We start from the raw sequence: 54,775 nt of genomic DNA on the forward strand, positions 1-54,775 counted from the left end.
CGAACTCACCGAGGCACGGCCCGGGAAGTTCAACGGCGTGGTCATCAACGGCGGTGTCCACATGGACGGGATGCTCGGCGGGAACCCGCTGATCCAGGCGGCGGCCTATCTCGTCGCCGGCATCCCGCAACCGCAGAATCCGCCGGCCGTGCAGTGGCTGATGGCCGGGTGGATCAACGACATGTTCGAGGGCACTGTCGACCCGACGACAGGTCGTTGCCTCGGCGACGACTGCCACGGCATCTACGGGGATGTCGGCAGCACGATCCGGATCCCGACCGAGAAGGGTGAGGCGTCGGCCGTGGTGATCGACTCCGGCGAGCTGCCTGCCGACGCGCGGCTGACCGACCGTTTCGAGCCGCGGGACGCGTCCTCGGCGGATGTGCCGCGAGGCTGGCAGTACTGGATTCCCCTGCAGATCGCGGCCTGATGGCCGACGGCATCACGGTCTTCTGAGGCGCCAGCCCACGTAGGTCACGCCGATGCCCAAGGCTGCGATCAGCGGCCCGGCGACCGACCACGTCGTCGTGTTGCTCATCGGACTGCCGCCCACCAACCCGATCCCCTGCAGGGTGAACAACACACCCGCCAGGGTCACCAGGATTCCGACCGCCACCAGCAAGACGCTTCTCACCACGCCACAGTATCCCGCTGAATTCGGCGCGACCTAGCCACCGGGCGTGGCGAAGACGAACAGCGCCATGAACGCGACGTTGATGAAGAAGGTCGCCTCCACGAGGCTGATGGTGATGAAGAACGGGGTGTAGAGCCGCGACAGTGCCTCGGGCTGGCGGGCGACTCCGGCGATGAGTTGTGCACCGGCCATGCCGTCGCCGACACCGGCGCCGATCGCTCCGCCGGCGAGGACGATCGCCCCGGCCAGCAGTGCGTTGCCCATCAGTTCGTCAGTGGCCATCCCACACCTCCTGCGTTGGTCGAGCGTCCAGCTGTGCCGCGATGATCCCGACGGCGGTGTCGGCCCCGTCCTCATCGGCGAGTAGCCGAGAAACGTGCTGTGCCTTCTGGCGGTACGTCGCCGACCTCGTCGCCGCGGTGATCGCTGCGGCGAGATCCTCAGCGGTGAGCGCATTTCGATGCAAAGGCCGCGTGGCGGCACCGAGGTGGTGCAGCCGTTGCGACCAGAACGGCTGGTCGACGATCCCGGCCACCGGTACCGACGGCACTCCGGCCCGCAGGGCGGCAGCCGTCGTGCCCGCGCCACCGTGATGGACGACCGCGGCCATCCGGGGAAACAGCCAGGCGTGCGGGACATCCTCGATGGTGAGGACGTCCTCGCCGGCGCAGTGCAGCCGCGCCCACCCGGACTGCACCACGCCGCGCACCCCCGCGCTGCGCAGCGCCTGGGAGATCGTCCGGGACAGTGCGTCGCCGCGAGCGGTCGCGGTACTGCCGAACCCCACGTACACCGGAGGCGGCCCGGCCTCGAGGAAGTCGACCAGCCGAGCCGGCGGCCGCCAGCCCGGGCTGCCCGCGGGCCACCAATAGCCGGTGACGTCCAGGCCCGGTCGCCAGTCCCGCGGCCGCGGCACCACGTGTGCGCTGAACCCGTAGAGGATCGGCCACCGGGCCGCGCGCTGCGCCTGGTACGCACGCCGCGGCCGTCGCGGTACACCGAGGGTCCGCCGCAGGTCGTCGATCAGCGGTGTGTAGACCTTCTCGCCGAGGCCGGCCATGTGCCACGCCAACCGGTTGCCCACTCGCCCGAAGGATCGGGCTGTCAACGGTGGCGGGGCGAATTCTGCTGTCACACTGGCGGGCTGGAGGAAGACGCCAAGGCTCGGAATGTCCAGCGCCTCAGCGACGTGATAGCCGAGCAGGGACCCGACAGGTCCGCCGAGGAGCAGCAGGTCGGCGTCGCGGCCGGCATCGGCCATCGCCTCCCCCACGCCGGAGAGATCGTCGCGCATCGCGGCCAGCGTCTCCTTCGACGGGCGCATGCGTGCGCCGTCGATGAGCGCCTGCCCGTAACCGGATGTCCGGGTCGCGTGTTCGGTGTCCCTGGGCAGCCATCGGAACTCCAGACCCGCGCAGGCGATCATGTCTTCATAGGGTCGCTGCGCGGCGATCGCCACGTCGACCCCGAGGTCGTCGCGCAACCGGGCGCCGAGCCCGGTGAGCGGCGCAACGTCGCCACGTGTGCCGAACGCCTCGATCACGATTCGCGTCATCTCTGCGCCCTCGTTGCCAGTTCGAACATCGTCACGAGCTCCTCGCCGTAGGCGACGACGTCGTAGTCCGGGTCGCGCGCGACCTCCCATACCGCTCCGTCCAGCGCTGCGCGCAACGCGTTCTTCATGAACGTGACTGACAGCGGCCGGAACTCACCGCTGCCGACTCCGTCGGCGAAGATCGCCGCCGGATCGAGCAGTGCCAGATCGCCGGTGGGCGGATCGTCGCCGGCCGGCTTCGCGGCAGCCTGGTCGAACCGCAGGCCGTCACTCGACCGGTAACTGGTGACGATGTCGAGCATCGCGACCGCCGGGATGCGGTTCGCGGCGATGAAGGCGGCATTCGCCCGGATGTACGCGGCGAGCTTGCCCGTCGCGGTGCGTTCGGTGCGCACCGCGGAGACGATCGCGGACGCGGCATGCGTCATCACGGTCGCCACCGCTGCCTCGATGATGTCGGACTTCGTTGTGAAGTGGTACAGCACAGCACTTTTTGCGATACCGATGTGGTCGGCGATCTTGGCCACGGACGCCTGCCCGTAGCCGCCCGCCGCGATGATCTCGAGCGCCGCGGCGACGATCTGATCCCGCCGCGCACGCTCGGTGAACGTTGGCTCAGTGTTAGACCGCATGGTCAGATATTAGACCGATCGGTCAGATTCCTGCAAGCGGTGCTATCTGTCCACGCGGCCCACGCCGCTGAGGATCGTCTGCAGGATCTCCTTCGGCACCGCCGACCCGGACGCCGCCGTGAACAGGATCCGCATGCACCGGCTCCCTGTGGAACAGAGCGTCGTCATGCACGGTGTCCCGGAGTGGGGCGGCGCGAACTCCTAGGCGTTGGGCTGCCGCAGCACGGGCTGATCGATCTGCTCGCGGAGGATGTCGCCGTGACCGGCATGCCGCGCGAACTCTTCGATCATCGAGAGCAGCGTCCATCGCATGCTGACCGTTCCCTCACGGGGATTGGCCTTGGTGTCGTCGAGGGCGAAGCGGGCGGCGATCTGACGTGATCGCGCACTGGCGCGCTCGAACTCGGCGATGACGTCGGCCAGCGACTCGCCGTCGACCACCGCGAAGGTGCCCTCGTCCCGGTTCGAGTATCCGTCGCATTCGGAAGCGTCCAGCTCCGCCCAGAATCGCTGGAACCAGATCCGTTCCGCGGCGGCGGCGTGCTTGATCAGGGAGATCGGCGTCGTCAGCGACGCCACGAGTCGCCGGCGGGCGTCCGCGTCGGACAGACCCTGCGCGGTTGCGATGAGCGCAAGGCGGTTGCGGTCGAGCATGTTCTCGATCAGCGTTCGCTCGGCACCGCTGGTGATTCTGTCGATGGGCACGATTCTTTCGCTCCGATCCCTTGCAGTTGAGTTGCGCCACAGGTCGCGGTGATGTGTGTCGGCGGCTCAGAGGCCGAACCAGGAAGATGGCGACGCATCACGCGCCGCGGGCCGGGCAGTGATCACCGCCCCGGCCGGTCAGGGACGACTGCCCCTGAGGAGACTATGTCACGGGTTTCGGTGCCTCAGGCCGTGATGCGCATCTCGGCACCCGGGTGCGAACTGAGCGTGATCACCACCGTGCCGCTGCCCGTTCCGAACGTGGTGTTGGCATAGCCGATGAAACCGTAGTGCCCGTCGATCGTCGACACCGCGGTGATCGGACCGCTTCCGGCGGCCCCCGTCTCGAGATTCTCCCAACGGGCGGTGACTGTGAGCGCGCAACGTCCGTCGTAGACGCCGGCGTCGTAGTGGATCGCGACTCGGACACCGTCCTCCACCCGATCGTCGACCTGCACCGACGCCACCTGCGCCTCGGCGCTGACGCTGCCGGCACAGGTCGGGGACGCCACCACGGGGACCCGATCGAGTTGGGCGAAGGGCTCGGCCTGCGCGGCAGCCACCGACCACCAGGGCGCAGCGAGCGCGACGGCGAGCACGCCGGCAGTGCGGAGCGGGGTCATGCCTGTGTATCGGCAGCCGTGGCGACGGCGTTAGCACTGGTCGACGAAACAGGTCCGCATGCACGACGGATGAACCACAATGTGTCTCTCAGCCGGCCCACGAACAACCTGGCAGGACCAGCGTGGCACGTGACGTGATCGCCTTCGACACGACGCTGGGTCACTCATGCCCGGATATCTGGCGAATCCTGCAGGAACCCGACTGGTACCCGCGATTCTTCCACGGCGTCGGTTCGTGCGAGCAGCTTCCCGGCGCTGCCCGCGAGTTCGAGGTGCGGCTGTCCACTCCCCGCGGCGCCGTCGTCGTGCACGGGATGCGTCAGACCGTCCGACGGTCGGGCCTGGAGGTGCGGCTGGAGTCGACACAGGCCAGTCGCACCTTCGTCTCGATCCGGCTGAACCCTGAGGGCGACGGCACCCGGATCGCGGTGCGGATCTTCGCTGTCGGTCTGCTGCACCCCGACATCGCGAAAGCCAGTGACAGCGCGGTCCAGAACTGGGTCCGGGAAGGTCTGGCGCGCATCTCGGACTTCCTCGATCGCAAGCCGTCGTCGTCACTGGCCAACATGGGTGACGGCCGTTCGCTGCACCTGAGCATCGTCAAGACGATGCTCGTGAGCGGGGTGGTCCGCGCGTCACGGCCCGATCGTGGCGTACGACAGCTCAATTCACTCGCCCGTTGGGGATTCACCCTCGCCGGCGGCCTCGGGGCGGCTGCGGCGCGGTCACCGCAGAACACGGCGTCGATCGACGGGTACGGGAGGTCGACCTACGAGGACATGGCCCGGCGGACCACATGCCTGGTGTCGGGCCTCGTCGGTGAGGGCTTCACCAAGGACAGCAAGTTCGCGGTGCTCGCGCGCAATCACTCGGCGATGGTCGAGTGCATGGTCGCGGCAAGCAAGTTGGGCGCCGATCTGGTGTTGCTCAACACCGGCCTGGCGGCGCGCACGATCGAAGACATCGTCCGTGATCACGCGGTCGACGCGATTTTCGTCGACGACGACTTCGAGCCACAGGTGCGCTACCTCCCCCCGGAGATCTCACGAATCTCGACACGCCCTGACTCTGTTGTGCTGCAGCGACACTCGATCGAGGAGCTCATCACCGCCGGCGCCGGTGCGAAACCGGTGGCGCCACCGAAGCAACCCGGCAGACTCATCGTCCTCACCTCCGGCACCACCGGCACACCCAAGGGCGCACGGCGCCCTACCCCACCAGGTTTCGGCGCCATCGCCGCGATGTTGTCGCGGATGCCGCTGCGTCGCGACGAGGTGATGTTGCTGGCCGCGCCGCTGTTCCACGCATGGGGTCTCGCCGCCCTGCAGGTGAGTACTCCTCTGCTCGCGACGGTGGTGTTGATGGAGCGCTTCGACGCAGAGGAGTGCCTGAGGAACATCGAGCAGCACCGCTGCACCGCCATGGTCCTGGTACCGGTGATGTTGCAGCGCATTCTCGAGTTGCCGGCCGCCGTGCTCGACCGATACGACACGTCGTCGCTGAAGGTGGTCGCGAGCAGCGGCTCACCGATCCCCGGTGCGGCCGCCGTCAAGTTCATGGACACCTTCGGCGATGTTCTCTACAACTTCTACGGATCCACCGAGGTGTCGTGGGCGACGATCGCCGATCCAACGGATCTGCGACTCGCTCCGACCACCGCCGGTCGACCGCCGCTCGGTACCCGGATCGCCATCCTCGATCAGCACGGTGTTCCACTGCCGGTCGGCGCCGTGGGACGCATCTTCGTCGGCAACGACATGCTGTTCGAGGGCTACACCAACGCGGACTCCCCGGCCGTCGAAGATCAGCTGATGGACACCGGCGACCTGGGCTACCTCGATGCCGGCGGGCGGCTCTTCGTCGCCGGGCGCGACGATGACATGATCATCTCCGGCGGTGAGAACGTCTTCCCACGGCCGGTGGAAGAAGCGCTCGCCGTCCTGCCGCAGATCGCCGACGTGGCCGTCGTCGGCGTCCCGGATCCGGAGTTCGGTCAACGCCTCGCCGCGTTCGTCGTCCGCGCCGAGGGGGCGTCACTGGACGAGGAGATGGTCAAGACTTACGTCCGGAACCGCCTGAGCCGCTTCTCGATTCCACGCGACGTCACGTTCGTCGGTCAGCTTCCGCGCACCACGACGGGGAAGGTGATGAAGCGCCACCTGGTCGACGGACAGTTCCCGCTGGGGACGGGCTGGCCGGGCAGCTAGTGCCCGGCCCGGTCCTCGCGACGCAACGGCACTTCACCGGGGGCACCGAAAACTCCTCCTGAATCATACTTCTCGGCCATTCGTCGCAGCCGCAGCAACGTTGCGCGATCGTAGGCCGAGGTGATCCGGACCGGATCGGTGGTGTCGATGAAGTTGGCCAGCACTCCTGACGCTGTCCATGGCCCGACAGCCGCGATCAGCCGATCCGCCGTGGCGACGATCGACGGCGCGCTCCCGTCGAGGATGGTGGTGATTCCGAGTGAGTAGGGACTGTTCCGACGGCTGAATGCGCCGGCGTGCCCGGATGGCCGCGCGAGCTTGCCTCCCAGACGGCGTATTTCGACCGTGGTGAGCCGGGAGCCGGAGCCCGGACCCGCCGCACCGAGAATGGCATCGACGGACTCGGGTGGCAGTGCGTCGAGCAGCACGTGGTCCTGGTGCACCGGGGCCGGCGAGGCGGCATCACCGAGCACCGCCGTGATGTCGCGATACGGGATGACGCCGACACTGTCGAGGACCGCAGGCGCCACCTGCCGCACGGTTGCCAACCTTGCCTCGGTGCGGTCACGGTCTGCCCCGACATCGCGGCCGGCCGGGGTGGCGATCTTCAGCACTGCGACGTAGCGACCGGCGATGGCCGCAGGCACGTGTGGCAGATCGGGGACATTGGTCAGTGACAGCGAGGTGGTGTATGCGTCGGGAAGCCCGGCCGACCATCGGGCCCAGTGGCGCAGCACACGGGGAGCGTGGTCTGCCGTGAAGTACAGGGCGCCACCGTAGATCCCCCACACATCGCACAGTCGGAGTTCGGCGGCGGTGATCACGCCGATGGCGGCCTTGCTTCCGCGCATGGCCCAGAACAGGTCGGGGTTCTCCTCGGCGGTGGCCCGGCGCAGGATGCCGTCACCCGTGACGACCTCGAGCGCCAGCACGTGGTCGGAGGCGGCCCCCAGAGTTGCGGCGAGCGGTCCGACGCCACCTCCGCTGAGGTGGCCCACCACCCCCACCGTGCCCGTCGCTCCTGTCACGGCAGCGAGGGAGTACGCGTGGGCGGCGTCGAGGAGCCGTCGGGTCGCAACGCCGGCGCCGACACGCGCCGCACGCCGACCGGGATCGACGGTGCACTGCTGAAGCCGCCCCGTGTGCACGATCACGACGTCATCACCCTGGCTCACCGTTCCGTGGCCGGTGGCGTGTACCGCGACGCGCAGCCCATGACTACCCGCCCAGCGCACGGTGGTACGCACATCGTTCGCGTCGGCGGCGATGACGACCCCTGCCGGACGGCCGACAACAGCCGAGTTCCACGGCCGGGCGACGTCGTACGAAGGATCGCCGGGTTCGGCGAGTTCCCCGGTCAATCGGGCTCGCAGGCCGGCGAAGTCGACGGCGCTCATGCGTCGACGCGTCCTTGGGTGAGCGCGAGGACTCGCCGTGTGAGGTCCGTGTCGGCGTCGGTCAACGCCAGCAGTTCGTCGTAGTGGTTGACCGCCGGACGTTCCCAGAGCGCGCACGGCAGGTCGGCGGCGCGCCAGGAGGTGTGGAGATCCGCCGACTGCCGGATGAATTCGTCGGTTTGGTCGACGCCGTAGGTGATCAGCAGCGGCGGAGCCTGTGCCGGTGGCGTCAAGACCGGGCTGTTCCGGATGACGGTGTCTGCGGTCAGCCGCAGCCGGTGTCGGTGACTGGTGTGCAGCAGTGGACGCAGATCGAACAGTCCGCTGATGGTGCACGCGCCTTTCACCACGCCGGCCGGCAAGCCGAAGACTTCGGCCCACCGGGTGAGCAGCACCATGGCGGCGCCGTGTCCGCCTGCAGAGTGGCCGACGACGGCGATTCGTTCAGGGTCACCGCCGAATCCGGCGATGTTGCGGTAGGTCCAGGCGATGGCGGCGCGGTGCTGGCGCACGATCTCATCGATCGTCACCGTCGGGCACAGGGCGTAGTTCGGGACGACCACCGTGGCTCCATGGGCGGTCGGCCCCATGGCAACGCAACTGAAGTCCCGCCGGTCAGAGACCGCCAGTACCCGCCGTGCAGGAAGACGACGACCGGTCCGCCGGTCCGCCCCGGGAAGACGTCCAGCCGCTCGTCCACCGTTGGCCCGAAGGGGATACCGAACGTGGCGGGGAGATCGGCACGTGCCTGGTTGGTGCGTTCGGCGAAGACGGCGAGCAGGATCGGCAGATTCGTCACCGATGCATCGACGTCGTACTCGCGCTCCAGGATCTCGGAATCGGTGTACCTGAACCCCGACGGGGTCTGGTAGAGCACTTCACCGGTCGCGGCGGGCCCGTGCAGCACCGGTTGTGGCTGACGCATGCTAGCCCCAGAGCTCCCGAATGGTGGCGAACACCTTCTGATCGTGGGTGAACTCGATGGTGTTGCCGTCGGGATCGATGATGCCGACCGTGTAGCCGATGTCGCCGCCCATGTCGATTGGGCCCCAGGCGAAATCAAGGCCCATGTCGCGCGCCTTCGCTGCCACCTGGTCCACCTCGTCGCGGGTGGGGAACTCCATTCCCAGATGGGCCCACGGCGTGAGGATGGATATCGACTTTTCGGGGTCGAGGCCGAACTTGCGTCCTTCCTCGCCCTTGAATTCTCCGAGCACGAGGACGAACGGTGTCTCGACCTGCCCCGCATTGGACAGCCACGCACCGCGAAGGGTCTCGTTCTCGTTCCTCTTGACCAGGACCAGGGGTGTCAGCGCCTCGAAGAACGCCACCGACCGATTCAAGTCGTTCACCGGCAGCGCGACGTGCGTCCAACGTGGTTCGGTGACGTCAGGCATGGGGATCTCCTTCGGTTGTGCCGCCGGATGGGACGGCGCTCGGTGGTCTCCGCCGTCAAGATGTAATCAATTGCGAGCAAGCTGATTTCGGCGTCTCCCTCGACGATAGGCCGGCTGTAACCCATGCGGTAGTTACCGTTGGTGAAGCGTCGGTTGCGTCACCGGCAATCGGCGGATTGCCCTGCTGTCAAAGTCGAGAACGGTAAGATTGCGCGTGATGCAATCCATAGACCTCAACCTGCTCGTCGTCCTCGACGCTCTGTTGCAAGAGGGCAGCGTGACCGGAGCGGCTCGCCGACTACATCTGACGCCGCCGGCGGTCAGCCGCAGTCTCGGGCGTCTACGAGTGATCACCGGCGATCCGCTGCTGGTGCGTGCCGGGCGCAACCTGGTGGCCACACCCGTCGCTGAACGGATGCGCGATCGCACGCACGACGTGGTAGCCGCCGTGTACGAGGTTCTCTCACCGGTGACGGAGCCGTCCGATCGCGAACTGGAGAAGAACCTGGTTCGCGAGTTCCGGGTGCGCACCGGTCCCGACAACGCTGCGGGCTTCGGGCCCTCGATACTCGACGAGCTGCGGCGCCGGGCACCCCGAGTGCGGTTGGTCCTGGATCAGGAGGGCGGCGACGCGCTCGCCGCGCTTCGTGACGGGCTGATCGACCTCACATTGGGAAGCCACGTCATCGACGGGAACGAGACCCTGCATCGTGAAGCGCTGCTGAGGGACAACGTCGTGGTGATCGGCCGTCGTGACGGCGCACTCGCGCAGGCCTGCGGCGATCGCGAGGCCAGTGCGGCAGATCTCAGCCGCCGGCTCCACGTGATCCGCACACCCCGGTCGGTGTGGCACGACCCCTTCGAGCGCCACTTCGCCGAAGAAGGACTCGAACGCGACGTGGTCGCCACCGCGCCGGGCTTCGCCGCAGCATTCGCGCTGGTGCGCAGCGGCGACCTCGTGTGCCTTGCGCCGGACCGACTGACCCGCTCCATGCTGGGCGATGAGTTGCGGAGCTGGCCGGTCTCGATTCCGTTGCCCGAGTTGGTGATCGAACAGGTTTGGCACCACAGAAGTCATACCGACCCCGAACACCGCTGGCTTCGCGCCCGCGTCCGCGCCGCCGTGTCATCCCTCTGAGCCGGGTAACGCTATGGGGCAGTCACACGAATTCAACCGTTTCTGACACCGGCCGCCTCGGCTTCTGCGGCCAGTTCCCCTCGCCCGGCTGTCCCACAGCGAGGAGCAGCACGGGAATCTCATTCGGGGCGAGTCCGAATTCCTCGCTTACCGCATCCGCGTCGAAGCCGATCATGGGTCCGGCGCCGAGGCCGTTGGCATGGGCGGCGAAGATCATGTGCCCGGCTGCGAAAGTCGCGGAGCGCACGGCTTCGTCGCGGGCCCGCCATTCCTGCTCGAAGTACAGCTTCTCGGCCGCAGCTTTCCAGCCCGCCGCGACCTCGGCGGGCATGATTCCCTGTTGCACAGCCGGAGCCAGGCGGTCGGACATCGTTTCGTGGTCGGCGAGCACACCGACGAAGATGAACGTGACCGCCGCCTCGGTGATCTTGGGCTGGTCCCAGGCGATGGGGCGCAGTCGGGCCTTGGCTTCAGGGCTGCGGACCGCGATTGCACGCCAGTTCTGCAGATTGAACGACGACGGGGCGCGGCCGGCCAAGCCGACGAGTTCCCGTATCTCCTCGTCGCTCAGCTGCTTGTCGGCGTCGAACCGAGTCACGGTCCGGCGTTCTTCGATCGCCGTGATGATGGGATGGTTCACGTGGGTTCCTCCGCGGGTTCGGTGCATTGGACGATGCCGTCAGACGATGGAATCGATGACACCGCCGTCAACCCTGAGCGCGGATCCCGTGGTGGCCGAGGCCTGCTCGGAGGAGACGTACAGGATCATGTTCGCCACCTCATCGACGGTGGCGGCGCGGCGGATGATCGACGAGCTGCGTTGCTCGGTGACGAAGTCGGTGACGACGTCGTCGAGGGTGCGTCCGGAGCGCTCGACCTCGTCACGAAACATCGCCGCGACGCCGTCCGACAGCGTCGGACCGGGCAGGACGGCGTTGACGGTCACACCGGTCCCAGCGAGGCGCTTGGCGAGGCCTCGCGAGATCGACAGCTGAGCGGTCTTGGTGAAGCCGTAGTGGATCATGTCGGCCGGAATGTTCACCGCCGACTCGGAAGACACGAAGATGACACGGCCCCAGTGTCGTTCGACCATGCCGGGGGCGTATGCCCGCGCCAACCGGACGCCGGACATCACGTTGGTGCGGAAGAACCGGTCCCATTCGGCATCCGCGACATCGAAGAAGTCCTGTGGTCCGAAGATCCCGACGTTGTTGACGAGGACATCGACGTCGGGATGCCGGGCAACGAGTTCGGCGCACGCCGCGCCGTCTCCCAAGTCGCCGGCGAATCCTTCGATCACCGCCGACGGACCGCCCAACTCGTCGATCGCCGCGGCCACCGTGTCCTCGCTCCGGCCGTTCACGATGACGTGCGCGCCGGCGGCGAGGAAACCTCGCGCAGCCGCGAGTCCTATTCCGCTGGTCGACCCGGTCACCAACACACGGCGTCCACTGAAGTCGATGTTCATTGCCCTACCTATCTGGAAGTCGACGGCGCACAGGCGCTCTGCTATGTGGTGAGGCCCGAAGACGCTGCGCCGTGTACAGGAACCACCGCGCCCGAAACGTAGGTGGCCGGCCCAGCCAGCCAACAGATGGCCTCCGCGACCTCGTCGGCGGTGCCCATGCGTCCGACGGGAATGCCGCCGACCATCGCGGTCGTCGCTTCTTCGAGGCTCATCTCGTTCCGGGCGGCCATCAATTCGAGCTCCGCCGCTCCGAGGTCTGTGTAGATCATCCCGGGCGCAACGGCGTTCACCCGGATTCCCTGCGGGCCCAGCTCGGCGGCGAGCAGCCGGGTGAGGCCGACGACGGCGTGCTTGGTCACGGTGTACGCGCCGTAGCCGGCCTCGGCACCGAGACCGGCGGTCGATGCGACGTTCACGATGGCGCCGCGACCGGCCCGCAGGTGGGGCAGCGCTGCGCGGCTCAGTCGCACCGCGCCCATCACGTTGACCGACCATGACAACTGCCACAGTTCGTCGGACAACTCCGCGAACGGGCTCACCCCCAGGCCCGTGCCCGCGTTGTTGACCAGTACGTCCAGGCCGCCGAAGGTGCTGACTGTGGTGTCGATGGCCGCCTCGATCTGCGCCAGGTCGGTGACGTCGAGAGGAACCACGACGGCCTGCCCTCCTGCGTCCCGCACGCGGCGGGCGGTGTCCTCGAGTCCATCGAGCACCTTGCCGGCGCGGTCACCGGGCGGTACCAGGTCGGTGACGGCCACGCAGACACCGCTGCGGCCGAGGTGAACTGCTGTGGCAGCGCCGATTCCACGTGCCTGACCGGCGCCGGTGACCAAAGCGGTTCGAGGGGCGTTCGAAGTGGGCGACATGGCGGCCTCCATGGGCATGTGGCGGGTTGACGAGGCGATCGGAGATTCGGCGGACACCTACGCGACCGACTCGTCGAGTCGGCGCAGATAGGCACGATGTCCTCGGCGGCCCAGCCACTCCATGACGGGCAGCAGCCGATTGGCCAGCTGGGGGGAGAATCCGAGCAACCTTGGCGCGATGGCATCCGTCGTCGAGAGAAAGATCTCGAGCCGGTCGGAGTCGAGCGCGCGCGCGTAAGCGCTCACGACGTCGTCGACGGTGAATGTCTTGCCGACGAAGTTGAGCACGCTCCCGCCGTTGCGCGCCTCATGACGCAGCATCGCGGTGTCGACGCCGCTCGGGTAGATCCCGCTCACGGACACCCCCGAACCCTTGAGTTCGGCAGACGTGGCGGCGAGGAACGCCCGCAGCCCGCCCTTCGCAGCCGAGTACGCCGCCGAGCCGGGCAGCGCGAGCACGCCGCCCATCGACACCGTCGCGAGGATCTTGCCCCGTCCCCTTTCGGCCATCACGGACGCGGCGGCGGCGATGTGCTGAATCGGCGCGGTGAGCATGACGTCGAGCTGGGTGCGAAGCACCGCGGGAGCGCTGTCAATCACGTTCTCGGGCACGATGAGTCCCGCATTGAGCACGATCACCTCAAGCCGATCCGCCCATTCACCGCGGATACGGTCGGCCAACGCCTCGACCTGAGCGCAGTCACTCGCGTCGCTCGCCACGGCGAGTGCGCCCTCGCCGAGTGCATTCGCTGCGCGGTCCGCGGAGTCCTGGGCGACGTCGACCGCGATCACGTCGTATCCGCGGTCGCGCAGCATCAGGGACACGCCGGTACCGATTCCGCCGCCCGCGCCGGTCACCAAGGCGAGCGGCTTGCTCCCCGCCTTCATCCGACTGCTCCCGCAAGGTGCGTGCCGGGCATCAGTGCCTCCTGGGTATGAGTCGCGATTGCCGGAACCTCTGGCGAGCCATGTCTCCAAATGTGATCTGGCCACATGGCCAAGTCAAACGGCCAGTCCGGGTGGCCGAATTCCCGGTCGTCGGGAAACCCCATTTGAGCAGCGGGTCTGCAGACGCACAGAACCCACTCGTTACCCATGCACGGGCATCATTGCGTCGACCGACCACAGCGCGGGCGCCTCTGCAAGGCGAGGCCCGGTGCCGACGCCCCGTCAGTTCTGCGGTGGTACGCCGCCGTCGAGGGCTCGAGCCAGCAGGTGAATGAAGAGATCGCGTGCAGCGGCCAGTTCCCGGGTGTCGGCATTGGCCAGACCGGCCAGCGTCAGCCCGTCGATGACGGCCGAGACAAGGCGCGCAAGTGCGGGCACGCCGCCGGGCAGAACCGCTTCTGCTTGACCCGCCCAGGGCTGCAGGATTTCTCGGCCCGCTGACGCGTAGACCTCGTACAGTTCCTGAGCCAGGGGACGAAGTGACTCGGATCGTGCCGCTGCCAGCGTGAACTCGAGTAAAGCGAGCTGTCGGCCGATCGGGGTGTCGACGAAGCCCTCGTGGATTCGCGTCAGACTTTCGTCGAGCGTTTGGCCGGCGGTTTCACCGACGATCGTGGCGCGGACGTCTTTCAGCATCGTGTCCATCACGCCACGCAGCAGGTCGGCCTTGTCGGCGAACCAGTAGTGAACTGTGCCGTGTGGCAACCCCGCCTCTTCGGCGACTCTGCGCGTCGTGACGGCGTCCAGACCCTCGCGGTCCACGACGGCCACTGCCGCTCGCAGCAGGGCCGCGCGCGTTGCCGCGCCGCGGCTGCCCGTGGGCCTGTTTCGTGTCGCCATCCGCTCATGATGCCATCGCCGGTCAGCTGTACTGGTCATCTGAACTGGCCACATGCCCTGGTGCGCGGGTCAACCGGACGGAGGCGGAATCTCGGGCGGCGCTGCTGTGCGAGCGCGCGCCTACCAGCAACGAGCCGATTCGTCCTGCGAACCCGGACTTCGACGCACCCCTACGGCGTTCCGATGAGCATCGTCGAGAAAAGGAACAGAACCATGACACCCACACAGTCGGACGCAGATCCGGTCATCCGCGCCGTCATGGACGAGTGGCAGTCCGCCATCGACGCCCATGACGCGGTCCGGGTCGCCGCCGTGTTCACCGAAGACACCGTCTTCCAGGGGCTGCGCCCCTACGGAGTGGGCCGCGACGCCGTCGCTGCGTACTACGAGTCGCAGCCCGCCGGCATGGCTGTCACCTATCGCATCCTCGAAACCCGCAGTCCTTCGGCGGATGTCGTGCTCGGCTATCTAGCCGCGACCTTCACCTACCCCGACCGGCCTTCGGCGGAGCTCGCCATCGGCGTGGTGCTCACCCGCGATCGCCAGCGGTGGCAGGTTGCGCAGTACCAGGCGTCCCGGCTGTAGACCCACGCGGCAACGAGACGTGCGCTGCCGATGAGTTTGGGCGCGGCTTCCCGTCTGTATCGGTAGCCAGCCGAAACACACCCACTCGAGGAGAGCCGTGACCGCCACTTACACCTTTGACGTCTTCTCCAGCCTCGACGGCTTCGGCGGCGTCAGCAGCGGCGACTGGGGAGGTTACTGGGGCAAGCAGGGCCCCGAACTGCTCGACCACCGCCTCGCGCTGTATCGGCCGGAGCAGCGAATGGTTCTCGGACGCACCACTTATCGCATGTTCGCGGAAATGCTGGCCTCGGGCAGCGAGCAGGCGGTGCTCGATCCATGGGTGACGCGAATGAGGAATCTGCCGGCGACGGTGGTGTCAACCACCCTGGTCGGGCCTCTCGACTGGCCGGACGCGACCATCGTGAGCGGTGACGCGGTCGACGTCGTCGCCCGCCTCAAAGAGGAGTCCGCGGTGCCGTTGCGCTCACACGGCAGCCTGTCGATGAACCGGGCGCTGATGGCCGCCGGCTTGGTCGACCGGCTCCAGGTGACGATCTTCCCCGTGATCACCGGTCAGACCGGCGACGATGCGATCTTCGCGGGCGCAGCGGACTTCGATCTGGAACTCATCGAAGGCCGGACGCTGGACGGCGGCATCCAGGAGCTCATCTACCGGCCGTCCCTGCATGCCTCGATATCGCTGTCGGACAAGCACTGAGGGCGCCCGCGATGCGGACGCCCTCGTAGCGGAACACCGATCAGTTGTGCACCGAGGTGTCGACGTGCGGCACCCTCACTGACGGGTACAGCTGATCGATCCAGGGGTAATAGTCATCGCGGTCGTACCCGAAGTGATAACCGCGGTCCCCGTGATGTCCATTGAATCCGTGGTCGTGGTCGTCGGCCTGCGCCGGACCGGCGAAACCGATCACGGCTGCAGACAACGCGCCTGCGACAATTCCTGCCAGTCCGAATTTCTTCATCGGTCTCGCCTCTTCCCTCTGTACAGCTCCGTCGACGGGCCGAACGCCCGGGACTCTCTCTGTAACGGCGGGATCAATTCGTTGATTCCATCGAACGGAGCGACGCGGACCTTCTCACTGATCCGCCGGACGGTTGACTCGAGGTGCGAATCGGATTCGTGCGGCACCACGCGTCTGCGGCACGGAATACTCGGGCGCATGTCGAACCCCATCGACGCCGACCCGCGGCGGCGGAAGTCGGGAGACGTCGCCGGAACGGTGGCGCTGCTGGTGCTGCATGTCCTGTTGGCGCTGCTGTTCTTCGTGCTCAGCTTCGGCATCGCGATGAGCATTGATTCGTGCGCGTACGTCGAGTGCGGCGACGAGAAGTGGATCGGCGTCGCGATGTTCCTCGCGATCTACGGCAACGTGGCGGTCCTACTCGTCGACGTCGTCGTGTCGACGGTGTTTCTGGCCAAACGGCGCAGGACGGTCGTCGTTCCCGCGCTGGGCTGCGTCGTCCACGCGGCGCTCATCATCGCGGCCTTCCAATTCGCCGCTCTGGCGGGGCCGGTCAGCGGGTCCTGATCAGTCAGTCGTTGCCCCGCGGCGGCGGCTGCACCTCGACGCCACTCGACTTGTGTTCGGGTCCGGCGTCGGGATGCTCGGCGGGCACCCGCTCGCGGAACCGACTGGCTTCGCTCGGACCCTGCGGCCCTGCCCGTCGCTCGCCGCTGCGGTACGGGCCCGGCTTCGGCCTCGGCTTACCGCCGGGGAACGCGAGCCGGAAGATGGTGCGGTGCACCGTGAACCACTGCTTGCCGAATCGGCCTGAATTGTAGGGCAATTCGTAGCGCTCGCAGATGTCCTTGATTCTCGGCGCGATCTCGGAGTACCGGCTGCTCGGCATGTCCGGGTAAAGGTGGTGTTCCACCTGGTAGCCCAGGTTGCCGCTGATGACATGGAACAACGGGCTGCCCTCGATGTTGGCCGCGCCGATCAGCTGGCGGACGTACCACCCGCCGCGGGTCTCGTTCTCCACCTCCTCTTCGCTGAAAGTGTAGGTCTGGTCCGGGAAGTGGCCGCAGAAGATGATGGCGTGCGCCCACACGTTGCGGATGAGGTTGGCCACCGCGTCTGCCGCCAGGGTTCGAAGGAAGGTGCTCTCGACCCCGGGCACCAGCCGGTCGAGCATGGTGGCGGTGGCGCCCATCCGGCCCTTGCTGGAGATCTGGCGGAGACGACGTCCGACACGGGAGTGCGTCGGCTGGTCGATCCGGTCACGCAAAGCCAGCTTCGCCAAAGCGAATGCGCCTGCGCTGATCGCCGGCCAGCCGATGTAGTCCTTGATGATCTGCAGTCGCGCCTTACCGGCGATCCCCTTGAAGTCCTCCTTGAGGTCGGCCATCGTCTTCTCGCCCCGCCACAGCGCTTCCACGTCGGTGTCGTGCATCGCGACCCCCCACTCGAACAGGATCGTGAGCAGCAGGTTGTAGAAGGGTTGACCGAGGTTGGCGGGGCGCCACTTCTGGTTGGGGTCGACCCGCATGATCTCGTAACCGAGATCCTTGTCCTTACCGCGGATGTTGGTATAGGTGTGATGGATGTAGTTGTGCGAGTGCTTCCACGCCTGCGCCGAGGATGCGGTGTCCCAGTCCCAGACCGAGGAATGGATGTCGGGATCGTTCATCCAGTCCCATTGGCCGTGCAGGATGTTGTGGCCGAGCTCCATGTTCTCCAGGATCTTGGCCATTCCGAGGCAGGCGGTGCCGAGCACCCACGCGGTTCGTGACCGCGACCCGAGCAGCAGTACCCGTCCCACGACGACGATCTGGCGCTGCGCCGTGATCACCGACTTGATGTAATGCCGGTCGCGGTCGCCGAGTTCGGCGAAGATCTCGTCGTGTATCGCATCCAGTTCTTTGGCGAGCTTCTCCAGATCCTGCTCGCTGAGGCGGGTGAGTGGGCTTTCGACGGTCGTGGTCACGTTTGACTCCTTCACGGTCACAGTGCGAACTCCACGTCACCCTCGGCAGCGTGGATGCAGATCCTGACGTCCTGGTCGACGGGCTCGGTGACTTCCCCTGAGCGCAGATCGCGCACCTTCCCCGATTTCAGTGTTCCGACGCAGGTGTGGCAGATGCCGATACGGCAGCCGAATGCGAGTTCAAGGCCGGCCTGTTCGCCGGCCTCCAGGATGGGAGTGCCACCGTCGCAGTCGGCGGTCGTGTCGCTGTTGAGGAACGTGACCTGCCCGCCCTCACCTTCGGCGGCGTCGGCATCGATCTTCGGCTGGAACCGCTCGAAGCGGAGCCGGTCCGGGTCGCCGTTGCGCTCCCAGTGTTCGATCATCGCGTCGAGCAGTTCGCTCGGACCCGAACAGAACGCGTCTCGTTCGCGCCAGTCCGGGCAGACGTCGTCCAGATCGTCGGCCGACATGCGGCCGCGATCCGCCGTGAGCCGCAGATCCAACCGCAAGCCGTCATGGCGGCGGTCGAGACCTTCCAAATCCTCCAAAAACATGACCTGGTCGCGGGTGCGAGCCGAGTGGAGCACCACCACGTCGCCGATCTCGCCCCGATGATCGAGGTTGCGCAGCATGCTGATGATCGGTGTGATGCCGCTGCCTGCGCTGATGAAGAGCATCTTGGCCGGCACCGGGTCGGGCAGCGTGAAGACGCCCTCCACCTCGCCGAGCCGAACCAGTTCGCCCGGCTGGATCTTCTCCACCAGATACGGCGACACCACGCCCTCGTCGACCTTCTTGGGCGTGACGCTGATCAAGCCGTCCTCCGGCTGCGGGTCCGACGTGAGCGAGTACGCGCGCCAGTGGTACCGGCCATCGATCACCAACCCCAGCCGGACGTACTGGCCGGGTCTGTGGCCCGGCCACTCGTACCCCGGCCGGATCAGCACGCTGACCGCTTCCGATCCCTGCCGCTCGACGCGCTCGACCTTGCCCCGCAGCTCCTTGGTGGTCCACAGCGGATTCACCATCTCGAGGTAGTCGTCTGGGCGCAACGGGTTGAACAGATACCGCACCGCACGGAGGAACAGCCGACGGCCCCTTGGGACGGGAGGCTCAGCACCGCGTTCCGCCATGATCCCCCGCTTCTCGTGTCCGACTCGGTGAAGAATCGACCCAGCGGCCGACTCAGCACCCTGTGTTACCGCTCCGCTGTGATCTGAAACACTAATACGGGGAGGTTGACTATCTGTGTCAGATCGGGAAACGAGTCGGTCGGGTCCAGTGCCCGCAGACGTCATCCGGGCCACGCTGCGTTCCGCGGAACGCCTCGGCCGCGACGTCGCCGATGTGCCGATCGTCGTGATCGCGCATGCCCTCGGGGTTTCGCGCAGCACGCTGTTGCGCCAGCTCGGGGGCTCACGTCGCCCCCTCGATGATGCGGTACGCGACATCGGGGTCGACCCCGGCGGCCGCCCGCCGGTGAAGGTGCGCGCAGTCGAATCGGCGGCCGCACTCATCGGCGCCGGCGGCGTGTCGTCCGCCACCCTCGAGGCGATCGCCGAAGATGCGGAGTGTTCGGTGCACAGCCTGTATGCGGCGTTCGGCGGCCGCGAAGGTCTGTTACGTGCGGTCTATGACCGTTATATCCCGGCGCTGGACATGGAAGACGTCATCGGATCGCCGAGCACCGACCTGACGCAGATGGTCCGCACCATTCACCGAACCCTCGCCGACCTGTACCTGCGAGAGCCGCGGGTGCTGGCCGCGGTGCTCGGTGAGACGCTGGCCCGTCCGGCGGGCACCGGCGCGGGTGCACTGATCGAGCACGGCGCGCTGCGCCTCATCGCGGTCCTCGAAAGGTGGCTGGATGGCGAGGTTGCGGCCGGCCGCATCCGGGACCTGCCCCGCTCCCTGCTCATCCAGCAGCTGATCAGCCCGGTCTCGGTGCACGCCATCATGCGGCCCGGACTGGTCAACTTCCCACAGGTCGCCCTGCCGGAACTGGAGGCGACGTGCGACTTCTTCGCCGACGCATTCGTCCGCGCAGTCGCAATCGATGGGACGGCTGCCAGGTGATGCGACCCGGCCCGGCCCCACTGACTAGCCTGGTCGACCATGGCCGATGCCTTGTGGGCTGCCGCGACGCGGCATCCGTTCCTCCATGCGGTTCGTGACGGCACGATCACCGACGCGGCATTCGACCGCTGGCTCGCTCAGGATGCACTCTTCGTCGCCGACCTGCTGAGCTTTCAGGCGCGCCTGCTTGCACGGGCGCCACGGCCTGCGCAAGGCGTACTCGCCGCTGGCTGTGCCGCGCTCGTCGCCGAACTCGACTGGTTCGAGGACAAGGCGTCGCAGCGGGGCATCGACCTCGACCAGCCGGCACTGCCGGCGACTGTCGCCTACGGCGAACTACTGACGCGACTGGAGGATTCGCCTACCGACGCAGCGTTGACGGCGCTGTGGGTCATCGAGCGGGTGTACCTGATGGCATGGACTTCCGCATCATCACCCGCGTCGCCCTTCAAAGAATTCGTCGACCACTGGACAGATTCGGACTTCGTGGCCTACGTCGAGGCGCTCGGCGATGTCGCCGACCCGGTCGAGTACCCATCGCTGGTCGACGAGGTGCTCGCGCACGAAATCGAGTTCTGGGACATGGCCCTCGCCTGAAGTCCGACGCCCTCGGGGTGGTCTGCGAAACACCACACGGGGAGCGCGTACCGCGAGAGAGGGATGCTCGCGTCAAGGACGCGGCAGGGGGATGCTAGTCAGCTGCCTCAGCATGAGAGGGGCGAACGTCGGAGCCGCCGTTGACAGCGATCTCGAGACCTTGCTTTGGTGAGGTGGTGACCGCACCGGACCCGCTGCCGATCGAGAACTTCTCCCACCTCTGTGTCGGGGTGTCGGATCTGGACGCCTCGCTGGCGTTCTACACCGGTGTGCTCGGCATGGATGTCGTCTTCGACGTCGAACTGGCCGGTGCGGGACTAGAGGAGGTCACCGGTACCGCAGGCGCCGCAGGACGCATGGTCGGCGGCCTGATCGGTGCCACCATGATCGAACTCCTGTCGCTCGGCGACGTACCGGCCGTCGTGGACGGCCCGCATCTCGGCTACACCAACATGTCGTTCCGGGTGAGGGATCTCGATGCGGCGCATGAGGCACTGGGCCGGCACGTGGGGGTGCGCTACACCCCACCCACCGACATCGGCGGCGTGCGGATGCTATTCGTTCACGATCCTGACGGCACCCCCATCGAGTTGATCGAACTGCCCGAGGGTCTGACCAGCACCGTGCAGATGTGGCGCGGCGCTTGAGGCCGCACGCCCCAACGGCTCTTGGGCGGCACCGGTGGGCCGGACACGCCGGCGCAATCACCCCTACCTGATCTCCTTCTCCGCGTCAGCCAGCGCCGCGAACTCCTCGTCAGGCGAGTTCGCCACCAGATGGTGCCGGCTGTAGAGCCCGAAATACGCCATGAACGCAGCGAAGACGACCAGGCACCAGGTGGCCGCCGTGCTGTCCACCAGGAAGGTGGCCACCACCGACAGCGCCGCGATCACCAGCGCGAAGCCCGTGGTGACGACGCCGCCCGGGGTGCGGTAGGGCCGCGGCATGTCCGGCTCACGCACCCTGAGCACGATGTGACTGATCATCATCAGCACGTAGGACAGGGCGGCGCCGAACACCGCCATGTTCAGCAGCATCGCGCCCTGGCCGGTCAGCGACAGCACGAAGCCGATGATGCCGGGCACGATCAGCGCCAGCGTCGGCGCCTTGCGGGAGTTGGTAAGCGACAGCCGCTTCGGCAGGTAGCCGGCGCGCGACAGCGCGAACAGCTGACGGGAGTAGGCGTAGATGATCGAGAAGAAGCTGGCGATCAGCCCCGCCAGGCCGATGTAGTTGACCACCTTGGCCATCGTCGAGTCTCCCAGCGCCTCCACCAGGGGATTGCCGGACGCGCTGATCACCTCGGCACCACCGGCACCGGCGGCGAGCACCAGCACCGTGGCTCCGGTGACCACCAGGACGGCCATCGCGGCGATGATTCCGCGCGGCACGTTGCGGGCCGGGTCCTTGGCCTCCTCGGCGGCGAGTGGCACACCTTCGATGGCGAGGAAGAACCAGATCGCGAAGGGGACTGCCGCCCAGATCCCGAGGTACCCGAAGGGGAGGAACGACGAGGCGCCGGCCGCATCGGTGGGCGCGATGTCGGTGAGGTTCGCGGTGTCGAAGCTGCCGATCGCCGCGATGGCGAAGATGAGCAGACCGGCGAGGGCGATGGCCGTGATGACGAACATGACCTTGAGCGCCTCGCCGACACCGCTGAGGTGGATGCCGATGAACAGCAGGTACACGGCCAGGTACACCCACCAGCCGTCGGTGATGCCGAACAGGCCGAGGGACTCGACGTAGGCCCCGATGAAGGTGGCGATCGCCGCGGGTGCGATCGCATACTCGATCAGAATGGCTGTGCCGGTTGCGAATCCACCCCACGGGCCGAGTGCCCGACGGGCGAATGTGTAGCCGCCGCCTGCGGCAGGCAGCGCGGAGGACATCTCCGCCATCCCCAGCACCATGGCCAGGTACATGCCCGCGATCAGGACGCCGGCGATCAGTAATCCGCCGAACCCTCCCTCGGCGAGCCCGAAATTCCATCCCGAGTAATCGCCCGAGATCACATACCCGACGCCGAGACCGGCGAGGAGTAGCCATCCCGCGGTGCCTTGCTTGAGTGTGCGCTTGGCGAGGTACTCGTTGGACTCAGATGTGGTCTCCACCCGCTGATGCTAGATCGCGATCGCCGTCGGCGTCGGTTAACCCGGAGTCTGCGAGGGCGACCGTGAGTTCGGCGATGGATCGCGGATCCTGCAGCCGCCCACCGTAGACGTCACGGAGCTGGCGGAGCCGGTAGCGCACCGTGGAGGGTGACACGTGGAGGTCGGCGGCGATCTCGTCGCGGCGGCCGTGATGCAGCAGCCATGAGCGCAGCGTGTCCGCGAGCCGGGCGACGGACGCAGCGGGCAGTCCGTGCAGGGGCGCCAGCGCGCGGGCCCGCAGGTCGGTCAATGCCTCGGAATCGGCACTGACCACGAGCTCCACAAGGATCTGGTCGGTGTCGAGTACGGCCGTTGATTGCGCAGGCTGGAACTCAGCTGCACGCATGACGCGGCGAACCGAAGAGCGCGCCTGCATCCACGGGCGGACGGGCCCTACGACCGCGCCTGTCGCGCCGATCGATTCGAGGAACGATGCCCGCGCCTTCCCGCCGACGGCGGAGACCAGGAACATCCGCATCCCGTGCGGCAGCTCGATCGCGTCGTCGGGCACCTCGAGGGTGCGCGAGTCGGCCGTGATGAGCCCGCCACTCTCGTGGTGCCGGTTCGGAAGTGCCACCGCGGTCAGCGTCTGCGACGGTGTCCAGGACGCCTCTTCCGCGGCCCGGCGCAGTTCGTCGGCCGACCCATCTCGCAGCAGAGCCCGCACGAGCCGCTCCCGGTGCCTCTCCCGCGCCAGGCCCAGTCGGGCGACTTCGTCGGCGTGGCCCGCGACGCCCGCTGCCGAGATCCGATCGAGGTAGGCGAACGACGTCTCGGCGAAGACGCTCACCTCGTCGCTTCCCACGCCGTGCCCGACGGCCAACGCCGACCACTCGCGCCAGATCTCACGGACCCCGATTCGATAGGCCGCCAGCTGCACTTCGGTGGGCCGGCCCTGGCGCGCTTCCCGCCGGCCGAAACCGTAAGCGGTGTCGAGCACTTCCTGCATCGACGTCGCGGAGCTCTGGGGATCGGCCGCACCGCGCAGCTGTTCGATCAGCGCGGTCAGCAGTTGATCAGCAGATGCGTAGATCACCGGCCGCCACGACTCCTGCGCGGCCAGCGCGAATGCGGGCACCTCGGCGATCACCGCCTCTACCATCCTGTCGGTCAGCGCCGGCAGCCCGGCGCGCATCGCCTCCAGCGTCTGCGGTGGCAGTTGGGGAAGCCTCGCCGCGGCGGGCGGCACGTTCGACATAGTCCGCGATGATAGGCCGCGCGCAGGCATACGACTGTCCGGAGAGGACAAGTTCGTGCGGAACTTTGGCCCGTACGAGGCGAGAAACTGTCCGAAGAAGTCGCCATGATGGTGTGATCAGGTCGCGCGGCATCCGCGTCGGCCTCGCGGACACTCCTCCGTCGTCGAAAGAGGACTTCATGACTGCATCTGCTTCGCCCACCGCGCCCGGCCGGGAGGACTTCGCCCTTCGCCTGCTCAAGGGTTCGGCCAAGAAGTCATACGAGCCGATCGTCGACATCAATTGGGACGCTCCGCTTCCCGACGACAAGTACTTCCTGCCTCCGCAGATGTTGAGCCTGTACGGCACCCCGCTGTGGGAGCGCATGAGCGATCGGCAGCGCATCGACCTGTCCCGGCAGGAGTTCGTCAACTACATCTCCATGGGCATCTGGTTCGAGAACATGCTCAACCAGTCCCTGCTGCGCGCGATGATGCACACCTCCCCCACGTCGCACAGCACCTTCTACGAGCTCACGGAGTTGGGCGACGAGGCGCGCCACATGTTGATGTTCGGGAAGGCCATCGAACGGGTGGGCGTCGAACCGTTCTGGCCGACCAGGGGCGGCGCACGCAGGGTCAACACGATGGCGCTGATCTTCCGCGGACCGATGCTGTGGATCGGCGCCCTGGTCGGTGAGGAGCTCTTCGACGCGGTGCAACGCCAGATCCTCGACGACGCCGACGAAATTCAGCCGCTGGTTCAACGCGTGATGCGCATCCACGTCACCGAGGAAGCCCGGCACATCCAGTTCGCCCGCGACGGCATCCGCCGCGACGTCGGCGAGCTGTCACGCGCGACGCGCCTGGCCATCTCCAATCTGCACGGCCTCGGAGCCTCGCTCTACTTCGGCCATTTCACCCGCCGCGCCCTCTACGACCGGATCGGCCTCGACGGGGGCGAGGCGCAACGCCAAGCCCGCGCCAACCCACAGTTCCACGCGACACTGCGAGCCGGGTTCGAGCCGCTGGCCGCATTCCTCGACGAGGTCGGTCTGATGGGTCCGATCGCCCGCCGCATGTGGGCGAGGTGCCACTTCCTGTGACCATCGGATCCGACGACGGCGTCTACGACGGGCCGGCCAGTCTCGTGGTCGGCGAGAAGCGCCATCCCGTCCGCATCCGTGCCACCGGACATCTCAACCCGTTCGACGGTCACTACCACTGGCAGGGCACCGTGCTCGACGCACCGGCTCAGATCAAGGCCGGTGGAGCGGTCGTGCTGTGCGTCGGCGATCGTGACGCCACCGCACGACTGGTCGAGCACACCGCCGCCGGGGACCTCATGATCAGCGGCACGGGCCGTCCGCCGTTCTGGCCGTGACCCTTGCAGGTCAGATCTCGCCGAGGAATGCACGCAGCTCGTCGGCGACGTCCGCAGCAGCTTCGACGTCGAGCACGGACATCGGGCGCCGGCCGGCGAGCCAGCGGACCATATCGGCTGCCGACCCCGTCAGGACGGCGATGGGCTGATCGGCAGCCCCGAATGACCACTCTTGATTCTCGTTGGTTCGCAACATGATCCTGGCGGAGGGCAGTCGCTTGGCGTGATACCGAACCAACGACGGGATTGCTCTGGCGAGGTGAACCGGAGAGCCGTGAGGGAGCCCGTTGGCCTCGGCGAGGTCGTCGTGGTGCATCCAGACTTCGAAGAGGGTGGACGCAGCGACCGGCGGCGCCACGAGAAGACGCGGACACCGCCGACGGAGACGTCCGATCACCGCCCGATAGCCGTCCCGCCGCTCCCGCTGGATGACCCCCTTCACAAACTGCGGCTTGGGATGCAACTGGACTCCTCGCGCAGCCAGCGCTCGGACCCCGAAGGCGAGCGTTCCTGCCGCGCGGTCTGCCGCGACGACGTGCGCCGCGAGGTCGAACGCAGTCCAGGCCCCGCATGCGGTTTCGGCATCGGGACCGACGGACTCCAGCGAGTCAGCCAGCATGGCGCGCTCAGCGTCCACATCGTCGCCGATCCTGATGCCTTCTGCGCCTCGACTCACCATGAACATCTCCTTCGACTTAGAGTCTTCTTATACTACCTTAGAGTTGTCTTATCTTTCTTAGAGTTGTGTTAGCGTCGCTGATCGGGTGAACCGGGGAGGCGGAGAGCGACGTGACTGACCAAGTTGTGGTCCTCGGCGGGGGAATCGCCGGATTGCTCAGTGCTGCCGCGGTGGCCGGCGAATCTGACGAGGTCACTGTTGTGGAGCGAGACCAGTTGCCCGACAGCCCTATCGGTCGACGTGGCATACCTCAGGGACCGCACCTGCACAGCGTGCTGGCTCGCGGGTGGCAGGTGATCGAGGATCTGCTGCCGGGCTACCGCGCGGACCTCGCCGCCGCCGGCGCGGTAATGCTCGACGACGAAAGCTTCGGCACCCGGGTGCACATGCAGAACGGCCCGTACACCTTCAACCGCACCGATCCGATATCGGATCCTGCCGCGCTGGCTGTGTACCTGGCGACCCGCCCCATGGTCGAGTTCCAGTTACGCCGGCGGGTCGCCGCGCTCCCCAACGTGACCGTCAGGGACGGACATGACATCTGCGATCTTGTTGCGGCACAACCCCACCGAATCACCGGCGTCACCGTCCGCGACCGGCGCAGCGGCGCAGGCAGCACCCTGATGGCCGATCTCGTCGTCGACGCCACCGGGCGCGCATCTCGCACACCCCTACTGCTCGAGAACCTCGGCTACACCCGTCCGCCTCACCGGTCCTTCACCGTCCGGGGCGTGTACTACAGCCAGCAGATCACGATCCCGGACCAGGACACCTTCCCCGAACGGCTGATCCTGGTCCTTCCGCAGGGCAGCACCGGCCGCGGCGGGCTCGTCGCCGGCGAGAACAACACCTGGACGCTGACCGCCGCCGGACGCGCTCACGATGGGCTCGCGGCGCCGTCGTCATTCGCCGACATGCTCGCCCTCGCTGCGCGATTCGTACCACCGCACATCCTGCCGGCACTGCAGCGAGCACGCCCGCTGACCGACGTGGCGGTCTACCGCTATCCCGGTGGCATGTGGCACCGCTACGACCAGCAGGCCCACCATCCCGATGGTCTGCTCGTCGTGGGCGACGCGCTGTGCTGTCTGGATCCGATCTTCGGCCAGGGCATCACGCTGGCGGCGTTGCACGCTGCTGCGTTGCGCACCGAGTTGCGCGGCGGCACATCTGTCCGGCCCGAGCGCTTTCACCGCTCACTCGCCTCTGTCATCGCGCCGGTGTGGGCGGCGAATCAACCGGCCGGTCGGACTCCGGCGCGCAGTGCGAGACTCGGGATGCAGCGGCGGGTCATCGAGTGGAGTCGGCGAAAGATTCTCGAATCGGCGGACGACATCGTCGTGACCGAGCGGCTCTACCGCGTGGGGAACATGATCGACCCACCACAGCGCCTCCTCGAGCCGGCTCTCCTCGCGCGGGTGGCGGCCCACCACACCCGGCGACCATGGATCCGCCTGCGTCGCGGCGGATCATTCGCGTAACGCTTCGGCGTCCACGTCAGCTCGGCCGGAATATCGGCACTAGGTATCGGTGTGCAGATCTGCGGTCAATTGTCCCGATCGGTGAGCGCAATTTGTGTCTGACGGCCGCGGCGACGTCGGAGGCGACAGCAGAAAGGGCCCCTGTGCATATAGCGCACGCAATTCGGTAGGCTCGATCAAGTCAGTCGAGACGATGAATTCTGCAAGGTCAGGAGCAGCGCGCGCGGATGGACACTGAACGCGAAGAGTATTGGCGTGTAACTGAATACGTGCTCGATCTCAGTAGCGATCTGATTCTTCGACGTGAAATCGCGATGCGCACCCGTTTTGCGCTTCTCGCGACATTCTGCCCAGAAGTGCTCCTTCGAGTCATCAATAACATCGGTGCCGTGGGTTGCATTCAGCTTGACGAGACATATGACCTCAATGTGTCCGGTCAGCCGGGAGTTGTTCGTCTCCTCCAGCCGTTCGATCTTCTTCCGGGTGCCGATTCTGCTGATTCGTTGATCGAGGCGCTCGAGGAAACTGCGCTTGCGCTCCGGCGTGTGTCCGGCGCGACCGGTGACCGGGTGCGCGGCCTGCCCGCCGCGGCCATGAAATCTCCGAGCACCGAGGTGTTGCAGAGCATGATGCCGGTGGTCGCATCGTTGATCAGCACTTGTGTGTCGCTCGAGCCGTTGTCTGCGTTCTCCGCGCCGGCCTTGGAGGCGAAGCTGGCAATCGTCCTCGGGTTCATCCGCTGCCGGCACGTGTCCCTGGTCGACGTCGATTAGGAGCCACGGCTCCCGCCCGGTGGCCGAGAGCTCAGTCGAGGTAGGTGCCGTGCCCTTCACGCACCAACGCGCCGTCGAAGACCAGGACTTCGTTGACGAGTCCGCCGCGCTGATTGCGGTAGTTGATCACCAGCAGCGATTCCCCGCGATACACACCGAGGATCTCGAAGTGCAGGTCCGCCATGCCGGCCAACGCCGTCGTCCAGTATTCGCGCAAACCCTGCTTCCCGCGGACCACACCCCCGCTGCCCGGCACCACTCGCGCGGCGATCGGAGAGGTGAACAGCACATCGTCGTGAAAGTGCGCCAGCACCGCCTCGACGTCGTGCGCATTCCACGCAAGCACCCACTCTTCGGCGAACGCTTGCGGATCCGGTGTGGACATCGGCACAACCTCCAGGCATCAGCGGCGACACAGTGATCAGGACCATTGTCCCGTGTGCTTTTCGCGCACCCAGAACGATGCCCGAATCAGGTCACTTCTCGTCGAGCAAACGCACCGCGACGGCATGGTCGATCACAGTTGCCTCGACCACGATGGGCGTGGTCGGCGTTGTGCGAGCGCGTAATACGCATTCGGCTACAGGAGCGACCAGATGGCTCCGGATGGTCCTGCGTAACCCGCGGGCACCGTAGATCGGATCGAACCCGCAGTCCTGCAGAAACTCCATCACCGGATAGTCGACACGGAGTTCGACATGTTCACGGGCCAGTCGCGCGCTGAAGAGGCCCACTTCACGAACGGTGACCTTCCGGGCCGTCGATGCGTCGAAGGGCGCCATGACGACCGTCTCATCGATCCGGTTGAGGAACTCCGGGTCGAAGAACTCCTCTACGGCGGCGCTCACCAGACCGTGTGCCCGGGCGACCGGATCGGTTGGCGACGCCGCGAATACCCGTAGTCGTCGCCATCTCGGCGACCATCGGGAGGTTCGCTGTGCCGCTGCGACGTCCTTGGATCCCAGATTGGACGTCATGAAGACGTAGCTGTTGCGGAAGGAGATCCGGTCGCGGCCGTTGGCGAGCCGGAGCTCTCCGCTGTCGAGCACGTGCAGCAGGGCGCGGATCACCGTGCGGTCGGCCTTCTCGACTTCGTCGAAGAGCACGATGCCCGGTGTGTACGGGTCACCCTCGATCTTGTTCTTGTCGAAAAGGGTGAAGGACTCCTTACTGCCCGCGTATCCCGGTGGGGCGCCGGAGAAGGACGCCGCGTAGTGCTCCTGGGCCAGGGCCGCCATGTCGATTCGGCAGAGATCGTCTGGTCCCGTGCGGATCTCGGCGGCGATCTGGCGAACAAGTTCTGTCTTGCCGACCCCGGTCGGCCCGACGAGCAATACGCTCGCCAACGGCCGACCGGGATCAGCGACACCGGCATGTGCGATCGACAGCGCCCGGGCAGCGGCACTCACCGCCTTCGGTTGACCGATTATCCGTTGCCCCAATCGGGCGACGAAGGCATCGTGGTCGAACACGGCCGACGACTTCACGGCGACGTTGTTTGTGCGCTGCGTTGTCGCGTTCTGGTCGTGATACATGTCGGTGAGGTACGGCACGTCGATTCTCTTACGCCTCGACGTTTTGCTCGACGGGGAGATTGCCCACTCGACAGTCCGCGACACCCACGGTGTCTCGCGTGATCGACTCGACGACTTCCTGCGCTTTCTGCGCGTCGGTCACCCACAGCTTGTAGAACTCGAACGGGCAGTCGGCGACGCCCTTGTCGCCGTCGCCGGCCGCGTGCACGCCCGAGTAGCCCCGATGCAGCAGCTTGAAGAGGTGGTTCTGGGACTGATCGTTCTGGCGGGCGTCGCGGATGGCCGACAGCGAGAGCTGCGCGAACTGAATCCCATACTCTTCCTCGCCCGTCTCGCCGAGGGTGCGGCCGTCGAACCCGATGATCGCGGAGTGTCCGAAGTAGGAGTACACCCCGTCGAATCCCGCGGCATTCGCCACGGCGACGTAGGTGTTGTTCGCCCACGCCATCGCTTTGGCCATGAGGACCTGCTGATCCTTGGCGGGATACATGTAGCCCTGGCACCGCACGATCAGTTCGGCGCCCTTCATCGCGCAGTCCCGCCAGATCTCGGGGTAGTTGCCGTCGTCGCAGATGATCAGCGAGATCTTCATCCCCTTCGGGCCCTGCGAAACATAGGTGGTGTCGCCCGGATACCAGCCCTCGATCGGGCACCAGGGCAGGATCTTCCGGTACTTCTGCACGATCTCACCGGTGTCGTCGATGAGCACGAGGGTGTTGTACGGCGGCTTGTTCGGATGATCCTCGTGGCGCTCACCGGTGATGGAGAAGACGCCCCACGTCTTGGCCTCACGGCACGCTGCAGCGAAGATGTCGGTCTCGTCTCCGGGGATCGACGCCGCGGTGGCGTACATCTCCTCGGGGTCGTACATGATCCCCTGAGTCGAGTACTCGGGGAAGACCACGAGATCCATACCCGGCAGGCCGGACTTCATCCCGACCACCATGTCCGCGATCTTGCGGGCGTTGTCGAGTACCTCCTCCCTGGTGTGCAGCCGGGGCATCTTGTAGTTGACGACGGCTACGCCGACCGTGTCCGGACTGGATGAGATGTCACCGTGACGCATGTTGAGCTCCTCGATTGATCGATTTGGATGAAATAGGTTGCAGCAGAACAAATCAGGTGGATCAGTTGTAGACCGGCCGGGCCCTGACCCCGGACACCCTGCCCGGCGAGCTGAGTAGCCGTGCGACCACCAGCAAGGCCGCCAACAGCACCGCCGTGGCGACGGCGGTCAGGGCTGAACTGCGGTAGTGACCGGTGAGCATCAGGAACGCCGGGATCGAGCACGTCGGAATGCTCAGCAGCGTCACCGACCAGCCGGTGAAACGGTTGAGGTCTTCACGACCCAGACCGAGAACCAGGAAGAACAGGGTCCACAGCGCCGCCCAGGAGAGCCAGATGACCCCGAACACCGGGTCATGCGAGCTGAACGACAGAACCGCATACGCCACAGCGGCCATCGCGACGAAGAGGCTGAACCAGCCGACGCCCTGCGGTTCGAGGCCGGCGAGATTGACGATGCCGACGTAGAGATAGGTGAAGCCGAACAGGTAGAGACCCGAGGCGGACAACGTAGTGGCAGCATCGCCGTTCGCCTGCAACAACATTGCCGTAGGGATCACGCACTGGAGTGCGCCGACGAACAGGTTGAACACAGCTGCCGACCGTGGCGGTATACGCCCCAGGAGCATCAAGCCGTTGATGAGAAGTACCGCGCCGACGTACAGCAACCCGACACTGCTCACGATGTCACCTCCTTCAGTTCCAGATGGAATATCTCCATTTGAAACTAAGTGACGGACAGCACACTGTCAACGGCGATGTGATGCGCGCCGGCCTCAGGGCTGCGTCAGTGTGGTGAGCACGTCGAAGTCATAGCCGTCGGCGACAGCCAGATGTATCGGCTGCACGGTGGCGTCGGCGTGATAGTGCACGGTTCCCCGCGGACTGTCATACGACACGAGATCGCCGGAGGCGATGTCGGTCAACTCGCCCGACCGGTGTATCAACTGTGATAGCAATTGCATTCCCTCGTAACACGATTCGGCGATTCCACTCAGTGGGGGAGCCTGAGGTCCGTGCATCTGGCGGTAGTGCCCGAGCAGATCCATCGCATTGGCGCCGACCATCGAACGGAAGAACGAGGCGGCGACGAAGAGCCCTCGGTTGGCGTCCGCACCGCTTGCGAGCAGCATGGTCTCGTCCATCAGGGGGCTGAAGCGGATGAAGTGATCGGCTGCGCCGAGCTCGGCGCACGCGCGGTTGAACTCCACGGCGTCCTGACCGACCAGAAGCATCAACACCGCGTCGCACCCCGACGCCATGGCGGCCTTCACGACACCGGACATCTCCGCTCGGCCCAGATCGACGAAGCGCCGGCCCACGATGTCGAGGTCGAGATCGCGGGCGTACCCGCGCACCGCAGCGAGCGACGACCGCGGCCAGACATAGTCGTCACCCACGATGAACCATCGTCGCGCGCCGGCGTTGTCGCGCAACCAGCGCAGCGCCGGAGCGATCTGGCGGTCGGGTGTCTCACCGCAGCAGTAGATGTCGCGGCGCCGTTCGCCGCCTTCGTACAGTGCGGGGTACGCGTAGGGCACCCGCCCGGCGACCACCGGCGCAAGTGCGTTGCGCACCGAGGAGATGTGCCACCCGCTGACCGCGTGAACCTCGCCCGCCGTCACGAGTCGGTCGATCCGCCGAGCGACCAGATCCGGAGCGACGCCGCCGTCGACCAATTCGATCTGCACCTCTCGGCCCAATATCCCCCCGTCGGCGTTCAGATCGTGGACAGCCAACCGGCTCACCGCCTCACACGACGGCCCGAAGACGCCGCCGGGGCCTTGCAGGGGCACCACCATGGCCACTCGCCACAGCTCACCGGCATCACGGCTGGTGCGCGAGCTCATGATCAGTACGTCCTCTGCCACACCGTCGTCGGATCGGCTATCATCATTTCCATCTGAAAGTATCGCGCGTGCCAGGTCCAATGGGCAAGGCCGGAGGAGTAGGTGATGGCAAGGACGCTGCCCGAGCACGACGCGGCGACGTCGATGACGGCCACGCTGCTCCGCGCCGCGCGCGCATTGACCGCCCAACTGGATGACGAGCTGCAGGAATCGGGCCTCGGGATCGACCACTGGCTGGCGATGGACGCTCTGGCCGCCTCGGCCGGGCTCACGATGGCCGAGCTGCAGGCGCAGACGCTGACCGCCGGACCCACCCTGACCAGAGTGGTGGATCGACTGGTCACGCAGGCCCTGGCCTACCGCGAAGTCGACCAATTCGACCGGCGCAAGGTTCGGGTGTTCCTCAGCGAGCGCGGCACCGGATTGCATCACGGTCTGCGTCGCCGGATCGCGCCAGTGGAAGCACACTGGGCGGCGTCGAACTGGCCGCAGCTGCGTGACCGCCTCGCGCCGCCCGCCGGCGATGCGTAGCGGCCGGCCTGACTCTGCTCCGGTGAGGAGACCACCGTGTTCACCGGCCTGAGCGCCTTCCCGCTGACTCCGCTGCGAGACGGTGCGGTCGACGAAGCGGCGTTCACGAACCTGGTTGCCCGCCTCGCCACGGCGCGAGTTGATTCCATCACCGCACTCGGGTCAACGGGCTCCTATGCGTACCTGACTCGCGGGGAACGCGCACGTGTCGCCCGCCTCGCTGTCGAGCACGCCGCCGATGTTCCGGTGATCATCGGAGTGGGCGCGCTCCGTACCGAGCACGTTCTCGAGCTCGTCGAGGACGCACATGAGGCAGGAGCCTCAGGCGTGTTGCTCGCCCCGCTCTCCTACCAGGCCCTCACCGCGGACGACGTGTACGGACTCTACGAAGACGTGACGCGCGCGCTCGCCGTGCCGCTGGTTGTCTACGACAATCCCGGCACGACGCACTTCACCTTCACCGACGACCTCTATCAGGCGATCGCCGCCCTGCCCCACGTCGCATCGCTCAAGATCCCCGGAGTCCCCGCTGACCCGGCTCGAGCGGCCATCCGCGTTGCGCAACTGCGCGACCTGTTGCCGGCGGGAACGGCACTCGGAGTGTCGGGCGATGCGTTCGGGGCCACCGGGCTCAACGCGGGCTGCGACTCCTGGTACTCGGTCATCGGCGGAACGCTGCCCCGCCCGGCACTGGACATCACGCGTGCAGCGCAGGCCGGCGACCATGCGGGCGCCACCAGCCAGTCGGAATGTCTTGCGCCCCTGTGGGATCTCTTCGCCAGGCACGGCAGCCTCCGAGTCACCGCCGCCGTCGCGGAGCACCTTGGCCTGGCTCCACCCCACAGCCTCCCGCTGCCCATTCGCGGTCTGGCAGCGGCCGACCGGGCCGACGTCGTCGAGGTGTGCACGAAACTCCGTCTGACGGTGTGAGCGACGACAGGAGCAGGTCGCGGATCACGTGATCCGTTTGGCCGCTTTCTTCGCCGGCGCAGTGCCGGTCGCCTTCGATGCCTGCTTGGCCGGCGTCGCCACCTTCTTGGCCGGCGTCGCCACCTTCTTGGCCGGCGTCGCCACCTTCTTGGCCGGCGTCGCCGGCGCCCCCGCCGATGGCGGTGTCTGTCCAGCAGCCTTCTTCGCCGGAGTCGCCGGGCGCTTGGCTGCTGCCTTCTTCGCCGGCGTGACCTTCGCCGGGGTCGACGACGTGGCGGGCTTGGGCGCTGCCTTCTTCGCCGCCGGGGCCTTCTTGGGTGATGACTTCTTGGCCGGCGGTGAGGCAGCCTTCTTCGCGGGAACAACATTCGCCGGCCTCGCGGCTGGGGTCGTCGGCGCCTTCTTCGCCGTGCGTGCGGCGGACTTCGTCGCGGGCGCGGCATTCCGAGCCTGTGACGCGGCCGCCTTGGCCTTACTCGCCGTGCTCGGCGGCTTCGGTTTCTCAGCGGTCGACGCGCCGCCACCCTTCGACGTTGCGCGACCGGCCCGCTTCGCGGCGGATCCGATGGTGCTGTTGACTACGTCGACGGTCGCTTTGACGGCTTGTTCCGCTCCCTGCCGCAGCCTGCGCCCGATGCCCGGACTGTCCTTGGTCATACGCACCTCACCCCTGGTTCCTTTGCAATCAGGTACCTACTTTTATCCGGAAACAAACGCGCCGGCTCATCGACACGCTCAGCGGTCAGGAGCCGGATCGAGACCGGTTGCGGTGCGCCTTTGGCCGGGGTGCGGCGGATTTCACTGTCGAGGCGAAGACACCGGCTGCCACGGCGGCCAGCGCCGCGTCCGCGGCACGGATCGCGTCGCGCTCGGTGAGACGTCGGGTGCTGGTCAAGAATTGGTAGTAGAGCGGCGCTGACACCTGCCGGATCACCGCCGCGGAGTCGGTGCCAAGGGGTGCCTCCCCCCTGGCTGCTGCGTCGTCGACACAGGTCGACCATTCGGCGATCCGGCGGTTATAGAACTCCGACAGCGCCTCCGCGGTGCGGTCGTCGTAGGTGGCGGCGGCAATGATCGCCTTGAACAACCGCCCCTGACGACCGGACGACAGGGTGCGACGGACGAGTGCCGCGTTGGCGCGGAGATCGCCGCAAAGCGACCCGGTGTCCGCGCGCGGCACCGACGTCTCGGCCATATCGACCAGAAGGTCGGCCATCAACGCGGCCACCGATCCCCACCGCCGGTAGACGGTCGACCGCCCGACGCCTGCACGATCGGCGACGACAGTGAGCTCGACGGCATCCAGACCGACCTCGACCAGAAGGTCGGTTGTCGCGCCCAGGACCGCCGTCCGTACCGCGGCACTCCGACCACCCGGCCGTGACATTCCGGTCATGCTGCCCATGCTAACGGGAATGTGTTCCCGATAAGGCTTGTTGCCGACAATGTCAGTTAAAGAGAACATCTTCTTGTTAAGGAGTGACATGGAGTATCGACGAGTGGGCGATTCCGGCCTGGTGGTGTCCGAGATCGGCTTCGGTGCCGCCACCTTCGGCGGAGTCGGTGAGTTCTTCGGCGCCTGGGGCGACACCGACGTCGAGGCGGCCCAGCACATCGTCAAGCGATGCCTCGACGCCGGAGTCACCCTGTTCGACACTGCCGACGTGTATTCCGACGGCGCATCGGAGGAGGTGCTGGGAGCGGCGCTACGCGGAATCCGCGACGAGGTCGTGATCTCGACCAAGGCTGCGCTGCCCACCTCGCCGGGTGACTGGGGCACCTCCCGACCTCGGCTGCTGCGGGCGGTCGAGTCCGCGCTGCACCGCCTGAACACCGATCGCATCGATCTGTTCCAGCTGCACGGGTATGACGCCTTCACGCCGATCGACGAGGTGCTGCAGACACTGGAGACACTCGTCACCCAGGGCAAGATCCGCTACGTCGGAGCATCGAACTTCTCGGGATGGCAACTGATGAAGTCACTCGCGCGGGCGGATTCCGGCCATCGCCCGCGGTACGTGGCACACCAGGTCTACTACTCGCTCGCCGGCCGCGACTATGAGTGGGAGTTGATGCCGCTGGCTCGGGAGGAGGGCGTCGGCGCACTGGTGTGGAGTCCGCTCGGGTGGGGGCGGCTGACCGGCAAGATTCGTCGAGGCGCACCGCTACCGGAGCGCAGTCGCCTCCACACCACCGCTGACGCGGGACCGCCCGTCGACGACGAGCGGTTGTTCACTATCGTCGACGCACTGGAGATCGTCGCCGCGGAGTCCGAGCACACGGTCGCGCAGGTCGCGCTCAACTGGCTGCTCGGCCGGCCGACGGTGTCGTCGGTCCTCATCGGCGCCCGCGACGAGGCCCAATTGGTTCAGAACCTCGGGGCAGCCGGATGGCGACTGACCGCCGAGCAGGTCGGGCGGCTGGACCGGGCCAGCGCGGTCGACGCGCCGTATCCCTACTTCCCCTACTACCGGCAGGAAGGTTTCGCGACGCTCAACCCTCCCATGGTCTGAGGCTCATGTCCGGATGACTGCAGCTGCAAGCCCTTTGGCATTCGTCGCGATGCGTCGCTTGCTCATCTTCAGATCGCGGCGCTGATATGCGTAGAGCTGCGGGTCCACCGACGCCAGCAGCATGTCGGCGTGCCAGCCGGCGTTCGTCGCGTCGAGGTCGGTCCGAGCTGCCCGCAGAAGCGTGACGATGTGCAGCCGCCACCCCTGATAGGCGCCCAGCTTCAGCCGTCCCGGCGGGGTCGCGTCGGTCACCAGGAGCGCGCCGAGGTTGCGCTCGGTCAGCGACACCAGCTCCTCGAGGAACGCAGTGATCCGGTCGCCGGCCGGGGCGCCGGGGCCGAGAGGCGGAGGCCCGGACAGGATCGCTTCCTGCAGGGTCCGCTCATCGTCGCCGACGACGGCGGCCAGTAGTCCGGCCTTATCACCAAACCTTCGGTAGAGCGTTCCGACGCCCACGCCGGCGCGCTGGGCGATCACCCTCATGTCGACGTCGCCGGCGTCGGGCCCGCTCAGCAGTGCACGCGCGGCGTCGAGCACGCTCGCTTCGTTGCGTGCCGCGAGTTCACGCTGAGGCTGCCACCCGGTCGACCCACTTTGTAGCACGCCGCCATCCTATTGCGGAATACCGTTCCGGACCCGCGGGTTGAACTCACGGAACACAGTTCCGCACATTGAAGGAGTGGGATGAACCGAGTGCTGCTGATCAACGCCTCCCCCCGCGGCGAAGACTCTTGTTCATTACGTCTGGCCAACCTGTTCATCGAGGCCTGTCGCATGAGATGTGCCGACGTCGAGGTGGACCGCCTGAACACGTTCTCCGACCTCGCCCCGTTCGGCCAGCGGCAGGTCGATGCGAAGATGGCGGTGATCGCACGACAGCCGGTCCCGGAAGAAGCGGCCGGCGACTGGGCGGAGGTGCTGGACGTGGCGGCGCGCGTGCAACTCGCCGACACACTGGTCTTCGCGGTGCCGATGTGGAACGGCGCCATCCCATGGTCACTCAAGCTCTTCATCGACACCGTCACACAACCCGGCGTCGCCTTCACCTTCGATCCGGCGACCGGCTACCGCGGCCTGCTCGGCGGCAGACGCGCAGTGACGATCTACACCAGCCGGGTGTACGCACCAGGCCTGACCCCGGCCTTCGGCGTGGATCACCAGTCGACATACCTACGGTGGTGGCTCGAGTACTGCGGCATCACCGACATTCATGAACTGCGACTGCAGACGCTCACACCCGACCAGGACTCGGCGAACCGCGCTGTCCAGCAGCTCACCGATGCACTCGCACCGCGGGGACCCCGATGACTGCGTGGGGATGGCTGATGACCGCTGCGCTGGCGGAGGTGGCGTGGTCACAGAGCATCAAACCGACCGAGGGCTTCACCAGACCGCTTCCCACACTGCTGTGCCTGGCGCTCGCCGTCGCGGCCGTCTACCCGCTCACCCTCGCCATGCGCGACATACCGGTCGGCACCGCTTACGCCGTGTTCACCGGCGTCGGAGCCACCGGCGCCGTCACACTCGGCATCCTGATCTACGGCGACCCCATCACAGCCCTGCGACTCACCGGCATCACCCTCGTCGTCAGCGGCGTCGTCATACTGCAGGCCGCGTCGAACTGAGCCGATTCGATTAGCCTGATTAACAGGTGGGCGCAGGGGATACCCCTTGGGTCTGGATCGGCTCGGAGGAGATTGATGCGTCAGCGACTGCCTGTACGGGCGATGACGAGATTGGCGATCGTCGGTGTGGCGGCGCTGCTCGTCACCGGCTGCGAGGCCCAGGTGTGGGGTTCGCCGCCGGCCGCGGAGAACACTCCACAGGCGCCGGTGGCCGCGCAGCAGGCCCCTCTCCCGGCGCTGCCCGAGGCGCCACCTGCGCAACCGACGGCCTCATTCGACGGCCTCGACGCCCGCGTTCGTCAGGCCACCGCCGACGCGGCCGCATCCGGCGCCGACATCGAGACCGTCGTCATGGACCGCAACACCGGTCAGATCGTCTCGAATGGAGACAACAGGCCCTTCCCAATCGCATCCGTAGTGAAGCTGTTCATCGCCGACGACCTGCTGCTGCAGGAGTCCGAGGGCAAGACGAAGCTCTCCGATGCCGACCGCACGTCGCTCGACACGATGCTGCGCGCCTCCGACGACAGCGCCGCCCAGAACTTCTGGGACCGCAGCGGCGGGAACGCCGTCATCGCCCGCGTCAAGGCGCGGTACGGATTGTCGGGCACGACGGCGCCCTACAACGGGCACTGGGACGTGACCACCAGCACTGCAAGCGATCTGGTCCGTTACTACGACATGCTCCTGGACGGCACAGGCGGGCTGCCGCCAGAACAGGCGAACATCATCATCAGCAACCTTGCGCAATCGACGCCGACAGGGAACGACGGATATCCGCAGCGGTTCGGCATCCCCGAAGGGCTCTACGCCGAGCCGGTCGCGGTCAAGCAGGGCTGGTTCTGCTGCTGGAACGGCGCCAACCAGTTGCACGTGTCCACCGGCGCGATCGGATCCGAACGCCGCTACGTGATGGCCATCGGCTCCCTGGATCCCACCAGCGAGGCCGCGGCGCGCGCGAACATCACAGCGGCCGTCAAGACGATGTTCCCGGGCGGCAAGATCTGACCGGCGAAAACGCTTGTCTCGCAGCGGAACCCGATCGCACCGCCTCGCGGATTGTCGCCGGACTTTGGTGAGTAACACCCGCAATGCACCGGGTTAGGGTGAGAATTCCGGAAGGCGAGGCAGGGCGATGCTCACTGATGTGTGGACTGACTACTGGTGGGTGCTGTTGCCACTGCTGTATTTCGCCGTGCTCGTTGTCCTGATTCGCCGCGGTCTGTGGGCGACGGTGGGACAGATGGTCATGTTGGGCTCCCTCTGCGCGCTGATCCTGTACCTACCGTTCAGCCACCCGCCGATGAGCTATGTCCTGGCCGTGCTCACCGTGCTCGACCTCTTGTTGTTCGTGCAAGTCAACCTTCAACCCCTGTCGAGGGGTCGCGGACGTCATAGCGGAGCTGCCGAGGGCTGAGGACGCTTCCAAGGCGTTGATCACGCCGCGGCAGTGGCGGCGGAGCTCTTCGTCCGCGGTGTGGTGCTCCAGTCGGCTGGCACACCGCCGCGGCTGCGCAAACATGTCCGATACGCCGTTTACGATTCCTGCGGCACACCCGTGGCCGATGGAAGGAACGAGCAGTGAGTTACACCGCCGCCGACATCACCGAGCTCGACGATGTCCAGCACACGCGCCTGCGGCCCGCGGTGAACCTCGGGCTCGACGTGCTCAACACTGCGCTGCGCGAGTTGGTGGACAACGCGATCGAAGAGGTCGCCGATCCCAGCCACGGCGGGGCACACGTCACGATCACCCTGCATGCCGACGGTTCCGTCAGCGTCGCCGACGACGGCCGCGGTCTGCCCGTCGACTCCGACCCCGTGAACGGGAAGAACGGGATCGTCAAGACACTCGGAACCGCACGGGCGGGTGGCAAGTTCTCCGCGCACACCGACGCCACGAGCACCGGCGCGGGACTGAACGGAATCGGCGCCGCGGCCGCGGTGTTCATCTCCGCGCGAACCGACGTGACCGTCCGCCGTGCCGGCAAAACCTACCTGCAGAGCTTCGGCGGCGGCTATCCCGGCGTGTTCGAGGGCAAGGAGTTCGACCCGGACGCCCCGTTCACCCGTGCCGACACCCAGAAGCTGCGCGGCTCCGCCAACCGCAAGCCCGACGCGCACGGGACCACGGTGCGCATCCTGTTCGACCCTGCCGTGGTGCCGGACTCGAGCGTGGACATCAACGAGGTGCTGCTGCGGGCGCACGCCGCGGCCCGGATGTCGCCGGGAGTGCACCTGACAGTCACCGACGAGGGCTGGCCCGGCGAGGAGGTCCGGCCCGAGCTGACCGAACCGTTCACCGGCCCGTGGGGCACCGACACTCTCCTGGATCTCATGTGCACTGCCGGAGGCACGCCCGTTCCCGGCGTGCGCGCGGCGGTGGAGGGCCGCGGCGAGTACACCACCGGGCGCGGCGCGACTCCCTTCCGCTGGTCTATGACGGCCGGGCCCGCCGAGCCGGCCACCGTCGCCGCGTTCTGCAACACCGTGCGAACGCCCGGCGGTGGCTCGCACCTGAACGCTGCGGTGAAGGGGCTGTCCGAAGCACTCGCCGACCGCGCCTCGCGAATGCGCGATCTGGGCCTGGCCAAAGGCGAGGACGGCCCGGAGGCCCAGGACTTCGCCGCGGTGACCGCGCTGGCCGTGGACACCCGCGCGCCCGATGTGTCATGGGACTCGCAGGCCAAGACCGCGGTGTCCTCGCGGTCGCTGAACGTCGCGATGGTTCCGGATGTGGCACGCAGCGTGACCATCTGGGCGGCCAACCCCGGCAACGGCGACGCGGTGGCGTTGTGGACCAAAATGGCGCTCGAGGCGGCCCGCGCTCGGCGCAGCGCCGAAGGCGCCAAGGCCCGGTCCCGGGCGGCGTCGAAGGCGAAGGGCCTCGGAACCAATCTGTCGCTGCCGCCGAAGCTCCTACCCAGCCGGGAGACCGGCCGCGGGTCCGGAGCCGAGTTGTTCCTGTGCGAGGGCGACTCGGCACTGGGCACCATCAAGGCGGCGCGCGACGCCACCTTCCAGGCGGCCTTTCCGCTGAAGGGCAAGCCGCCCAACGTCTACGGCTTCACCCTGAGCAAGGCCAGAGTCAAGGACGAGTTCGACTCCATCGAGCGGATCCTGGGCTGCGGGGTGCGTGACAACTGCGATCCGGAATCGTGCCGCTACGACCGCATCTTGTTCGCCTCGGACGCCGATCCCGACGGCGGCAACATCAACTCGAGCCTCATCTCGATGTTCCTGGACTTCTACCGCCCACTCGTCAAGGCCGGGATGATCTACGTGACATTGCCACCGCTGTTCGTCGTCAAGGACGGCCAGCAGCGGATCTACTGCCAGGACGAATCCGAACGCGACGCCGCCGTCGCACAGATGAAGGCCAACTCCAAACGCAAGGTGGAGGTCCAGCGGAACAAGGGGCTCGGCGAGATGGACGCCGACGACTTCTGGAACACCGTGCTGGATCCGCAGCGGCGCACCGTGATCCGAGTGCACCTCGACGACGGCGACCCGAAGCTGCACCACACTCTGTTCGGCGGACCGCCAGAGGGCCGGCGGACGTGGATGGCCGATGTGGCCTCGCGCATCGACACCGCTGCTCTGGACCTCGAGTAGGAGTACAACGTGACCGCCATCATCGAGCAGAATCCCGACCTGGTGCTCGACCAGAGCGCCGACGACTACTGGAACCACTACCAGCTCACCTTCGCCCTCTACAGCGTCAGTGACCGCGCGATCCCATCCGCCTTCGACGGTCTCAAGCCGGGGCAGCGCCGTCTGCTGTATCAGATGTACGACTCCAGACTGCTGCCCGGAAACAAGCCGCAGAAGTCCTCCAAGGTGTGCTCGGCCGTCACCGGCAATCTGCACCCACATGGCGGTGCCTCGATGTACGGGGCCGCGGCGCTGATGGCCGCCGAGTTCCAGCGCGTGAAGGTCATCGACGGGCAGGGTGCCTTTCCGCGCATCCAGGGCGACATCCCCGCGGCGGACCGCTACACCGAGATGCGGTTGTCGGCGCCGGGCGCGGCACTGACCGCCGAACTCGCAGACCACGCGGTGCCGATGGTCTCCACGTTCGACGGCGAATGGATCGAGCCGACGGTATTGCCGGCGCAGTGGCCGGTGCTGCTGTGCAACGGTGCCGTCGGCATCGCCGAGGGCTGGGCCACCAAGGTGCCCGCACACAATCCGCGCGAGATCATGGCAGCCTGCCGAGCACTGCTGAAGACCCCGAACATGACCGACGACAGATTGGTCAAACTCATTCCCGGCCCCGACTGGGGCTGCGGCGCCAGCGTGGTCGGCGCCAACGGGCTGCGGGAGTACATCACCACCGGCCGTGGCTTGTTCACCGTGCGCGGCACGGTCTCGGTGGACGGCAAGAACGTCATCGTCACCGAGCTACCACCGGGCGTGGCGAGCCAGACCGTGCAGGAACGGATCCGGGCGCTGGTCGAGTCCGGCGAGCTGTCCGGCGTGGCCGACATGTCGGACTTGACCGACCGGCGCAACGGCCTACGGATCGTGGTCACCGCCAAGCGCGGTCACAGCGCCGAGCAGATCCGTGAACAGCTGCTCGCCCTGACGCCGCTGGAAGGCTCGTTCGCCGCCAGTCTGGTCGCGCTCGACGAGAACCGGGTTCCGCGCTGGTGGTCGGTGCGTGAGCTGATCGCCGCGTTCCTGTCGTTGCGCGATTCGGTTGTGCTGCACCGCAGCCAGTACCGGCTGGAGAAGGTCACCGCGCGCCGCCACCTGGTCGCGGGCCTGATGAAGATCCATCTCGACATCGATACCGCCGTCGCGATCATTCGTAGCTCCGACACCGTCGACGAGGCACGGCACGGACTGCAGGAGCGGTTCGCGATCGACACCGAACAGGCCGATTACGTTCTGGCGCTGCAGCTGCGCCGGCTGACGAAGCTCGACGTCATCGAGTTGCAGGCCGAAGCGGAGAAGCTGGACGCCGAATTCGTCGAACTCACCGAGCTGGTGTCGAATCCCGATGCGCGGCGGGTGGTGATCGACCAGGAGCTGGTGGAGACGGCGAAACTGTTCAAGGGGCCTGAATTCGACCGTCGCACCGTGCTCGATGTCGACGCCACACCGACGGTGTCCGGGTCTGACGAGGACGGCTCCCGTGAGCGGAAGGTCAACACCGCCTGGCGACTCGATGACCGCGGCGTGTTCTCCGACCGGCACGGAGAGCTGCTCACCTCGGGGCTGGGCTGGGCGGTGTGGACCGACGGTCGGGTGAAGTTCACCAACGGGAACGGTCTGCCGTTCAAGATCCGCGACATCCCGGTGGCACCGGACATCACCGGGCTGGTGCAGTCAGGGGTCCTCGCACCCGGTTCGCATCTGGCATTGGTGACGCGACGCGGAAAGGTGCTGCGGATCGATCCCGCCGCGGTCAATCCCCAGGGCGCTGCCGGCAACGGCGTGGCCGGAGTGAAGTTGGCCGCGGATGGCGACGAGGTGATCGCCGCGCTGCCGCTCACGTGCGAGAACGGCGAGGCCATCCTGTCGATCTCCGAGAAGGGCTGGAAGGTCACCGAAGTCGCCGACATCCCGGTGAAGGGCCGTGGCGGCGCCGGCGTCGGATTCCACCCGTTCGTCGGCGGCGAGACCGCGCTGCTGGCGGCTGCGGTCTCCGCGACCGGATACGTGCGCGGCAAGCGGGCGGTGCGAGCCGAGAAGCGTGCCAAGGCCTCGGTCAAGGGTTCCGGCAGCGACGTGACGCCTGCGGGGTAAAGCTCGCCGGCAAGCGATCGCGGTCGATCTCGTGCTGTCGGCACTGCGCCCGGCTACCGTCGACCGGGTGACGGTGTCACGCTCGCGCCTTGCCCGGCTCTTCGCGGTTGGAACCGTGGTGTGCACTTTCGCTGCGGCCCCGGCATGCGGACATACTGCGTCTCCACCGCCCGGCACCGGCACACCGAGGACGACCGCTCCGACTACCCCGTCGCCGGCACCCGCCGTCGCTGATGTGACTCCGACCGGAGACTTCTCCCCCGTCTCCCGGCTCATCGAAGACGCCGTCGCGGCGCGGCGGCTACCCGGCGCCGTCGTCCAGGTCGGACACGAAGGCAAGATCGTCTTCCGCCAGGCCTTCGGCTCGCGCAAGCTTGCCGGCGAACCGGGGCTGGACGGGTCACCCGCCCCGGCGGAGCCGATGACCGAGGACACCATCTTCGACCTGGCCTCGTTGACGAAGAGCCTCGCGACCTCGACCGCCGTCATGCAGCTCCACGAAGAAGGCCGGGTTCGGATCGACGAACCGGTGCAGGCGTACCTTCCCGACTTCAACCCGGCCGACGATCCGCGCCGCGCGCAGGTCACTCTGCGCATGTTGCTCACCCATACTTCGGGCATAGCGGGGGACCTGAGCCTGGACGGTCCGTGGGGTCTGGACAAGGCCGACAAGGCGGAGGGCGTTCGCCGTGCGCTCGCCGCGTGGGTGGTCTCTACTCCCGGAGAACGCTTCCACTACTCCGACATCAACTTCATCATCCTGGGCGCGCTGCTGGAGAAGATCACCGGCGAGCCCGAAGATGTCTACGTTGAGCACAACGTGTTCGGACCACTGGGGATGTCAGACACCTACTACCTCCCGGCCACCAAAGCGTGCGGCCCACACCGGATCCGGGGTACGGCGATCGCCCTGGATCCCCGGGGACCGACGGTGGGGAGTTGCCCGGCGGATGCGTGGAGCACCGACTTGCTGGCGCGCATCGCACCGACAGCTCTCGACGAGGACACTCCGGGCATCAACCCCGACTATGGTCACCCGCTTCGCGGGACCGTGCACGACCCGACGGCACGCCGCATGGGCGGGGTGGCCGGGAGCGCCGGAGTGTTCACGACGGTGCACGACGTGGGCCTCTACGCGCAGGCGCTTCTCGACCGGCTCGCCGACCGCCCGAGCACCTTTCCGCTGAGGCAGGCGAGCGTGCAGATGATGACGACTCCGCAGCAACCCGGGCACCATGCCGGGCAGGTCCAGGCGGCGAACGAGGCCACCGAAACGGTCTTCACCACAACAGATCAACTGCTGGCTGCGCACTACCCGGCGATACCGGGACATGATCTGCGCGGCTTCGGCTGGGACATCGACACTGCCCACTCGAGACCACGCGGCGCCGTCTTTCCCATCGGTAGCTTCGGCCACACCGGGTTCACCGGAGTCACGTTGTGGATGGATCCGGGGTCTGACACCTACGTGATCGTCCTCGCGAATGTGATCCATCAGCGCGGCGGTCCACCGATTGCCAAACTGAGCGGTTACGTGGCCACCGAGACCGCACGTGCCCTCCATCTTTACGGCACCTAGGTCGGACTCCTCGTCGTGTTGTCTTCACATGCTGCTGCGGATTGATCCGTCGGCTCCGCGCGTCCCCTCGGGGCAACGAACTGGCCGCCGCGCCGATGATGAGCTCAAATCACAGCTGTCACATTGGTAACATCGCCTCGTGTCGATCTCCCGGCGTGACGCACTGCGCTACGCCATCGGGGCGTCGGCGCTGGCCGGACTCGGTGCGGCAACCGGTGCCGGCGCACCGACGGCGGCGGCCGCCGCTCCGACGCTGATCGACTTCGCCATGCGTCAGATCCCGGCCCGGGACATCCGGGCCGCCGGCCACGCCGGGGTGATCAACTACGTCTCGACCTCGCGGCCGGGCTCGTCGTTCGGCGCCAAGCCGATCACCCTGCCGTATGCGCAGTCGCTGAACGCCGCCGGACTGGTCATCGTCAGCAACTACCAGTACGGCAAGCCGGGCGGGACAGCGCCATCGGACTTTACCCGCGGGTACGCCGGAGGCGTCGCCGACGCGCGCACCGCGTGGCAGCTCCACACCGCTGCGGGCGGCGGCCGGAGCGCCCCGATATTCTTCAGCGTCGACGACGACATCGACCGCGAGACATGGAACAGGCTGGCGCTGCCGTGGTTTCGCGGGATCAATTCGGTGATCGGAGAGCTGCGTACCGGGATCTACGCCGGTATCAGACCGTGCCAATGGGCGGCCGCCGACGGTGTGATCGGAAGATCGAAGTCACCCGGCAAAGTGTGGGCGTGGCAGACCCGGTCCTGGTCGAACGGTCAGATCTACCCCGGCGCGGTTCTCTACCAGCGCATCATCGACACCGCCTCGAATCCGGGTCCGGTGGTCGGCGGCATCCGCGTCGACGTCAACGACGTACTGGCGCAGGACTGCGGTCAGTGGAATCTGCATCCGTGAGGTCTAGCGACGTGGCGTCGTGGTGATGTGCACGTGGTCGTAGTGGCCGTAACCCGAGGCCTGCGGACCGGCCGGCGTGTAATACGTGCCGCGCCAGATCACATCCTGTAACCCGAACCGGCCGGCATTGCTCATCGCGAAGGCGAGGATCTGGTCGCCGAGCGCGATGCCCTCGGGGCTCTCGGGGTTGGGGATCATGATGTCGATCGCCAGGCCGCTGGGATGCCACGGCTTCGAGTCCGGCCGAACTCCGTCGATCTCGGCGATCTGGGGGAACTGCTGGCTGACGGCCCTGGCGGCCAGGACGGTGTTGGGCTGCAACCCGGCCTCCGACGCGACGCCGACGGGCAGTGCCTCCGGGATCTCCGGGACGACAGCCGCAGGGGGTGGAGCCACGTCGCCGGGAGGCACGCCCGGCGGCGCGGCGATCGGCGGAGCGGGCACGGTCGGTGGAGGCGCGCTGTCGATGATCGCTCGCTGCTGCGGTGTCAGCGCCGCGTACTGTGCCTCCGCGGCGGCGATCTGGCGCAGCAGTTCGCTCAACTTGGCCTGCAGTTCTGCGCGCACTTCGGCGGCCTTCTCGGCCGCGGCAGTGGCGTCGGCAGCCGACCTCTCCGACGCCTGGGCGGCGGTGGCCGCACGCTCACGGGCTGCCTGGAACGCCTTCATCTGATCGGCGATGGTCGAGCCGACCGTCCGTTGCAGCGACAACTGATCGATCAGCTGTTGGGGCGAGGTTGCGGACAGGACCGCCGCCATCTGACCGTCACGCCCACTCATGTAGTTCATCGCCGCGATCCGGTCGGCGGCGGATTGAAGCGGCTGCAGCTGGGTGTTCGCGACCTCCAGGGCCGCCAGGTCGGCGCGGTGGCGGTCGGTGGCGGCGGCCTGCTCAGCCAGTCTGGCGTCGGAATCGCGCTGGGCCGATGTGACGGCCTCACGGGTTCTCAGGGCCTGCTGGGACAACTCGTTGAGCTCGGACAACGCGTCGGCCGCCGGGTCGGCGTTGACGCCCGCCATCGACATGGCCAGCACCAGGACCGCGGTCGCCACTCCGCACACTGTTCGCCGAAGGAGGTCACGCACCCCGGTCACGCGGATTGTCACGATCCTTCGGTTGAGGACTGATCTTGGCCTGGCTCTCGCGGGCAAGGGTACGAACTGACACCGACGATGTCTACTCCGGAGTGGTGCGGTGGCCGACTGACCAGCACCGCCCCACGTGTCTGGTCACGTGCCCGAGTACAGGTCACCGCTCGGCTCCGACGCCCTGGGTCACGACCTGCGGCGCCCGCATTGTGTGGTGGTAGGAGAGCCGCCGGACGGGCTGAATGCGCGCCGGCCACCACACATTCATCGAAGCACCTGCGCTACCGGTTGGGGCGCATTGCTGGACTCACCGGCTACGACCTCCGATACCCCCGCTCGTTGACCGGCGGCTCGGCGCAACGGCATCGTCAGAGCTTGTTGGCGATGACGTCAAGCTTGCTGATGTCGGGTGGGGAGGCGAAGAGCTCGTCGGCCTTCTCCGCAAGGGCCTTTCCGACGGGCCCGCCAAGATGCGTCTCGCGTGCCTCCTCGTCCGGGAACGCGTCGATGATGCCGAACGTCGACGGGCCGAACCGAACCGCGAACCATGGTTTCGTGCCGGGTTCCTGCTCGACCAGCGGCAGCGCCGAAAGCAGAAACTCCTCGACTGCGTCCTCTTTGCCGGGCTTGGCCTCAATCCGTACCAGCAATGCCTTTGTCGCCATGGTTGATCTGCCTCTCTTGTGGTGGATCACGGGAGCGCACCCACCCTTGCCGCAGCGGCAGTGTGTCCCGTTGGCTACCCGATAATCACTGTGCCCACCGTAAGTCGCAGCGTCGTCCCGACAGATCAAACAATTCTCCGCGGTATCGACCTCCGAAGACGATGATCCGAGGTGGATAGACCTGAGAGGTTGGGGCATGCGGCTGATGCGGCTGGAGATCAGATTCCCGTCGATGACGACATCCTCGCTACGACGGTCGCACCCGCGTTGCACTCACCGGCCGAGTCTCGCCCCGAAGATTCGGCTCGCCGGCCCGCTCCCTGGTCCACTTCGGCATCGCACGTTAAGAGAGCGAAGTACCGGCACGCAGGCACCACCGGCTCCGCTGCGACGCGTGCCCGTGTCGGGCGAAACCGAACTCGCGATCTCGCCCCGGAGGTTTGTCATGCCAGAAACGTCGGACACCGAATACCGCGGTGTGGCCACCGCGGGAATCCGCAGGGGCAGCCGACGATGACGGTCGATGACGGAAACGCCACCGAGGGATCCGCCGGCCAGGAGGCCGGCACCGACGAATCGCGGGAGGCGGACGGGCGGTCGATGGGCAACCTCGAGTTGTTCTTCGACCTCACGTTCGTGTTCGCGATCTCGCAGGTCACCCACCTGATACTCCATGACGTCTCCTGGCACGGCTTCGGCCAGGGTGCGCTCGCTCTGCTCGCCCTCTGGTGGGCGTGGGTGTGCTACGCCTGGCTGACCAACATGTTCGAGATGGCGCGGGTCATCCATACGACGCTGATCATCTTCGCGATGGCGGCGATGCTCGTCGCGGTGATCGCGCTGCCGACCGCATTCACCACAGGGGCCCTCGTTTTCGGGCTCGCACTGCTCGCCGTCCGCCTCATCAACGCCGCCATGTTCATCGCCTCGGCATCCCGAGACGAGACTGAATCGGCGTCGACGATCCGTAGACTGGTGCCGGGCCTGCTTTTCGGCCCGGCGCTGCTCGTTGCCGCCGCATTTGTGGACTCCCCCTACCGTGAGCTGATGTGGGTCGCGGCGGCGGCGGTGGACTTCGGAACTCCATTGATCGCGGGAACCAACGGACTTCGGGTCGTGCCCTCGTATTTCATCGAACGCCACGGTGCGGTCGTCATCATCGCGCTTGGCGAGACGATCATCTCGCTGGGCGGGGGGGCGACCGAGAGCCTGCACCGTCCCGGTGTCCTCGGCGCTGTTGTTCTCGGAGTGCTGATCTCGGCCACGCTGTGGTGGACCTATTTCGGCCTCACCGCAGGAGCCGAAGAACGGATGCGGCGAACATCCGCTGCCGATCGGCCGCTGTTGGCCCGCGACGCCTACAGTTATCTGCACCTGCCGCTCATCGCGGGGATCATCTTCTTCGCCGTCGGGGCACGAGTTTCTGTAGAACACATCGGCGAGCCGCTTTCGCCGCTCGCGGCCCTCGCCCTCACTGGAGGGGTGGCACTCTTCTACGCCGCCGAGGTGGCCTACAGATGGCGGGACCACCACCAACTCACAGTCGATCGGCTCCTCACCGCCGCCGCGTCACTCCTGGTGTTTCCGGTCGCCATTTCTGTCCCCGCCGTCTTGTCGCTGGCGATCCTCACCGCGATCGGAGTCCTGCGGCTCGCATGGGAGTTGTGGCGGCGACCGCAGATCGGCACCGGAACAGCGGGAGCCGCGCGGTGAGAACGATTCCCGCTGACGTCAGCACCGCCGAGGCGATTGACACTTGACAGTCCTGCAACGACCTTCGTCAAAGTTCTCGTAACCGTCGGCTGCCCTGTATCCGGAACGCTCGTCAGCGTCGACCGGGAGCGAGTCCGTCGAGTCCATTGGCGGGGTGACTGATGACCGTGTCAGCACGCTGGCCACCACAGGAACAGGGCGGCGCTCAGCTCCTGGGTCCGGTTCACCTTTGCCTCGGCCCGCTCGCCGCCTCCCACCCGCACGATCGCGGACATCGTTTCGATTCGCCTCTGGCGATGACGATCAGTGACCGAACGACACCGCGGTCATGTCGTCGCCGTCGTCAGTCGGCCTCGTTGGCGTCGCCGGGATGGGGCGCATTGTCTTCGTCGACGTAGGCCTCGTGATCGGTGTCGACCCCTTCGTGGTCGCGCGGACCTTCGTTGGGTCCGACGTTCTCCACCGCGTCTGCGGCGTCACTGGGCATCGTCATGTCACGTCCTCTATTGGGGCCGCCGGGCTCGTCCCGTCGGAATGCGTGGGATGCGAGTGCCCCGTCTGCGCTCCGCCCAACCGGGGAGTCAGTGACGGTCTGGATCGTCACGTCGAACGTCCCGCTCGAGGCGGCGCGGAGATCCCGCTCGGTCATCGGCACCAGGGCCGCGCTGATCGATCCAGGCGAGGACGGGACTGGGCCGCCGATGCGACGCTGCTAAGGTCGCCGCGTGCCACCAATCGACCCGAGCGACGTTCATGACAGAACGCGAGTCTGACCGGGCGTCGGAGTTCGCCCCGGTAGATGAGGTACCCCCACTCGACGTCGTCGGCTCTGACATTCTTCCGCCGGTCGCCGACGACGTCCGCAGGCGGTTCCGCGTGCTCGAGTGGCTAGCACCCCGATTGGGCTCCCGATGGGCAGTGGAGTTGTGGTGCACCCCGCCGATCATGGAATCGGCTCTGCGGATGCCGCCGGGTGTGCCGCCGGGCAAGCCACTCGAGGCGTACTGGGATGGGCACCGGGTGGTCGGTGAGGAGTGGGGCGAGGGAGCGCCGATCTACCTGGTGCACGGCTGGGGCGGCCGACGGCCGCATCTGGCGATGTTCGTCAAGCCACTGGTCGCCGCCGGCTACCGCGTCATCGCGTTCGACCTGCCCAGCCACAACGAGTCCGACCCGGGCGAGCTCGCGCCGGGGCGGACGACGTCGGTCGAGTGTGCTGAGGCGATCAAGGCCATGATCGAGACCCACGGGCAGGCACACGCGGTGGTGGCGCACTCGCTCGGCGGGAATGCCACGGTGTGCGCGGCAGCGGAGGGCGCCAGTGTGGGGCGATTGGTACTTCTCTCGCCGATGGGCGATTTTCCCCTGTATCTGGACCTGTTCGCGGCGCGGCACAATTTCGGCCGCCGGATTCGGGCCGGGCTGCAGCGCCGACTGGAGAAGCGGATCGGTATGCCGCTGCACGAGACCAACATGGACCACGTCGGCCGCCGCGCGGGCTTTCCGCCGCTGCTCGTCATCCACGATCCGGACGACCCCGATGCCCCGTATGCGGCCAGTCAGCGACTCGCAGCGATGTGGCCGGGCGCGCGCCTGCTGACCACGAAGGGCCTCGGCAGGCTGGCTCACTACCGGATCCTGCGCCACCGGCCCGCCATCACCGCCGGGGTCGAATTCGTCGTTGAGCCGTAGAGTCATCATCACTATGTCGGTGAAGCGCAGTGGCGTGCGGTTGGCGCTCGTCCTCGCGATTTTTCTGTCAGCCAGTGCTCTCGGGTCAGCTACCGCCGGGGCCGTCGGACTCGACGACTACCTCTGGGAACGTCGGCCCCTGCTGGTGTTCGCGCCCACGGAAGGCGACCCCCGGCTCCTCGAGACTCTGGCCCGCATCGAGGCCAGTCGATGCGACTTCGCCGACCGCGACATGGTGCTCGGCCTCGTGGTGACCGAGGGCACGAGCACGCTGGACAGTCAGGTCATCACTGCCGAGGAGTCTCGACGGTTGTCCGACGACTATGGGGTCGGTGACGACGCCTTCGCCGTGGTGTTGATCAGTAAGGACGGGGGCGAGAAATTGCGCGTCGACGACGTGCCCGATCTCCGGAGAATCTATGCCGCCGTCGACGGTATGCCCATGCGAGGCCGCGAGACGAGCGCCGCGAGTCGGTGTTGATGTCGGGGGCAATCCGACGGTGCCTGACCGGTCTAGCACTCGCAACATCGGCCGTGCTCGCCGTGTCGTGCGGCGCCGCGCCATCGTCCGACGCGAACGGGTCGGAGACCCCTCTTTCGTCCGCCCCGGCGTCGCTGTCGGAAGAAGCCGCCGTCGTTCTCTTCGACCTCGACGATGCCGGCGAGGTGGCCTCGTGGACGACGGTCAACGATCCCGTCATGGGCGGCATGTCAACGTCGAGGATCACATTCGGAAACGGTGGCCTCGTCTTCTCGGGCAACATCTCGCTGGAGAACAACGGCGGGTTCGCCTCGGCCCGCAGTCCGCAGGACGCCGATCTCGGGCGAAGAGCAACAGGCGCGAAGTCGCTGCGCGTGCGCGCCCTCGGCGATGGCAAGACGTATCTGTTGAAGGTGGGCATTGAAGGGCAACCATGGTCCTACGCCCAGCGTTTCGCCACGGAAGCGGACGTCCAGCGGACATACGAGCTGCCAATCGAGGGCTTCCAGCCAGTGGGCATGCGACTCGACCCCGCACCGGACGCGCCTCAGACTGTGGACCCGTCAGGCATCGATCAGGTGTCGGTCTACATTCTCGACAAACAGCAGGGTCCCTTCGAACTCACCGTCACCGCCATCGACGCCACGACCTGAGGTCCGGCCCGTCTCGCCGGTCGAGGCCATATTTGTGTGAAATCGGCGCGTAACTGCCGCGGCCGTGGTCTCTTGAGATCGGTAGACACTCTGCCGCGGTGTACTTCACGGGATGGCGCCGTCACCGATCGGTGCGCGGAGGAAGAGGAACACGATCATGCGAATCACACGGATACTCGCCGCAGCGCTGACGCCAGTAGGTCTCGCGGCCGCAGGCCTGAGCATGGGAACTGGAGCCGCCCAGGCCATTCCCTCGCAGCCACACCAGTGGTGCCCGGGGATGTCCATGCACAATCCGCCTGGGCCCGGGGCCATGTACCAGTGGGACATGAACGTCTGTCACACATGGCAGTACGTCAAATCAGGCATGGGCAACGTGCCGCATCAGGTTTGGGTCGGCCCGCTGGACCCCGTCACCTATCGGTACTCGGATTCGAAGATCACCGTCGAGGGCAGCAGTGTCTGGGATGGCCCGAACATTCCGCCGGGAGCTGCGGCCGAGTGCACCGGCAGGGACATGTTCACGGGCATCCCCATTCCCTGCTAGTTGGGCGGTCGGGTCGGACAACGGCAGTTGGCACGAGAACCGCTGTCCGACAGACCCACTCACGTTCATCTCACGAGCTTCGTGGCGCACCCCAGTGCCCGTGAGGCTGTTTCTGGACCCCTCCGCCGGACCTGTAGGTTCTCGCGGTCGGCTGCAGGCGAGCATGACGCTGACCTGCAGCATTCGGTGCGTCTCACGCCTGGTCGCATCGCGGTTTGTCTCACGCAGCGCGTGAATCCCCAGCTGCGTCTCACGGAGCGGGGCGGTGCTCTGCCAAGGCGCGGAAGGCCTGCACAGGTGAGGCGGCGGGGTCCTCGGCGAAGACTTGGATGCCGATGTGGTCGGCGCCGGCGGTGAGGTGCTCGTTGATCTGGGTGTAGATCGTCTCCGGGGAGCCGTGGGCGACCAAGGCGTCGATGAGTGCGTCGCTGCCTGACCCGTCGACGTCGGCTTCGGTGAACCCGTGCCGCATCAGGTTATTGGTGTAATCTCGCAAGCCGAGGTAGGGATTCTGGACGGCGGGCCGGCCGATACTTCGCGCTACGTCATCGTCCTCGGTCAGCACGATCTTGTGCTCGGGAGCCAAAAACGCGTTGCTCCCCATCGTTTTTCGTGCATAGCGGGTGTGCGCGGGCACGGTGAGATAAGGGTGCGCCCCCAATGTCTTGTCGCCGGCCAGTTTGAGCGTGTTCGTTCCCAGGGCGCCGATCACGATCGCCTCGGCCGGCACCTTGCCCTCGAGGAGCGCGTCGACGTAGTGGACCATCCGCTCGTAGGGCTTTGCGTAGGCGTCTCGTTTTTTCAGGATGGCCGAGACCGATGCCTAGCAGCAGGCGAGGTCCGTAGCGGTCGACGATCCGGTGGTAGTGGTGGGCGATGCTGCGGGCGTCGTCTTGCCACATGTTGATGATTGCGCTCGCGATGATCGCATGTCTTGTCGCGGCGATCATCTGCTCAAGCAGCTCCATGCCACCTACGGGGTCTGCACCGATTCCCACCCAGATTGTCTGATAACCCAGCTCTTCGAGTTGAGGTGCGTATTCGATACGGGGTGCGTCGCCCAGTGCGGGATTGAGCCACGCACCGTAAGTGCCGAACTGCTCGTGCACGTCAGTTGTCTCCTTCGGATCGGCGCCGCAACGGGCGCTGAAGTAACCGCGGGATGAACTGGCCGAGGACCGCTTTCATTCCGGCGGTGGGGTGGTGCTGAAGATCGGCCAGCAGATCTCTGTGGCGGTGAAGTTAAATGGATCCGAGGGCGTGGAGCCGATGTAGTGCTCGCGGATCGGTCCCTGATCGCTGATCAGATGCTCGTTTACGTGTATTCCCAGAGCCGCGTAACTGCGGTCGATGCCGTCGTGACCGCCGGAGTGCGTGAGCACCGCGAACTCGGCCTGAGGCAAGACCTCGGCACGGATGCC

The 54,775-nt window shown here is 66.8% G+C and carries 63 protein-coding genes (2 of these 63 cut by a window edge); 29 read left to right on the top strand and 34 right to left on the bottom strand.

Going from position 1 to position 54,775, the window contains the following annotated elements; translation table 11 throughout:
- Nucleotides 1-430, top strand: the 3' portion of a protein-coding gene (locus tag H7I41_RS10870) for an alpha/beta hydrolase (RefSeq protein WP_264012587.1). The gene continues 1,439 nt to the left of window position 1, outside the view; 430 of the gene's 1,869 nt are visible here — the last part of the coding sequence; its start codon lies beyond the left edge, outside the window; it ends in the stop codon at nt 428-430.
- Nucleotides 431-442: 12 nt separating this feature from the next.
- Here H7I41_RS10870 and H7I41_RS10875 read toward each other — a convergent pair whose 3' ends face one another.
- The 6 genes from H7I41_RS10875 to H7I41_RS10900 form a co-directional block, all read right to left on the bottom strand.
- Nucleotides 443-634: a hypothetical protein gene (locus H7I41_RS10875; RefSeq protein ID WP_264012588.1), complete on the bottom strand. Its 192-nt coding sequence runs from the start codon at nt 632-634 to the stop codon at nt 443-445.
- Nucleotides 635-667: 33 nt separating this feature from the next.
- The gene (locus H7I41_RS10880; protein WP_264012589.1) at nt 668-916 is read right to left on the bottom strand and encodes a F0F1 ATP synthase subunit C; all 249 of its coding nucleotides are present in this window, start codon (nt 914-916) and stop codon (nt 668-670) included.
- Nucleotides 906-2,189, bottom strand: a complete 1,284-nt coding sequence (locus tag H7I41_RS10885) for a glycosyltransferase (protein WP_264012590.1) — start codon at nt 2,187-2,189, stop codon at nt 906-908. The genes H7I41_RS10880 and H7I41_RS10885 overlap by 11 nt, the downstream gene beginning before the upstream one ends.
- On the bottom strand, nt 2,186-2,821 hold the full coding sequence (locus H7I41_RS10890; protein ID WP_264012591.1) for a TetR/AcrR family transcriptional regulator: 636 nt from the start codon (nt 2,819-2,821) through the stop codon (nt 2,186-2,188). The genes H7I41_RS10885 and H7I41_RS10890 overlap by 4 nt, the downstream gene beginning before the upstream one ends.
- Before the next feature lie 201 nt (nt 2,822-3,022).
- Nucleotides 3,023-3,475, bottom strand: coding sequence for a DinB family protein (locus H7I41_RS10895; RefSeq protein WP_276008627.1), 453 nt, complete (start codon nt 3,473-3,475; stop codon nt 3,023-3,025).
- Nucleotides 3,476-3,711: 236 nt separating this feature from the next.
- Nucleotides 3,712-4,149 (bottom strand): hypothetical protein, encoded by a 438-nt coding sequence (locus H7I41_RS10900; RefSeq protein WP_264012593.1) that lies wholly within the window; start codon nt 4,147-4,149, stop codon nt 3,712-3,714.
- A 176-nt stretch (nt 4,150-4,325) separates the two neighbouring features.
- On the opposite strand from H7I41_RS10900, the gene H7I41_RS10905 reads away from it, so the two are divergent.
- Nucleotides 4,326-6,356: an AMP-binding protein gene (locus H7I41_RS10905; protein WP_264012663.1), complete on the top strand. Its 2,031-nt coding sequence runs from the start codon at nt 4,326-4,328 to the stop codon at nt 6,354-6,356.
- Here the strand turns inward: H7I41_RS10905 and H7I41_RS10910 are convergent.
- The 4 genes from H7I41_RS10910 to H7I41_RS10925 are packed head-to-tail and all read right to left on the bottom strand — an operon-like array spanning nt 6,353 to nt 9,150.
- Nucleotides 6,353-7,753, bottom strand: coding sequence for an FAD-binding oxidoreductase (locus H7I41_RS10910; RefSeq protein WP_264012594.1), 1,401 nt, complete (start codon nt 7,751-7,753; stop codon nt 6,353-6,355). The two genes, H7I41_RS10905 and H7I41_RS10910, sit on opposite strands and share 4 nt — an antisense overlap.
- Nucleotides 7,750-8,316 carry an alpha/beta hydrolase gene (locus H7I41_RS10915; RefSeq protein ID WP_264012595.1) on the bottom strand — a complete coding sequence of 189 codons (567 nt, stop codon included), beginning with the start codon at nt 8,314-8,316 and terminating at the stop codon, nt 7,750-7,752. Before H7I41_RS10915 ends, H7I41_RS10910 begins: the two co-directional genes overlap by 4 nt.
- Nucleotides 8,280-8,678, bottom strand: coding sequence for a hypothetical protein (locus H7I41_RS10920; protein WP_264012596.1), 399 nt, complete (start codon nt 8,676-8,678; stop codon nt 8,280-8,282). Before H7I41_RS10920 ends, H7I41_RS10915 begins: the two co-directional genes overlap by 37 nt.
- Nucleotide 8,679: 1 nt before the next feature.
- Nucleotides 8,680-9,150: a VOC family protein gene (locus H7I41_RS10925; RefSeq protein ID WP_264012597.1), complete on the bottom strand. Its 471-nt coding sequence runs from the start codon at nt 9,148-9,150 to the stop codon at nt 8,680-8,682.
- A gap of 217 nt (nt 9,151-9,367) precedes the next feature.
- Here H7I41_RS10925 and H7I41_RS10930 point away from each other — a divergent pair, with 217 nt between their 5' ends.
- On the top strand, nt 9,368-10,288 hold the full coding sequence (locus H7I41_RS10930) for a LysR family transcriptional regulator (RefSeq protein WP_264012598.1): 921 nt from the start codon (nt 9,368-9,370) through the stop codon (nt 10,286-10,288).
- A 22-nt stretch (nt 10,289-10,310) separates the two neighbouring features.
- Here H7I41_RS10930 and H7I41_RS10935 read toward each other — a convergent pair whose 3' ends face one another.
- From H7I41_RS10935 to H7I41_RS10955, 5 genes are all read right to left on the bottom strand, one after another.
- Entirely contained in the window at nt 10,311-10,928 is a 618-nt protein-coding gene (locus tag H7I41_RS10935) for a nitroreductase family protein (protein ID WP_264012599.1), read from the bottom strand.
- Between the two features lie 39 nt (nt 10,929-10,967).
- Nucleotides 10,968-11,756 carry an SDR family NAD(P)-dependent oxidoreductase gene (locus tag H7I41_RS10940; RefSeq protein WP_264012600.1) on the bottom strand — a complete coding sequence of 263 codons (789 nt, stop codon included), beginning with the start codon at nt 11,754-11,756 and terminating at the stop codon, nt 10,968-10,970.
- Between the two features lie 41 nt (nt 11,757-11,797).
- Nucleotides 11,798-12,640, bottom strand: a complete 843-nt coding sequence (locus H7I41_RS10945; RefSeq protein ID WP_308214606.1) for an SDR family NAD(P)-dependent oxidoreductase — start codon at nt 12,638-12,640, stop codon at nt 11,798-11,800.
- 39 nt (nt 12,641-12,679) lie between these two features.
- On the bottom strand, nt 12,680-13,510 hold the full coding sequence (locus H7I41_RS10950) for an SDR family NAD(P)-dependent oxidoreductase (RefSeq protein WP_264012603.1): 831 nt from the start codon (nt 13,508-13,510) through the stop codon (nt 12,680-12,682).
- Nucleotides 13,511-13,792: 282 nt separating this feature from the next.
- On the bottom strand, nt 13,793-14,464 hold the full coding sequence (locus H7I41_RS10955) for a TetR/AcrR family transcriptional regulator (RefSeq protein ID WP_308214607.1): 672 nt from the start codon (nt 14,462-14,464) through the stop codon (nt 13,793-13,795).
- Between the two features lie 159 nt (nt 14,465-14,623).
- Between H7I41_RS10955 and H7I41_RS10960 the strand changes: the two genes are divergently transcribed.
- On the top strand, nt 14,624-14,995 hold the full coding sequence (locus H7I41_RS10960; RefSeq protein ID WP_264012605.1) for a YybH family protein: 372 nt from the start codon (nt 14,624-14,626) through the stop codon (nt 14,993-14,995).
- Between the two features lie 97 nt (nt 14,996-15,092).
- The gene (locus H7I41_RS10965; RefSeq protein WP_264012606.1) at nt 15,093-15,695 is read left to right on the top strand and encodes a dihydrofolate reductase family protein; all 603 of its coding nucleotides are present in this window, start codon (nt 15,093-15,095) and stop codon (nt 15,693-15,695) included.
- A gap of 40 nt (nt 15,696-15,735) precedes the next feature.
- Here the strand turns inward: H7I41_RS10965 and H7I41_RS10970 are convergent, their stop codons facing one another.
- Complete coding sequence (locus tag H7I41_RS10970) at nt 15,736-15,960, bottom strand: hypothetical protein (RefSeq protein ID WP_264012607.1); 225 nt, start codon at nt 15,958-15,960, stop codon at nt 15,736-15,738.
- 198 nt (nt 15,961-16,158) lie between these two features.
- Here H7I41_RS10970 and H7I41_RS10975 point away from each other — a divergent pair, with 198 nt between their 5' ends.
- The gene (locus H7I41_RS10975) at nt 16,159-16,527 is read left to right on the top strand and encodes a hypothetical protein (protein WP_264012608.1); all 369 of its coding nucleotides are present in this window, start codon (nt 16,159-16,161) and stop codon (nt 16,525-16,527) included.
- Between the two features lie 4 nt (nt 16,528-16,531).
- Here H7I41_RS10975 and H7I41_RS10980 read toward each other — a convergent pair whose 3' ends face one another.
- Together H7I41_RS10980 and H7I41_RS10985 are read right to left on the bottom strand one after the other, a co-directional pair.
- Nucleotides 16,532-17,926 carry a fatty acid desaturase family protein gene (locus tag H7I41_RS10980; protein WP_264012609.1) on the bottom strand — a complete coding sequence of 465 codons (1,395 nt, stop codon included), beginning with the start codon at nt 17,924-17,926 and terminating at the stop codon, nt 16,532-16,534.
- Nucleotides 17,927-17,943: 17 nt separating this feature from the next.
- The gene (locus H7I41_RS10985; protein WP_264012610.1) at nt 17,944-19,041 is read right to left on the bottom strand and encodes a ferredoxin reductase; all 1,098 of its coding nucleotides are present in this window, start codon (nt 19,039-19,041) and stop codon (nt 17,944-17,946) included.
- Between the two features lie 148 nt (nt 19,042-19,189).
- Between H7I41_RS10985 and H7I41_RS10990 the strand changes: the two genes are divergently transcribed.
- From H7I41_RS10990 to H7I41_RS11000, 3 genes are all read left to right on the top strand, one after another.
- Nucleotides 19,190-19,984, top strand: coding sequence for a TetR/AcrR family transcriptional regulator (locus tag H7I41_RS10990; protein ID WP_264012611.1), 795 nt, complete (start codon nt 19,190-19,192; stop codon nt 19,982-19,984).
- Between the two features lie 39 nt (nt 19,985-20,023).
- On the top strand, nt 20,024-20,581 hold the full coding sequence (locus H7I41_RS10995) for a TenA family protein (RefSeq protein ID WP_264012612.1): 558 nt from the start codon (nt 20,024-20,026) through the stop codon (nt 20,579-20,581).
- A gap of 176 nt (nt 20,582-20,757) precedes the next feature.
- Nucleotides 20,758-21,228, top strand: coding sequence for a VOC family protein (locus H7I41_RS11000; RefSeq protein ID WP_372503725.1), 471 nt, complete (start codon nt 20,758-20,760; stop codon nt 21,226-21,228).
- Between the two features lie 63 nt (nt 21,229-21,291).
- Here the strand turns inward: H7I41_RS11000 and eat are convergent, their stop codons facing one another.
- Both eat and H7I41_RS30310 read right to left on the bottom strand, forming a co-directional pair.
- Nucleotides 21,292-22,692 (bottom strand): ethanolamine permease, encoded by a 1,401-nt coding sequence (eat, locus tag H7I41_RS11005; RefSeq protein ID WP_264012614.1) that lies wholly within the window; start codon nt 22,690-22,692, stop codon nt 21,292-21,294.
- Nucleotides 22,676-23,929, bottom strand: coding sequence for a PucR family transcriptional regulator (locus H7I41_RS30310; protein WP_264012615.1), 1,254 nt, complete (start codon nt 23,927-23,929; stop codon nt 22,676-22,678). The genes eat and H7I41_RS30310 overlap by 17 nt, the downstream gene beginning before the upstream one ends.
- A gap of 179 nt (nt 23,930-24,108) precedes the next feature.
- Here H7I41_RS30310 and H7I41_RS11015 point away from each other — a divergent pair, with 179 nt between their 5' ends.
- Both H7I41_RS11015 and H7I41_RS11020 read left to right on the top strand, forming a co-directional pair.
- Nucleotides 24,109-25,014: an AurF N-oxygenase family protein gene (locus tag H7I41_RS11015; RefSeq protein ID WP_264012616.1), complete on the top strand. Its 906-nt coding sequence runs from the start codon at nt 24,109-24,111 to the stop codon at nt 25,012-25,014.
- Nucleotides 25,011-25,292, top strand: coding sequence for a DUF4873 domain-containing protein (locus tag H7I41_RS11020; RefSeq protein ID WP_264012617.1), 282 nt, complete (start codon nt 25,011-25,013; stop codon nt 25,290-25,292). The genes H7I41_RS11015 and H7I41_RS11020 overlap by 4 nt, the downstream gene beginning before the upstream one ends.
- A gap of 10 nt (nt 25,293-25,302) precedes the next feature.
- Here the strand turns inward: H7I41_RS11020 and H7I41_RS11025 are convergent, their stop codons facing one another.
- Nucleotides 25,303-25,971 carry a maleylpyruvate isomerase family mycothiol-dependent enzyme gene (locus H7I41_RS11025; protein WP_264012618.1) on the bottom strand — a complete coding sequence of 223 codons (669 nt, stop codon included), beginning with the start codon at nt 25,969-25,971 and terminating at the stop codon, nt 25,303-25,305.
- Between the two features lie 110 nt (nt 25,972-26,081).
- Between H7I41_RS11025 and H7I41_RS11030 the strand changes: the two genes are divergently transcribed.
- Both H7I41_RS11030 and H7I41_RS11035 read left to right on the top strand, forming a co-directional pair.
- Nucleotides 26,082-27,452 (top strand): FAD-dependent oxidoreductase, encoded by a 1,371-nt coding sequence (locus tag H7I41_RS11030; RefSeq protein ID WP_264012619.1) that lies wholly within the window; start codon nt 26,082-26,084, stop codon nt 27,450-27,452.
- Between the two features lie 227 nt (nt 27,453-27,679).
- Entirely contained in the window at nt 27,680-28,225 is a 546-nt protein-coding gene (locus tag H7I41_RS11035) for a hypothetical protein (protein ID WP_264012620.1), read from the top strand.
- A 31-nt stretch (nt 28,226-28,256) separates the two neighbouring features.
- Here the strand turns inward: H7I41_RS11035 and H7I41_RS11040 are convergent, their stop codons facing one another.
- From H7I41_RS11040 to H7I41_RS11060, 5 genes are all read right to left on the bottom strand, one after another.
- Nucleotides 28,257-28,610 carry a nuclear transport factor 2 family protein gene (locus tag H7I41_RS11040; protein WP_264012621.1) on the bottom strand — a complete coding sequence of 118 codons (354 nt, stop codon included), beginning with the start codon at nt 28,608-28,610 and terminating at the stop codon, nt 28,257-28,259.
- Nucleotides 28,611-28,701: 91 nt separating this feature from the next.
- Nucleotides 28,702-29,778 (bottom strand): AAA family ATPase, encoded by a 1,077-nt coding sequence (locus tag H7I41_RS11045; RefSeq protein WP_264012622.1) that lies wholly within the window; start codon nt 29,776-29,778, stop codon nt 28,702-28,704.
- Between the two features lie 10 nt (nt 29,779-29,788).
- Nucleotides 29,789-30,826, bottom strand: a complete 1,038-nt coding sequence (locus H7I41_RS11050; RefSeq protein WP_264012623.1) for an aliphatic amidase — start codon at nt 30,824-30,826, stop codon at nt 29,789-29,791.
- 61 nt (nt 30,827-30,887) lie between these two features.
- Nucleotides 30,888-31,508, bottom strand: a complete 621-nt coding sequence (locus H7I41_RS11055; RefSeq protein ID WP_264012624.1) for an AmiS/UreI family transporter — start codon at nt 31,506-31,508, stop codon at nt 30,888-30,890.
- 93 nt (nt 31,509-31,601) lie between these two features.
- The gene (locus H7I41_RS11060; RefSeq protein ID WP_264012625.1) at nt 31,602-32,675 is read right to left on the bottom strand and encodes a substrate-binding domain-containing protein; all 1,074 of its coding nucleotides are present in this window, start codon (nt 32,673-32,675) and stop codon (nt 31,602-31,604) included.
- A 105-nt stretch (nt 32,676-32,780) separates the two neighbouring features.
- On the opposite strand from H7I41_RS11060, the gene H7I41_RS11065 reads away from it, so the two are divergent.
- Together H7I41_RS11065 and H7I41_RS11070 are read left to right on the top strand one after the other, a co-directional pair.
- Nucleotides 32,781-33,206, top strand: coding sequence for a MarR family winged helix-turn-helix transcriptional regulator (locus tag H7I41_RS11065; RefSeq protein ID WP_264012626.1), 426 nt, complete (start codon nt 32,781-32,783; stop codon nt 33,204-33,206).
- Between the two features lie 36 nt (nt 33,207-33,242).
- On the top strand, nt 33,243-34,136 hold the full coding sequence (locus tag H7I41_RS11070) for a dihydrodipicolinate synthase family protein (RefSeq protein WP_264012627.1): 894 nt from the start codon (nt 33,243-33,245) through the stop codon (nt 34,134-34,136).
- Nucleotides 34,137-34,160: 24 nt separating this feature from the next.
- On the opposite strand, the gene H7I41_RS30315 is transcribed toward H7I41_RS11070, so the two are convergent.
- Both H7I41_RS30315 and H7I41_RS11080 read right to left on the bottom strand, forming a co-directional pair.
- A complete protein-coding gene (locus H7I41_RS30315; RefSeq protein ID WP_308214608.1) occupies nt 34,161-34,793 on the bottom strand; it encodes a DNA-binding protein in 633 nt (210 codons plus the stop codon).
- 85 nt (nt 34,794-34,878) lie between these two features.
- Nucleotides 34,879-35,532 carry a TetR/AcrR family transcriptional regulator gene (locus H7I41_RS11080; protein WP_264012628.1) on the bottom strand — a complete coding sequence of 218 codons (654 nt, stop codon included), beginning with the start codon at nt 35,530-35,532 and terminating at the stop codon, nt 34,879-34,881.
- An 88-nt stretch (nt 35,533-35,620) separates the two neighbouring features.
- Here H7I41_RS11080 and H7I41_RS11085 point away from each other — a divergent pair, with 88 nt between their 5' ends.
- Nucleotides 35,621-36,649: an aldo/keto reductase gene (locus H7I41_RS11085; protein ID WP_264012629.1), complete on the top strand. Its 1,029-nt coding sequence runs from the start codon at nt 35,621-35,623 to the stop codon at nt 36,647-36,649.
- Nucleotides 36,650-36,652: 3 nt separating this feature from the next.
- On the opposite strand, the gene H7I41_RS11090 is transcribed toward H7I41_RS11085, so the two are convergent.
- Entirely contained in the window at nt 36,653-37,186 is a 534-nt protein-coding gene (locus H7I41_RS11090) for a TetR/AcrR family transcriptional regulator (protein WP_264012630.1), read from the bottom strand.
- Between the two features lie 147 nt (nt 37,187-37,333).
- Between H7I41_RS11090 and H7I41_RS11095 the strand changes: the two genes are divergently transcribed.
- From H7I41_RS11095 to H7I41_RS11130, 8 genes are all read left to right on the top strand, one after another.
- A complete protein-coding gene (locus tag H7I41_RS11095; RefSeq protein WP_264012631.1) occupies nt 37,334-37,957 on the top strand; it encodes an FMN-dependent NADH-azoreductase in 624 nt (207 codons plus the stop codon).
- Entirely contained in the window at nt 37,954-38,274 is a 321-nt protein-coding gene (locus tag H7I41_RS11100) for a DMT family transporter (protein WP_264012632.1), read from the top strand. The genes H7I41_RS11095 and H7I41_RS11100 overlap by 4 nt, the downstream gene beginning before the upstream one ends.
- A gap of 75 nt (nt 38,275-38,349) precedes the next feature.
- Nucleotides 38,350-39,282, top strand: coding sequence for a serine hydrolase (locus H7I41_RS11105; protein WP_264012633.1), 933 nt, complete (start codon nt 38,350-38,352; stop codon nt 39,280-39,282).
- Between the two features lie 127 nt (nt 39,283-39,409).
- Nucleotides 39,410-39,691 (top strand): hypothetical protein, encoded by a 282-nt coding sequence (locus H7I41_RS11110; protein WP_264012634.1) that lies wholly within the window; start codon nt 39,410-39,412, stop codon nt 39,689-39,691.
- Between the two features lie 164 nt (nt 39,692-39,855).
- Nucleotides 39,856-41,889 (top strand): toprim domain-containing protein, encoded by a 2,034-nt coding sequence (locus tag H7I41_RS11115; protein WP_264012635.1) that lies wholly within the window; start codon nt 39,856-39,858, stop codon nt 41,887-41,889.
- Nucleotides 41,890-41,898: 9 nt separating this feature from the next.
- Nucleotides 41,899-44,028 carry a DNA gyrase subunit A gene (locus tag H7I41_RS11120; RefSeq protein ID WP_264012636.1) on the top strand — a complete coding sequence of 710 codons (2,130 nt, stop codon included), beginning with the start codon at nt 41,899-41,901 and terminating at the stop codon, nt 44,026-44,028.
- 67 nt (nt 44,029-44,095) lie between these two features.
- On the top strand, nt 44,096-45,607 hold the full coding sequence (locus H7I41_RS11125) for a serine hydrolase domain-containing protein (protein WP_264012637.1): 1,512 nt from the start codon (nt 44,096-44,098) through the stop codon (nt 45,605-45,607).
- Between the two features lie 145 nt (nt 45,608-45,752).
- Nucleotides 45,753-46,514 carry a DUF1906 domain-containing protein gene (locus H7I41_RS11130; RefSeq protein ID WP_264012664.1) on the top strand — a complete coding sequence of 254 codons (762 nt, stop codon included), beginning with the start codon at nt 45,753-45,755 and terminating at the stop codon, nt 46,512-46,514.
- 3 nt (nt 46,515-46,517) lie between these two features.
- Here the strand turns inward: H7I41_RS11130 and H7I41_RS11135 are convergent, their stop codons facing one another.
- Nucleotides 46,518-47,609, bottom strand: a complete 1,092-nt coding sequence (locus H7I41_RS11135; protein WP_264012665.1) for a coiled-coil domain-containing protein — start codon at nt 47,607-47,609, stop codon at nt 46,518-46,520.
- A gap of 362 nt (nt 47,610-47,971) precedes the next feature.
- Complete coding sequence (locus H7I41_RS11140; protein WP_264012638.1) at nt 47,972-48,268, bottom strand: putative quinol monooxygenase; 297 nt, start codon at nt 48,266-48,268, stop codon at nt 47,972-47,974.
- A gap of 513 nt (nt 48,269-48,781) precedes the next feature.
- On the opposite strand from H7I41_RS11140, the gene H7I41_RS11145 reads away from it, so the two are divergent.
- Nucleotides 48,782-49,981 (top strand): low temperature requirement protein A, encoded by a 1,200-nt coding sequence (locus H7I41_RS11145; protein ID WP_264012639.1) that lies wholly within the window; start codon nt 48,782-48,784, stop codon nt 49,979-49,981.
- Between the two features lie 343 nt (nt 49,982-50,324).
- On the opposite strand, the gene H7I41_RS11150 is transcribed toward H7I41_RS11145, so the two are convergent.
- Nucleotides 50,325-50,474, bottom strand: a complete 150-nt coding sequence (locus tag H7I41_RS11150) for a hypothetical protein (RefSeq protein ID WP_264012640.1) — start codon at nt 50,472-50,474, stop codon at nt 50,325-50,327.
- A gap of 260 nt (nt 50,475-50,734) precedes the next feature.
- Here H7I41_RS11150 and H7I41_RS11155 point away from each other — a divergent pair, with 260 nt between their 5' ends.
- The 4 genes from H7I41_RS11155 (at nt 50,735) to H7I41_RS11170 (ending at nt 53,354) form a co-directional block, all read left to right on the top strand.
- The gene (locus H7I41_RS11155; protein ID WP_264012641.1) at nt 50,735-51,673 is read left to right on the top strand and encodes an alpha/beta fold hydrolase; all 939 of its coding nucleotides are present in this window, start codon (nt 50,735-50,737) and stop codon (nt 51,671-51,673) included.
- 13 nt (nt 51,674-51,686) lie between these two features.
- Entirely contained in the window at nt 51,687-52,154 is a 468-nt protein-coding gene (locus H7I41_RS11160) for a DUF4174 domain-containing protein (RefSeq protein ID WP_264012642.1), read from the top strand.
- Nucleotides 52,155-52,207: 53 nt separating this feature from the next.
- Nucleotides 52,208-52,807: a CIA30 family protein gene (locus H7I41_RS11165; RefSeq protein WP_264012643.1), complete on the top strand. Its 600-nt coding sequence runs from the start codon at nt 52,208-52,210 to the stop codon at nt 52,805-52,807.
- 157 nt (nt 52,808-52,964) lie between these two features.
- Nucleotides 52,965-53,354, top strand: coding sequence for a hypothetical protein (locus H7I41_RS11170; protein ID WP_264012644.1), 390 nt, complete (start codon nt 52,965-52,967; stop codon nt 53,352-53,354).
- A 250-nt stretch (nt 53,355-53,604) separates the two neighbouring features.
- Here H7I41_RS11170 and H7I41_RS11175 read toward each other — a convergent pair whose 3' ends face one another.
- Together H7I41_RS11175 and H7I41_RS11180 are read right to left on the bottom strand one after the other, a co-directional pair.
- Complete coding sequence (locus H7I41_RS11175; protein ID WP_264012645.1) at nt 53,605-54,120, bottom strand: LLM class oxidoreductase; 516 nt, start codon at nt 54,118-54,120, stop codon at nt 53,605-53,607.
- Between the two features lie 418 nt (nt 54,121-54,538).
- On the bottom strand, nt 54,539-54,775 hold the end of the coding sequence (locus tag H7I41_RS11180) for a MerR family transcriptional regulator (RefSeq protein WP_264012646.1). It continues 591 nt past the right edge of the window; the window shows 237 of its 828 coding nt (coding positions 592-828); its start codon lies off the right edge, out of view; it ends in the stop codon at nt 54,539-54,541.

This window comes from [Mycobacterium] manitobense (genome assembly GCF_025821665.1).
Lineage (GTDB): Bacteria > Actinomycetota > Actinomycetes > Mycobacteriales > Mycobacteriaceae > Mycobacterium > Mycobacterium arseniciresistens.

What these genes read in the sequence shown, in the direction of transcription:
- H7I41_RS11175 (WP_264012645.1), bottom strand. Translation starts at nt 54,120, where the DNA reads ATGGTCCACTACGTCGACGCGCTCCTCGAGGGCAAGGTGCCGGCCGAG.
- H7I41_RS11050 (WP_264012623.1), bottom strand. Translation starts at nt 30,826, where the DNA reads ATGCGTCACGGTGACATCTCATCCAGTCCGGACACGGTCGGCGTAGCC.
- H7I41_RS11095 (WP_264012631.1), top strand. Translation starts at nt 37,334, where the DNA reads ATGAACCGAGTGCTGCTGATCAACGCCTCCCCCCGCGGCGAAGACTCT.
- H7I41_RS10960 (WP_264012605.1), top strand. Translation starts at nt 14,624, where the DNA reads ATGACACCCACACAGTCGGACGCAGATCCGGTCATCCGCGCCGTCATG.
- H7I41_RS10950 (WP_264012603.1), bottom strand. Translation starts at nt 13,510, where the DNA reads ATGAAGGCGGGGAGCAAGCCGCTCGCCTTGGTGACCGGCGCGGGCGGC.
- H7I41_RS10955 (WP_308214607.1), bottom strand. Translation starts at nt 14,464, where the DNA reads ATGTGGCCAGTTCAGATGACCAGTACAGCTGACCGGCGATGGCATCAT.
- H7I41_RS11155 (WP_264012641.1), top strand. Translation starts at nt 50,735, where the DNA reads ATGACAGAACGCGAGTCTGACCGGGCGTCGGAGTTCGCCCCGGTAGAT.
- H7I41_RS10880 (WP_264012589.1), bottom strand. Translation starts at nt 916, where the DNA reads ATGGCCACTGACGAACTGATGGGCAACGCACTGCTGGCCGGGGCGATC.
- H7I41_RS11160 (WP_264012642.1), top strand. Translation starts at nt 51,687, where the DNA reads ATGTCGGTGAAGCGCAGTGGCGTGCGGTTGGCGCTCGTCCTCGCGATT.
- H7I41_RS10885 (WP_264012590.1), bottom strand. Translation starts at nt 2,189, where the DNA reads ATGACGCGAATCGTGATCGAGGCGTTCGGCACACGTGGCGACGTTGCG.
- H7I41_RS11145 (WP_264012639.1), top strand. Translation starts at nt 48,782, where the DNA reads ATGACGGTCGATGACGGAAACGCCACCGAGGGATCCGCCGGCCAGGAG.
- H7I41_RS30315 (WP_308214608.1), bottom strand. Translation starts at nt 34,793, where the DNA reads ATGACCAAGGACAGTCCGGGCATCGGGCGCAGGCTGCGGCAGGGAGCG.
- H7I41_RS11035 (WP_264012620.1), top strand. Translation starts at nt 27,680, where the DNA reads ATGGACACTGAACGCGAAGAGTATTGGCGTGTAACTGAATACGTGCTC.
- H7I41_RS10930 (WP_264012598.1), top strand. Translation starts at nt 9,368, where the DNA reads ATGCAATCCATAGACCTCAACCTGCTCGTCGTCCTCGACGCTCTGTTG.
- H7I41_RS11085 (WP_264012629.1), top strand. Translation starts at nt 35,621, where the DNA reads ATGGAGTATCGACGAGTGGGCGATTCCGGCCTGGTGGTGTCCGAGATC.
- H7I41_RS10925 (WP_264012597.1), bottom strand. Translation starts at nt 9,150, where the DNA reads ATGCCTGACGTCACCGAACCACGTTGGACGCACGTCGCGCTGCCGGTG.
- H7I41_RS11105 (WP_264012633.1), top strand. Translation starts at nt 38,350, where the DNA reads ATGCGTCAGCGACTGCCTGTACGGGCGATGACGAGATTGGCGATCGTC.
- H7I41_RS11065 (WP_264012626.1), top strand. Translation starts at nt 32,781, where the DNA reads ATGGCAAGGACGCTGCCCGAGCACGACGCGGCGACGTCGATGACGGCC.
- H7I41_RS11150 (WP_264012640.1), bottom strand. Translation starts at nt 50,474, where the DNA reads ATGACGATGCCCAGTGACGCCGCAGACGCGGTGGAGAACGTCGGACCC.
- H7I41_RS11060 (WP_264012625.1), bottom strand. Translation starts at nt 32,675, where the DNA reads ATGAGCTCGCGCACCAGCCGTGATGCCGGTGAGCTGTGGCGAGTGGCC.
- H7I41_RS11080 (WP_264012628.1), bottom strand. Translation starts at nt 35,532, where the DNA reads ATGACCGGAATGTCACGGCCGGGTGGTCGGAGTGCCGCGGTACGGACG.
- H7I41_RS11025 (WP_264012618.1), bottom strand. Translation starts at nt 25,971, where the DNA reads ATGGTGAGTCGAGGCGCAGAAGGCATCAGGATCGGCGACGATGTGGAC.
- H7I41_RS10975 (WP_264012608.1), top strand. Translation starts at nt 16,159, where the DNA reads ATGTCGAACCCCATCGACGCCGACCCGCGGCGGCGGAAGTCGGGAGAC.
- H7I41_RS11040 (WP_264012621.1), bottom strand. Translation starts at nt 28,610, where the DNA reads ATGTCCACACCGGATCCGCAAGCGTTCGCCGAAGAGTGGGTGCTTGCG.
- H7I41_RS11015 (WP_264012616.1), top strand. Translation starts at nt 24,109, where the DNA reads ATGACTGCATCTGCTTCGCCCACCGCGCCCGGCCGGGAGGACTTCGCC.
- H7I41_RS10945 (WP_308214606.1), bottom strand. Translation starts at nt 12,640, where the DNA reads ATGCCCATGGAGGCCGCCATGTCGCCCACTTCGAACGCCCCTCGAACC.
- H7I41_RS11170 (WP_264012644.1), top strand. Translation starts at nt 52,965, where the DNA reads ATGCGAATCACACGGATACTCGCCGCAGCGCTGACGCCAGTAGGTCTC.
- H7I41_RS10910 (WP_264012594.1), bottom strand. Translation starts at nt 7,753, where the DNA reads ATGAGCGCCGTCGACTTCGCCGGCCTGCGAGCCCGATTGACCGGGGAA.
- H7I41_RS10900 (WP_264012593.1), bottom strand. Translation starts at nt 4,149, where the DNA reads ATGACCCCGCTCCGCACTGCCGGCGTGCTCGCCGTCGCGCTCGCTGCG.
- H7I41_RS10890 (WP_264012591.1), bottom strand. Translation starts at nt 2,821, where the DNA reads ATGCGGTCTAACACTGAGCCAACGTTCACCGAGCGTGCGCGGCGGGAT.
- H7I41_RS10970 (WP_264012607.1), bottom strand. Translation starts at nt 15,960, where the DNA reads ATGAAGAAATTCGGACTGGCAGGAATTGTCGCAGGCGCGTTGTCTGCA.
- H7I41_RS10995 (WP_264012612.1), top strand. Translation starts at nt 20,024, where the DNA reads ATGGCCGATGCCTTGTGGGCTGCCGCGACGCGGCATCCGTTCCTCCAT.
- H7I41_RS10895 (WP_276008627.1), bottom strand. Translation starts at nt 3,475, where the DNA reads ATGCTCGACCGCAACCGCCTTGCGCTCATCGCAACCGCGCAGGGTCTG.
- H7I41_RS11100 (WP_264012632.1), top strand. Translation starts at nt 37,954, where the DNA reads ATGACTGCGTGGGGATGGCTGATGACCGCTGCGCTGGCGGAGGTGGCG.
- H7I41_RS30310 (WP_264012615.1), bottom strand. Translation starts at nt 23,929, where the DNA reads ATGTCGAACGTGCCGCCCGCCGCGGCGAGGCTTCCCCAACTGCCACCG.
- H7I41_RS10920 (WP_264012596.1), bottom strand. Translation starts at nt 8,678, where the DNA reads ATGCGTCAGCCACAACCGGTGCTGCACGGGCCCGCCGCGACCGGTGAA.
- H7I41_RS11140 (WP_264012638.1), bottom strand. Translation starts at nt 48,268, where the DNA reads ATGGCGACAAAGGCATTGCTGGTACGGATTGAGGCCAAGCCCGGCAAA.
- H7I41_RS10985 (WP_264012610.1), bottom strand. Translation starts at nt 19,041, where the DNA reads ATGGCGGAACGCGGTGCTGAGCCTCCCGTCCCAAGGGGCCGTCGGCTG.
- H7I41_RS10940 (WP_264012600.1), bottom strand. Translation starts at nt 11,756, where the DNA reads ATGAACATCGACTTCAGTGGACGCCGTGTGTTGGTGACCGGGTCGACC.
- H7I41_RS11110 (WP_264012634.1), top strand. Translation starts at nt 39,410, where the DNA reads ATGCTCACTGATGTGTGGACTGACTACTGGTGGGTGCTGTTGCCACTG.